Origin of the sequence: Psychromonas sp. MME2, assembly GCF_040566515.1 — a bacterium.
GTDB lineage: Bacteria > Pseudomonadota > Gammaproteobacteria > Enterobacterales > Psychromonadaceae > Psychromonas.
The window spans coordinates 749,730-807,400 of record NZ_JBEWXI010000002.1; the positions used below are offsets into that span (position 1 = coordinate 749,730).

At 40.6% G+C, this 57,671-nt stretch carries 46 protein-coding genes and 6 pseudogenes (1 of these 52 only partly in view); 30 read left to right on the forward strand and 22 right to left on the reverse strand.

The genetic code is table 11. The annotated features are described in order from the left end of the window. The 18 genes and pseudogenes from secE to AB1A03_RS03860 all read left to right on the forward strand — a co-directional run. On the forward strand, positions 1-30 hold the 3' end of the coding sequence (gene secE / locus AB1A03_RS03775) for a preprotein translocase subunit SecE (RefSeq protein ID WP_354623241.1). It extends 351 nt beyond the left edge of the window; the window shows 30 of its 381 coding nt (coding positions 352-381); the start codon falls outside the window, past its left edge; the stop codon is at positions 28-30. A 9-nt stretch (positions 31-39) separates the two neighbouring features. Next, positions 40-587 (forward strand): annotated as a pseudogene (gene nusG / locus AB1A03_RS03780) (transcription termination/antitermination protein NusG). A 260-nt stretch (positions 588-847) separates the two neighbouring features. Next, positions 848-1,276 (forward strand): 50S ribosomal protein L11, encoded by a 429-nt coding sequence (gene rplK, locus AB1A03_RS03785; protein ID WP_354623242.1) that lies wholly within the window; start codon positions 848-850, stop codon positions 1,274-1,276. Positions 1,277-1,280: 4 nt separating this feature from the next. Continuing rightward, positions 1,281-1,981, forward strand: a pseudogene (gene rplA / locus AB1A03_RS03790) (50S ribosomal protein L1). 291 nt (positions 1,982-2,272) lie between these two features. Next, complete coding sequence (gene rplJ, locus AB1A03_RS03795; protein ID WP_354623243.1) at positions 2,273-2,776, forward strand: 50S ribosomal protein L10; 504 nt, start codon at positions 2,273-2,275, stop codon at positions 2,774-2,776. Positions 2,777-2,818: 42 nt separating this feature from the next. Then, positions 2,819-3,184, forward strand: a complete 366-nt coding sequence (gene rplL, locus AB1A03_RS03800; protein ID WP_354623244.1) for a 50S ribosomal protein L7/L12 — start codon at positions 2,819-2,821, stop codon at positions 3,182-3,184. Positions 3,185-3,594: 410 nt separating this feature from the next. Continuing rightward, positions 3,595-7,628, forward strand: a pseudogene (gene rpoB / locus AB1A03_RS03805) (DNA-directed RNA polymerase subunit beta). A gap of 73 nt (positions 7,629-7,701) precedes the next feature. After that, a complete protein-coding gene (gene rpoC / locus AB1A03_RS03810) occupies positions 7,702-11,922 on the forward strand; it encodes a DNA-directed RNA polymerase subunit beta' (protein ID WP_354623245.1) in 4,221 nt (1,406 codons plus the stop codon). Positions 11,923-12,017: 95 nt separating this feature from the next. Next, entirely contained in the window at positions 12,018-12,404 is a 387-nt protein-coding gene (locus tag AB1A03_RS03815; protein WP_354623246.1) for a RidA family protein, read from the forward strand. A 5-nt stretch (positions 12,405-12,409) separates the two neighbouring features. Next, the gene (tusD, locus tag AB1A03_RS03820) at positions 12,410-12,814 is read left to right on the forward strand and encodes a sulfurtransferase complex subunit TusD (protein ID WP_354623247.1); all 405 of its coding nucleotides are present in this window, start codon (positions 12,410-12,412) and stop codon (positions 12,812-12,814) included. Positions 12,815-12,824: 10 nt separating this feature from the next. Next, positions 12,825-13,187: a sulfurtransferase complex subunit TusC gene (gene tusC, locus AB1A03_RS03825; protein ID WP_354623248.1), complete on the forward strand. Its 363-nt coding sequence runs from the start codon at positions 12,825-12,827 to the stop codon at positions 13,185-13,187. A gap of 1 nt (position 13,188) precedes the next feature. Then, a complete protein-coding gene (gene tusB / locus AB1A03_RS03830; protein WP_354623249.1) occupies positions 13,189-13,479 on the forward strand; it encodes a sulfurtransferase complex subunit TusB in 291 nt (96 codons plus the stop codon). Between the two features lie 135 nt (positions 13,480-13,614). After that, positions 13,615-13,989 (forward strand): 30S ribosomal protein S12, encoded by a 375-nt coding sequence (gene rpsL, locus AB1A03_RS03835; RefSeq protein ID WP_354623250.1) that lies wholly within the window; start codon positions 13,615-13,617, stop codon positions 13,987-13,989. Between the two features lie 83 nt (positions 13,990-14,072). Then, positions 14,073-14,543, forward strand: coding sequence for a 30S ribosomal protein S7 (rpsG, locus tag AB1A03_RS03840; protein ID WP_354623252.1), 471 nt, complete (start codon positions 14,073-14,075; stop codon positions 14,541-14,543). Positions 14,544-14,608: 65 nt separating this feature from the next. Next, positions 14,609-16,702 (forward strand): elongation factor G, encoded by a 2,094-nt coding sequence (gene fusA, locus AB1A03_RS03845; protein ID WP_354623253.1) that lies wholly within the window; start codon positions 14,609-14,611, stop codon positions 16,700-16,702. Positions 16,703-16,776: 74 nt separating this feature from the next. Further along, a complete protein-coding gene (tuf, locus tag AB1A03_RS03850) occupies positions 16,777-17,961 on the forward strand; it encodes an elongation factor Tu (protein WP_354623254.1) in 1,185 nt (394 codons plus the stop codon). Positions 17,962-18,628: 667 nt separating this feature from the next. After that, entirely contained in the window at positions 18,629-18,952 is a 324-nt protein-coding gene (locus AB1A03_RS03855; RefSeq protein WP_354623255.1) for a helix-turn-helix transcriptional regulator, read from the forward strand. Next, positions 18,946-20,265: a type II toxin-antitoxin system HipA family toxin gene (locus AB1A03_RS03860; protein ID WP_354623256.1), complete on the forward strand. Its 1,320-nt coding sequence runs from the start codon at positions 18,946-18,948 to the stop codon at positions 20,263-20,265. Before AB1A03_RS03855 ends, AB1A03_RS03860 begins: the two co-directional genes overlap by 7 nt. Positions 20,266-20,586: 321 nt before the next feature. Here AB1A03_RS03860 and AB1A03_RS03865 read toward each other — a convergent pair whose 3' ends face one another. After that, positions 20,587-21,363: an oligogalacturonate-specific porin KdgM family protein gene (locus AB1A03_RS03865; RefSeq protein WP_354623257.1), complete on the reverse strand. Its 777-nt coding sequence runs from the start codon at positions 21,361-21,363 to the stop codon at positions 20,587-20,589. A gap of 196 nt (positions 21,364-21,559) precedes the next feature. Between AB1A03_RS03865 and AB1A03_RS03870 the strand changes: the two genes are divergently transcribed. Beyond that, entirely contained in the window at positions 21,560-22,450 is an 891-nt protein-coding gene (locus AB1A03_RS03870) for a LysR family transcriptional regulator (RefSeq protein WP_354623258.1), read from the forward strand. A gap of 153 nt (positions 22,451-22,603) precedes the next feature. Here the strand turns inward: AB1A03_RS03870 and fucO are convergent, their stop codons facing one another. The 10 genes and pseudogenes from fucO to rhaB all read right to left on the reverse strand — a co-directional run bounded on the left by fucO (position 22,604) and on the right by rhaB (position 32,439). Continuing rightward, on the reverse strand, positions 22,604-23,752 hold the full coding sequence (fucO, locus tag AB1A03_RS03875) for a lactaldehyde reductase (RefSeq protein ID WP_354623259.1): 1,149 nt from the start codon (positions 23,750-23,752) through the stop codon (positions 22,604-22,606). 17 nt (positions 23,753-23,769) lie between these two features. Continuing rightward, the gene (gene rhaD, locus AB1A03_RS03880; RefSeq protein ID WP_354623260.1) at positions 23,770-24,594 is read right to left on the reverse strand and encodes a rhamnulose-1-phosphate aldolase; all 825 of its coding nucleotides are present in this window, start codon (positions 24,592-24,594) and stop codon (positions 23,770-23,772) included. Between the two features lie 81 nt (positions 24,595-24,675). Then, positions 24,676-25,002: an L-rhamnose mutarotase gene (gene rhaM / locus AB1A03_RS03885; RefSeq protein ID WP_354623261.1), complete on the reverse strand. Its 327-nt coding sequence runs from the start codon at positions 25,000-25,002 to the stop codon at positions 24,676-24,678. A 20-nt stretch (positions 25,003-25,022) separates the two neighbouring features. Then, entirely contained in the window at positions 25,023-26,027 is a 1,005-nt protein-coding gene (locus tag AB1A03_RS03890) for an ABC transporter permease (protein ID WP_354623262.1), read from the reverse strand. A gap of 22 nt (positions 26,028-26,049) precedes the next feature. Further along, positions 26,050-27,033 carry an ABC transporter permease gene (locus AB1A03_RS03895; RefSeq protein WP_354623263.1) on the reverse strand — a complete coding sequence of 328 codons (984 nt, stop codon included), beginning with the start codon at positions 27,031-27,033 and terminating at the stop codon, positions 26,050-26,052. Positions 27,034-27,137: 104 nt separating this feature from the next. Further along, positions 27,138-27,893, reverse strand: a complete 756-nt coding sequence (locus tag AB1A03_RS03900; protein ID WP_354623264.1) for an ATP-binding cassette domain-containing protein — start codon at positions 27,891-27,893, stop codon at positions 27,138-27,140. Between the two features lie 6 nt (positions 27,894-27,899). Next, on the reverse strand, positions 27,900-28,415 hold the full coding sequence (locus AB1A03_RS03905) for an ATP-binding cassette domain-containing protein (protein ID WP_354623475.1): 516 nt from the start codon (positions 28,413-28,415) through the stop codon (positions 27,900-27,902). 193 nt (positions 28,416-28,608) lie between these two features. Then, a complete protein-coding gene (gene rhaS, locus AB1A03_RS03910; RefSeq protein WP_354623266.1) occupies positions 28,609-29,616 on the reverse strand; it encodes a rhamnose ABC transporter substrate-binding protein in 1,008 nt (335 codons plus the stop codon). 92 nt (positions 29,617-29,708) lie between these two features. Beyond that, positions 29,709-31,031, reverse strand: a pseudogene (gene rhaA / locus AB1A03_RS03915) (L-rhamnose isomerase). After that, on the reverse strand, positions 30,988-32,439 hold the full coding sequence (gene rhaB / locus AB1A03_RS03920) for a rhamnulokinase (RefSeq protein ID WP_354623267.1): 1,452 nt from the start codon (positions 32,437-32,439) through the stop codon (positions 30,988-30,990). Before rhaB ends, rhaA begins: the two are co-directional and overlap by 44 nt. 231 nt (positions 32,440-32,670) lie before the next feature. On the opposite strand from rhaB, the gene AB1A03_RS03925 reads away from it, so the two are divergent. Beyond that, the gene (locus AB1A03_RS03925) at positions 32,671-33,495 is read left to right on the forward strand and encodes a helix-turn-helix domain-containing protein (RefSeq protein ID WP_354623268.1); all 825 of its coding nucleotides are present in this window, start codon (positions 32,671-32,673) and stop codon (positions 33,493-33,495) included. A 12-nt stretch (positions 33,496-33,507) separates the two neighbouring features. On the opposite strand, the gene AB1A03_RS03930 is transcribed toward AB1A03_RS03925, so the two are convergent. The 4 genes and pseudogenes from AB1A03_RS03930 to AB1A03_RS03945 form a co-directional block, all read right to left on the reverse strand. Continuing rightward, positions 33,508-34,131, reverse strand: coding sequence for a tetratricopeptide repeat protein (locus AB1A03_RS03930; RefSeq protein WP_354623269.1), 624 nt, complete (start codon positions 34,129-34,131; stop codon positions 33,508-33,510). A gap of 157 nt (positions 34,132-34,288) precedes the next feature. After that, positions 34,289-35,074, reverse strand: a complete 786-nt coding sequence (locus AB1A03_RS03935) for a phosphoadenylyl-sulfate reductase (protein WP_354623270.1) — start codon at positions 35,072-35,074, stop codon at positions 34,289-34,291. After that, the gene (gene cysI, locus AB1A03_RS03940; protein WP_354623271.1) at positions 35,061-36,755 is read right to left on the reverse strand and encodes an assimilatory sulfite reductase (NADPH) hemoprotein subunit; all 1,695 of its coding nucleotides are present in this window, start codon (positions 36,753-36,755) and stop codon (positions 35,061-35,063) included. Before cysI ends, AB1A03_RS03935 begins: the two co-directional genes overlap by 14 nt. Next, positions 36,755-38,556: pseudogene (locus tag AB1A03_RS03945) on the reverse strand (assimilatory sulfite reductase (NADPH) flavoprotein subunit). The gene cysI and the pseudogene AB1A03_RS03945 overlap by 1 nt, the downstream one beginning before the upstream one ends. Positions 38,557-38,875: 319 nt before the next feature. On the opposite strand from AB1A03_RS03945, the gene AB1A03_RS03950 reads away from it, so the two are divergent. Both AB1A03_RS03950 and AB1A03_RS03955 read left to right on the forward strand, forming a co-directional pair. Further along, entirely contained in the window at positions 38,876-39,970 is a 1,095-nt protein-coding gene (locus AB1A03_RS03950) for an efflux RND transporter periplasmic adaptor subunit (protein ID WP_354623272.1), read from the forward strand. Positions 39,971-40,012: 42 nt separating this feature from the next. Next, positions 40,013-43,066 (forward strand): efflux RND transporter permease subunit, encoded by a 3,054-nt coding sequence (locus tag AB1A03_RS03955; protein WP_354623273.1) that lies wholly within the window; start codon positions 40,013-40,015, stop codon positions 43,064-43,066. A gap of 112 nt (positions 43,067-43,178) precedes the next feature. Here AB1A03_RS03955 and AB1A03_RS03960 read toward each other — a convergent pair whose 3' ends face one another. Next, a complete protein-coding gene (locus AB1A03_RS03960; protein WP_354623274.1) occupies positions 43,179-44,003 on the reverse strand; it encodes a substrate-binding periplasmic protein in 825 nt (274 codons plus the stop codon). Positions 44,004-44,346: 343 nt separating this feature from the next. Here AB1A03_RS03960 and AB1A03_RS03965 point away from each other — a divergent pair, with 343 nt between their 5' ends. The 3 genes from AB1A03_RS03965 to AB1A03_RS03975 are packed head-to-tail and all read left to right on the forward strand — an operon-like array spanning position 44,347 to position 46,742. Continuing rightward, a complete protein-coding gene (locus AB1A03_RS03965; RefSeq protein ID WP_354623275.1) occupies positions 44,347-44,688 on the forward strand; it encodes a hypothetical protein in 342 nt (113 codons plus the stop codon). A 32-nt stretch (positions 44,689-44,720) separates the two neighbouring features. Next, positions 44,721-44,963 (forward strand): OB-fold-containig protein, encoded by a 243-nt coding sequence (locus tag AB1A03_RS03970; protein WP_354623476.1) that lies wholly within the window; start codon positions 44,721-44,723, stop codon positions 44,961-44,963. 42 nt (positions 44,964-45,005) lie between these two features. Then, positions 45,006-46,742: a flotillin family protein gene (locus AB1A03_RS03975; protein ID WP_354623276.1), complete on the forward strand. Its 1,737-nt coding sequence runs from the start codon at positions 45,006-45,008 to the stop codon at positions 46,740-46,742. Positions 46,743-46,974: 232 nt separating this feature from the next. Here the strand turns inward: AB1A03_RS03975 and AB1A03_RS03980 are convergent, their stop codons facing one another. The 3 genes and pseudogenes from AB1A03_RS03980 to AB1A03_RS03990 all read right to left on the reverse strand — a co-directional run bounded on the left by AB1A03_RS03980 (position 46,975) and on the right by AB1A03_RS03990 (position 49,736). Then, positions 46,975-47,523 carry a VC0807 family protein gene (locus AB1A03_RS03980; RefSeq protein ID WP_354623277.1) on the reverse strand — a complete coding sequence of 183 codons (549 nt, stop codon included), beginning with the start codon at positions 47,521-47,523 and terminating at the stop codon, positions 46,975-46,977. Between the two features lie 182 nt (positions 47,524-47,705). Further along, a complete protein-coding gene (gene ssb, locus AB1A03_RS03985) occupies positions 47,706-48,320 on the reverse strand; it encodes a single-stranded DNA-binding protein (protein WP_354623278.1) in 615 nt (204 codons plus the stop codon). Between the two features lie 50 nt (positions 48,321-48,370). Continuing rightward, positions 48,371-49,736 (reverse strand): annotated as a pseudogene (locus AB1A03_RS03990) (MFS transporter). Positions 49,737-49,876: 140 nt separating this feature from the next. Here AB1A03_RS03990 and AB1A03_RS03995 point away from each other — a divergent pair. Continuing rightward, positions 49,877-50,719 carry a 23S rRNA (adenine(2030)-N(6))-methyltransferase RlmJ gene (locus AB1A03_RS03995; protein WP_354623279.1) on the forward strand — a complete coding sequence of 281 codons (843 nt, stop codon included), beginning with the start codon at positions 49,877-49,879 and terminating at the stop codon, positions 50,717-50,719. Between the two features lie 57 nt (positions 50,720-50,776). Here the strand turns inward: AB1A03_RS03995 and AB1A03_RS04000 are convergent, their stop codons facing one another. Further along, positions 50,777-51,508, reverse strand: a complete 732-nt coding sequence (locus AB1A03_RS04000) for a hypothetical protein (RefSeq protein WP_354623280.1) — start codon at positions 51,506-51,508, stop codon at positions 50,777-50,779. Between the two features lie 23 nt (positions 51,509-51,531). Continuing rightward, positions 51,532-52,272: a hypothetical protein gene (locus AB1A03_RS04005; protein WP_354623281.1), complete on the reverse strand. Its 741-nt coding sequence runs from the start codon at positions 52,270-52,272 to the stop codon at positions 51,532-51,534. A gap of 126 nt (positions 52,273-52,398) precedes the next feature. Between AB1A03_RS04005 and AB1A03_RS04010 the strand changes: the two genes are divergently transcribed. After that, the gene (locus AB1A03_RS04010; RefSeq protein WP_354623282.1) at positions 52,399-52,974 is read left to right on the forward strand and encodes a nucleoside triphosphate pyrophosphohydrolase family protein; all 576 of its coding nucleotides are present in this window, start codon (positions 52,399-52,401) and stop codon (positions 52,972-52,974) included. Positions 52,975-53,040: 66 nt separating this feature from the next. Here the strand turns inward: AB1A03_RS04010 and metE are convergent, their stop codons facing one another. Beyond that, the gene (gene metE / locus AB1A03_RS04015; RefSeq protein ID WP_354623283.1) at positions 53,041-55,344 is read right to left on the reverse strand and encodes a 5-methyltetrahydropteroyltriglutamate--homocysteine S-methyltransferase; all 2,304 of its coding nucleotides are present in this window, start codon (positions 55,342-55,344) and stop codon (positions 53,041-53,043) included. Between the two features lie 114 nt (positions 55,345-55,458). Between metE and AB1A03_RS04020 the strand changes: the two genes are divergently transcribed. From AB1A03_RS04020 to AB1A03_RS04030, 3 genes are all read left to right on the forward strand, one after another. Continuing rightward, positions 55,459-56,022, forward strand: coding sequence for a LysR family transcriptional regulator (locus AB1A03_RS04020; RefSeq protein ID WP_354623284.1), 564 nt, complete (start codon positions 55,459-55,461; stop codon positions 56,020-56,022). After that, positions 55,968-56,348 (forward strand): LysR substrate-binding domain-containing protein, encoded by a 381-nt coding sequence (locus AB1A03_RS04025; RefSeq protein WP_354623285.1) that lies wholly within the window; start codon positions 55,968-55,970, stop codon positions 56,346-56,348. The genes AB1A03_RS04020 and AB1A03_RS04025 overlap by 55 nt, the downstream gene beginning before the upstream one ends. Before the next feature lie 243 nt (positions 56,349-56,591). Continuing rightward, complete coding sequence (locus AB1A03_RS04030; RefSeq protein WP_354623477.1) at positions 56,592-57,476, forward strand: GGDEF domain-containing protein; 885 nt, start codon at positions 56,592-56,594, stop codon at positions 57,474-57,476. The last annotated feature ends 195 nt before the right edge of the window (positions 57,477-57,671 follow it).

Consider the following 57,671-nt stretch of genomic DNA (forward strand, 5'->3'; position numbering starts at 1 on the left):
CTAGTTTCATTTATAACAACATCTATTTAAGGGTTTAATATGTCAGAAGAAGTACTAAAAAAGAGATGGTATGTTGTACAGGCGTTTTCAGGTTATGAAGGTCGTGTGCAAAAAACACTGCTCGAGCATATTAAATTAAATCAGATGGAAGAATATTTCGGTGAAATTCTTGTTCCTACTGAAGAAGTCGTTGAAATGCGTGCAGGTCAAAAACGTAAGAGTGAGCGTAAGTTCTTTCCTGGCTATGTTTTAGTTGAGATGGCGATGAATGATGATAGCTGGCATCTTGTTAAAAGTATTGACCGTGTCATGGGCTTTATTGGTGGAACTAAAGAGCGTCCAGCTCCGATTAGTAAAAAAGAAGTAGACAACATTCTTAATCGTCTGCAGGCATCTCATGACTCGCCTCGTCCAAGAACAACCTTTGAAGTGGGACAAATTGTCCGTGTTACGGAAGGTCCTTTTGCAGACTTTACCGTACCGTTGAGAAAATCGACTATGAGAAGAGTCGTTTGAAAGTTTCTGTTTCTATTTTCGGTCGTGCAACACCTGTTGACCTTGAGTTTTCTCAAGTAGAAAAAGATTAGTGCAGCGCGTGTCTGCTAACGGGTTACTCGTTGATTAATTAAAGCTCAAAAAAAATACAAAAGTTCTTGTGAAGGGCGGTGAATTATAGGTATAATTCGCCGCCCTTTTTATTTGCATGATTAAATTATTGAATTTAATTACTGGCAAATAAATTTAGCTGAATCTGTTGCTCACATTTTGTGAGTACAATTCACAATTTTAATCGGGAAGCTGACCCTTTTAGGTTGCAGCGTTACACCCAAACATAGGTAGTATTATCATGGCTAAAAAAGTACAAGCATATATCAAGCTGCAAGTTTCAGCTGGTATGGCAAATCCGTCGCCACCTGTTGGTCCAGCTCTTGGTCAACACGGTGTTAATATCATGGAATTCTGTAAAGCATTTAATGCAAGAACAGATTCTTTGGAAAAAGGCGCTCCAGTTCCTGTAGTTATTACAGTTTATTCTGACCGTTCTTTCACATTTGAAACGAAAACTCCACCTGCGTCTTTCCTACTTAAGAAAGCTGCTGGTATTAAATCTGGTTCTGGTGTTCCTAACAAGAATAAAGTGGGCAAAGTAACACAAGCTCAACTTGAAGAGATCGCTAAAACTAAAGAAGCGGATTTAACGGGTGCCGATCTTGAAGCGATGGTACGTTGCATAGCGGGTTCTGCTCGTTCTATGGGTCTGGAAGTAGAGGGTTAATACGATGGCTAAATTATCTAAACGCATGAAAGTCATTCGTGACAAAGTTGACTCTACGAAAGAATATGAAATCAATGAAGCAGTTGCGCTTCTTCAAGAATTAGCGACGGCTAAATTTGTTGAAAGCATCGATGCATCAATCAATCTTGGTATTGATCCTCGTCGTAGTGACCAAAACGTTCGTGGTGCAACAGTATTGCCACACGGTACTGGCCGTACAGTACGTGTTGCTGTGTTTACACAGGGCGCAAATGCTGAAGCTGCACTAGCTGCTGGTGCGGATATCGTTGGTATGGACGATCTTGCTGCACAAGTTAAAGCTGGCGAAATGAACTTCGACGTAGTTATTGCTTCTCCTGATGCAATGCGTGTTGTTGGTCAATTAGGTCAAATCTTAGGCCCACGTGGTCTAATGCCAAACCCTAAAGTTGGCACTGTAACAGCTGACGTAGCAACTGCAGTTAAAAATGCAAAAGCGGGTCAAGTACGTTACCGTAACGATAAGAATGGTATTATCCATTCTACAATCGGTAAAGCAACGTTCACTGCTGAACAGATTAAAGAAAATTTAGAAGCTCTATTGGTTGCTTTGAAAAAGGCAAACCTTCAGGTGCTAAAGGTCAATTTGTTAAGAAAGTTAGCCTATCAACTACGATGGGTGCTGGCGTGAAAATTGATCAAGCATCAGTAGAAGCTCGTATTTAATACACTAAACATATTTCATTTATTTGTAATGTGATCTGTGTATACAAGGAGGAAAATTATCTGTATAATTTTCCGCCTTACTTTGGAGGGCCTTAGGTCTCTTCTTAGACCGTAGGTGTCAGTACATCGATATTGGCTTAATTTCCTACGTAGATGGTGCCGGACCCCAGACAAGAATCTTTCTTATCCCTGGTTCCGATTACCGAAATAGTGCCTCATTAGCTCGATAAGGGTGAAGTGAGGGTGTTTATCTAGGGTTAAACCCCTAGTGTAATCCAGGAGTAAAACCAAATGGCATTAAGACTCGAAGACAAACAAGCGATTGTCGCAGAAGTCAATGTAGCTGCTACAGCTGCTCTGTCTGCTGTTGTTGCCGATTCTCGCGGTGTAACAGTTGGTGCAATGAATGAACTTCGTGCGACTGCACGTGCAAACGGTGTGTACTTACGTGTAGTACGTAACACATTAGCACGTCGTGCGCTTGAAGGTACTGACTATGCATGTTTAGCAGAGTTGTTTAAAGGTCCTACTATCCTTGCATTTTCAAACGAACATCCAGGAGCTGCAGCACGTCTTATTAAAGACTTCGCTAAAGCGAATGCAAAGTTTGAAGTGAAAGGGTTAGCATTTGAAGGCGAATTAATTGCCGCTGATCAAATTGACCGTTTAGCAACACTACCAACATACGACGAAGCAATTGCGAAACTGATGGCGACTATGAAAGAAGCTGCAGCTGGCAAACTTGTACGTACTCTGGCTGCGATTCGCGACCAGAAAGAAGAATCTGCAGCTTAATAGCTGTAATACTATTTAATTATTACTAATAGGAATTGACTCATGTCTCTAACTAAAGACCAAATCATCGAAGCAGTTGCTGCGTTATCTGTAATGGAAGTTGTTGAATTAATCGAAGCAATGGAAGAAAAATTCGGCGTTTCTGCTGCTGCTGCTGTTGCTACAGCTGGCCCTGCTGCTGCTGCTGCTGAAGAACAAACTGAATTTGACGTTGTAATGACTTCTTTCGGTGACAACAAAGTTAAAGCAATCAAAGCGGTACGTGGCATCACAGGTCTAGGCCTGAAAGAAGCTAAAGACGCAGTTGAAGCTTGCCCAACAGTTCTAAAAGAAGGCGCTTCTAAAGAAGAAGCTGCAGCAATCAAAGCTGAATTAGAAGAAATCGGCGCTACAGTTGAACTTAAATAAGTTATCGAGTATAACTTAATAGCCGTGAAAATGGCTTTGGCTGGTGATTATTTGATCACCTGGCTTTTTTGCGCTATAGGATACCGTGATTTTCCATTATTTTGTTACGGTATCGGACATTTAAGGTGATGTGTACCCGTTATCACTCAGGATACAAAAATCAGCTCGCCCTACGGGGCGTAAACTCGAACAACAATACGGCGTTACAACATTCGCTAAGGGAATAACCATTAGCAGCACGTTGTGCCTTGTCTTGATGTCCGAGCTTACTTCTGATAAATGTATCTTGAGTAATAACGGGTAATTAACGCATCATTAACACGAAAATAATGTTCGCCGTTGTCTAATAAAATAAGGCCTAATATCAGGCTAGGCAGCTATGATCACTTATCAGCGAGCAAAGGAACCACATGGGTTACTCTTATACTGAGAAAAAACGTATTCGTAAGGATTTTGGGAAGCGTCCACAAGTAATGGAAAAACCATACCTGTTGTCGATTCAACTTGATTCATTCAAACGATTCATTGAAGTAGATCCAACTGGAGAGGTTGGTCTAGAAGCTGCTTTCAATAGCATTTTCCCGATCGCCAGTTATTCAGGCACATCAGAACTACAATATGTCAGCTACCGTTTAGGTGAGCCGGTATTTGATGTCAAGGAATGCCAGATTCGTGGAGTTACATACTCTGCTTCATTACGTGTTAAATTGCGTCTTGTTATTTACGATCGTGATGCACCAGCAGGCACGGTTAAAGATATTCGTGAACAAGAAGTGTACATGGGTGAAATGCCACTCATGACCGAGAATGGTACTTTTGTAATCAATGGTACTGAGCGTGTTATCGTTTCTCAATTACACCGTAGTCCAGGTGTATTCTTCGATCACGATAAAGGTAAAACACACAGTTCAGGTAAAGTTCTTTATAACGCACGCGTGATCCCATATCGTGGCTCTTGGTTAGACTTTGAATTCGACCCTAAAGATAACCTATTTGTTCGTATCGACCGTCGTCGTAAACTCCCTGCAACCATCATGTTGCGTGCTTTAGAGTACACAACAGAAGAGATTCTAGCGATTTTCTTTGACACCAGTAAATTTACTATTGCTGATGGCAAAGTTGAGATGGAGTTAATCGCAGAGCGCTTACGTGGTGACACCGCGACGTTTGAAATTACTGCTAATGGCAAAGTATACGTTGAGCAAGGCAAACGCATTACCGCTCGTCATATTCGTCAATTAGAAACGGATAATGTTACTAGTATTGAAGTGCCACTTGAATACCTTGAAAACAAAGTCTCTGCAAAAGATTATGTAAATGCAGAAACGGGTGAAATCATTGTTAATGCAAATGATCAACTTACGGTTGAATTGCTTGCACAACTTTCTCAAGCGGGTATCAAAGAGTTTGAAACTATTTATACCAATGAGCTTGATTGTGGTTCATTTATGTCAGAGACCTGCGCATAGATTCTTCTGCTAACCGTATGGACGCGTTAGTTGAAATTTATCGTATGATGCGTCCTGGTGAGCCACCAACAAAAGACGCCGCTGAAGGTTTATTCCAAAATCTATTCTTCGCTGAAGAGCGTTATGATCTATCTAAAGTAGGTCGTATGAAGTTCAATCGTCGCGTTGGTATTGAAGGCGATGAAGGTGTGGGTATCCTATCTAATGATGATATTTTAAGTGTAATGAAAACACTTATCGATATCCGTAATGGTAACGGTATTGTTGATGATATCGACCACCTTGGTAACCGTCGTATTCGTTGTGTTGGCGAAATGGCTGAAAACCAATTCCGTGTTGGCTTAGTACGTGTTGAACGTGCCGTTAAAGAGCGTCTATCGTTAGGTGACCTTGATGCGACCATGCCACAGGACTTAATCAACGCGAAACCTATTTCTGCTGCTGTTAAAGAGTTCTTTGGTTCATCACAACTATCACAGTTTATGGATCAAAATAACCCGTTATCAGAAGTGACACATAAACGTCGTATCTCTGCATTAGGCCCTGGTGGTTTGACGCGTGAGCGCGCAGGCTTTGAAGTACGTGACGTACATGCAACGCACTACGGTCGTTTATGTCCAATTGAAACGCCAGAGGGACCAAACATCGGTTTGATCAACTCACTGGCTACGTTTGCTCGTACTAACGATTACGGTTTCTTAGAAACACCTTACCGTAAAGTGGTTGACGGCAAACCAACGGATCAAGTTGAATACTTATCTGCAATCGAAGAAGGTTCCTTTGTTATCGCACAGGCGAGTGCAAGTGTTGATGAAAATGGCCTACTTAACGATGATATGGTGCAATGTCGTCATAACGGTGAAACCACCTTTATGGGACCGCTAGACATTGACTATATGGATGTATCGCCACAGCAGATCATCTCAGTTGCAGCGTCACTTATTCCGTTCTTAGAACACGATGATGCTAACCGTGCCTTAATGGGTGCGAACATGCAACGTCAAGCGGTACCAACGCTATGTGCAGATAAGCCATTAGTCGGTACTGGTATTGAGCGTCGTTTGGCGATTGACTCGGGTGTGACTATCATCGCTAAACGTGGTGGTGTGATCGACTATGTTGATGCGTCTCGTATTGTTGTTAAAGTGGATGAAAACGAACTACTTCCTGGTGAAGCGGGTATCGATATCTATAACTTAACTAAATACACGCGTTCAAACCAAAACACTTGTATTAACCAGCGCCCAACCTGTAAACCAGGTGAGCCGATTGTTCGTGGTGATGTATTGGCTGATGGCCCATCAACGGATATGGGTGATTTGGCACTGGGCCAAAACATGAAGATTGCCTTCATGCCTTGGAATGGTTACAACTTTGAGGATTCGATCCTTATTTCTGAGCGTGTATCGCAGGAAGATCGTTTTACTACTATTCATATTCAAGAGTTTTCATGTGTTGCGCGTGAAACAAAATTAGGTAGTGAAGAGATCACTGCCGATATTCCGAATGTGGGTGAAGCTGCGCTGAGCAAACTTGATGAGTCAGGTATTGTTTACGTTGGTGCAGAAGTTAAACCTGGTGATATCTTAGTTGGTAAAGTGACACCTAAGGGTGAAACACAACTAACACCAGAAGAGAAACTATTACGTGCTATTTTCGGTGAAAAAGCGTCTGACGTGAAAGATAGCTCTTTACGTGTATCTAACTCAACTTATGCAACGGTTATCGACGTACAAGTCTTTACCCGTGATGGCGTTGAGAAAGATAAACGTGCGCTTGAAATTGAAGAGATGCAGTTAAAAGCGGCGAAGAAAGATTTAACTGAGAAGTTCCAAATCTTAGAAAACGCAATCTATGAAAAAGCATTAAATATTCTTGTTAGTGCAGGACATGATGCGGCGCGCTTAAAACAGATGCCTCGTGCACAATGGTTAGATGTAACGATTGATGATGAAACTAAACAATCTTATTTGGACCAAATCATCGCGCAATTCGATGAAATTAAAGCCAATTACGATAAAGAGTTTGATCTAAAACGTCGTAAAATTATCCAAGGTGATGATTTGGCTCCTGGCGTTCAAAAAATCGTTAAGGTTTACCTAGCGGTACGCCGTCGCCTACAACCAGGTGATAAAATGGCTGGTCGTCACGGTAACAAAGGTGTTATTTCAAACATCGTTCCTGTGGAAGATATGCCTTACGATGAATTTGGTGTTCCAGTTGATATCGTACTTAACCCATTGGGTGTACCGTCACGTATGAACATCGGTCAGATTTTAGAAACTCACTTGGGCCTAGCGGCTAAAGGAGTGGGCGAAAAACTTGAGCGTATGATCAAAGATCAGCGTGAAGTGGAAATGGCTAAAGTCCGTGAGTATATTCAAAAACTATACTCATTTGGTGATGCGCCATGCCATGTTGACCTCAATGAGTTCGATGATGAAGCGGTATTGCGTTTAGCTAAAAATCTTTATAAAGGCTTACCGGTTGCAACACCTGCGTTTGATGGCGCAAATGAAAGCGAGATCCGTGAGTTATTACGCCTTGCAGATTTACCTGAATCGGGTCAGTTACAATTGACAGATGGCCGTACGGGTATCCCATTTGAACGTCCTGTAACGGTTGGTTACATGTACATGCTGAAATTGAATCACTTAGTTGATGATAAAATGCATGCACGTTCAACTGGCTCTTATAGCTTAGTTACGCAACAACCATTAGGTGGTAAAGCGCAGTTTGGTGGTCAACGTTTCGGTGAGATGGAAGTATGGGCACTAGAAGCTTATGGTGCCGCTTACACGCTTCAAGAAATGCTTACCGTTAAATCGGACGATGTTAACGGTCGTACTAAGATGTATAAAAACATCGTTGATGGCGACCATAGAATGGAACCAGGTATGCCTGAGTCATTCAACGTATTGTTGAAAGAGATCCGTTCATTAGGCATTAACATTGAGCTAGATGAAAATAACTAAGCACTAAGCTTAAGTAATTGTGTGGCACCTTGCCGTTTGAGGTGCCTAGTTTTAACTCCTATGGGAGAGTAGCGTGAAAGACTTACTCAAGTTTTTAAAGCAACAAAACAAATCCAAAGAATTCGATGGAATTAAAATTGGATTAGCATCGCCTGAAGTGATCCGTTCTTGGTCATTTGGTGAAGTTAAAAAACCAGAAACCATCAATTACCGTACTTTTAAACCAGAGCGTGAAGGGCTTTTCTGTGCGCGTATCTTTGGTCCGATTAAAGATTACGAATGTTTATGTGGTAAATACAAACGCCTAAAACATCGTGGTGTTATCTGTGAAAAATGTGGTGTTGAGGTAACTCAATCTAAAGTTCGTCGTGACCGTATGGGCCACATCGAATTAGCATCACCCGTTGCACATATTTGGTTCCTTAAATCACTTCCATCTCGTATCGGCCTAATGCTAGATATGACGTTACGTGATATTGAGCGTATCCTCTATTTTGAATCTTTTGTCGTTATCGAGCCGGGTATGACCGACCTTGAGCGTGGTCAAATACTTCTTGAAGAAGAGTATTTAGATATGCTTGAGCAGTGGGGCGATGAGTTTGAAGCAATCATGGGCGCGGAAGCGGTTTTTGCTTTATTAAAACAACTTGACCTTGAACACGAAATTTCGGTAATGCGTGAAGAGTTAGAGAGCACAAACTCTGAAACTAAACGTAAGAAATTGACTAAACGTCTAAAATTGGTTGAAGCTTTCCATCAATCAAATAATAAAGCGGAATGGATGATTTTAACGGTATTACCCGTTTTACCACCTGATTTACGCCCACTAGTACCACTAGATGGCGGACGTTTTGCTACCTCAGATTTGAATGACTTATATCGTCGTGTTATTAACCGTAATAACCGTCTAAAACGTCTATTAGATCTTGCTGCGCCAGACATCATCGTACGTAATGAAAAACGTATGTTACAAGAGTCTGTGGATGCATTATTAGATAATGGCCGTCGTGGACGTGCTATTACAGGTTCAAACAAACGTCCTCTGAAATCACTTGCTGATATGATCAAAGGTAAGCAAGGTCGTTTCCGTCAGAATCTACTCGGTAAACGTGTTGATTACTCTGGTCGTTCTGTAATTACCGTAGGCCCAACACTGCGTTTACATCAGTGTGGTCTACCGAAGAAAATGGCGCTTGAGCTATTTAAGCCATTTGTTTACGGTAAATTAGAAGCATTAGGTCTTGCGACAACCATTAAAGCGGCTAAAAAATTAGTGGATCGTGAAGGTGGTGAAGTTTGGGATATCCTTGAAGGGGTTATCCGTGAACATCCAGTGCTACTTAACCGTGCTCCTACACTACACAGATTAGGTATCCAAGCCTTTGAACCTGTATTAATCGAAGGTAAAGCGATTCAGCTTCATCCATTGGTTTGTGCGGCTTATAACGCCGACTTCGATGGTGACCAAATGGCGGTACACGTACCGTTAACGATTGAAGCACAGCTTGAAGCTCGTACCTTAATGATGTCTACGAATAATATCCTATCACCTGCCAATGGTGAGCCGATTATCGTACCATCACAGGACGTTGTACTTGGCCTTTATTATATGACTCGCTCTAAAATAAATGCGAAGGGCGAAGGCATGTGGTTCCAAAGTCCGAAGGAAGTTGAAAAAGCTTACCGTGCTGGTGCTGTGGGTCTGCAAGCGATCATTAAAGTGCGCATGACACAAGTTCATATCGCTGAAGACAAATCTCGTAGTGAGACAACTGAAATCGTTGAAACTACTGTTGGTCGTGCAATCCTGTCATTAATCATGCCAGAAGGTTTACCTTTTGCACATGTCGACCTTGATATGGGTAAAAAAGCAATTTCCAATGCATTGAATGCTTGTTACCGTTTATTGGGTATTAAAGATACGGTTATTTTTGCTGACCAATTAATGTATACCGGTTTTGAATATGCAACGTTATCGGGTGTTTCTGTTGGTATCAACGATATGGTGATACCAGATGCTAAGAAAACATTAGTGGCTGGTGCAGAAGAGCAAGTAACTGAAATTCATGAGCAATTCCAAGCTGGTCTTGTAACTGCTGGTGAACGTTACAATAAAGTTATCGATATTTGGGCAAGTGCCAATGAACAAGTAGCGAAAGCGATGATGGAAAATCTTTCTACTGATACGGTGAAAAACAGTAAAGGTGAAGATGAAGATGAGAAATCATTTAACAGCGTTTATATGATGGCCGACTCAGGCGCTCGTGGTAGCCCCGCACAGATTCGTCAGCTAGCTGGTATGCGTGGTCTGATGGCGAAACCAGATGGTTCGATCATTGAAACACCAATCGTGGCTAACTTCCGTGAAGGTCTAAACGTATTACAGTACTTTATCTCGACGCATGGTGCTCGTAAAGGTCTTGCCGATACCGCACTTAAAACAGCGAACTCGGGTTACTTAACACGTCGTTTAGTGGATATTGCACAAGATTTAGTTATCACTGAAGAAGATTGTGGTAGTGAAGAAGGTCTATTAGTTAAACCGCTTATTCAAGGTGGCGATATCGTTGAGCCGTTACGTGAGCGTGTATTGGGTCGTGTTGTTGCTAAGGATGTTATTAAGCCTGGTACAGATAATGAGATCCTATTTGCTCGTAACACGCTACTTGACGAAAAACTGTGCGACTTAATTGAAGAAGCCTCAGTTGACCAAATTTGGGTACGTAGTGTTATTACTTGTCGTACTGACTTTGGTGCCTGTTCAGCCTGTTACGGTCGTGACTTGGCTCGTGGTCATATGGTTGGTCAAGGTGAAGCTATCGGTGTTATGGCGGCACAATCAATCGGTGAGCCAGGAACACAGCTTACAATGCGTACGTTCCATATCGGTGGTGCTGCTTCGCGTTCTGCTTCTGAAAATAATGTTCAGGTTAAAAACAGCGGTAAAGTTAAATTACATAACGCGAAATTTGTAATTAACTCTGATGGTAAAGTGGTTGTAACATCTCGTTCAACTGAATTAACCATTATCGATGAGTTAGGTCGTACGAAAGAGAACCATAAATTACCTTATGGTGCGGTACTTGATAAGCAAGATGGTGATGAGATTGTCGCTGGCGAAATCGTTGCTAACTGGGATCCACATACACATCCAATTATTACGGAAGTGGAAGGTACGGTTGAGTTCTTAGACTTTATCGAAGGTATTACCATCAATAAACAAACTGATGAATTAACTGGTTTATCAAGTATTGTTATTATTGATCCTGCGCAACGTCCTACTGCGGGTAAAGAGATGCGTCCAATGGCTAAGCTTGTTGATGCCAAAGGTAATGATCTATTTATTCCTGGTACAGAAGTTGCTGCGCAATATGCACTACCTGCAAACGCAATCGTAAGCCTAGAAGATGGCGCGAAAGTACGAGTGGGTGATGCGGTTGCACGTATTCCACAGGAAAGTTCAAAAACACGTGATATTACCGGTGGTCTTCCACGCGTTGCGGATCTATTTGAAGCTCGTACACCTAAAGATGCAGCTATCCTTGCTGAAGTTTCTGGTACGCTTTCATTTGGTAAAGAGACTAAAGGTAAGCGTCGTCTAGTGATCACTCAGGCGAACGGCGATATCTATGAAGAGATGATACCTAAATGGCGTCACCTAAATATCTTCGAAGGTGAGAAGATTGAAAAAGGTGAGGTTATTTCTGACGGTCCAGAATCTCCACATGATATTCTTCGTTTACGTGGTATTAGCCCAGTGGCTAACTACATCACGAACGAAGTACAAGAAGTTTACCGTTTACAAGGCGTAAAAATTAATGATAAACATATTGAAGTTATCGTTAACCAAATGCTACGTAAGTGTTTGATCACTGATAATGGTGATTCAAGCTTCTTAGTGGGTGAACAAGCTGAAGTCGTACGTGTTGTGATTGAAAATCGCCGTCTTGAAGCGGAAGGTAAAGTACCTGCTAAATTTGATTACCAATTATTGGGTATCACTAAGGCATCACTTGCCACTGAGTCATTTATCTCAGCTGCTTCATTCCAAGAAACAACGCGTGTTCTTACTGAAGCTGCCGTTGCAGGCAAATGTGATGAATTACATGGTCTAAAAGAGAATGTAATCGTTGGTCGCTTGATCCCTGCTGGTACTGGTTTTGCACATCATAAAGCACGTGCTGCAGAGAAAGCGAAAGCACTTGCTCCGATAGCTGAAGATGCGGTTATCAATGTTGATGACGCAGAGCAAAATCTTGCTGATCTACTTAACGCAGTTGACTTTGGTGAGTAATTTTTAACAAAGTTGATTAATAAGAAAGGTGCTTCGGCACCTTTTTTTTGCTTTAATGACTGTAATATCAATTGCAATAAAACTAGGAATTAAACATGACTGATAAAAAAATAATTAATACTGAGCTTGCGCCAGCTGCTATCGGCCCTTACTCTCAGGCGAACCAATTTGCTAATTTAGTCTATACTTCTGGGCAAATACCATTAGTGCCAGAGACAATGGAAATTATAGAGGGTGGTATTAGTGAACAAACTGAGCAGGTAATGAAAAACTTAATGGCGGTGTTAGCCGCGGCTAATGCATCGTCAAAGTCAGTCATTAAAACGACCTGTTTTATTAAAGATATGAATGACTTTGCCGCTTTTAATGCAGTTTATGCGACTTACTTCCCTGAGGCTGCTCCAGCGCGCTCTTGTGTTGAAGTTGCCCGCTTACCAAAAGATGTCTTGGTAGAGGTTGAAGCGATAGCCTATTGCGGTTAGTTGATATGGAGAAACACAAAATTAAATTTGCCATTGTTGTTAGCGCTGCGCCTTATGGGGCGCAAGGTTCGAGTAGCGCCTATCAGTTTGCCTCTGCTGCCATTCTTGCTGGCCATGAAATTGTGGGAGTATTTTTTTATCAAGAGGGGGTACTTAACGCAAATCAGTTGGTTAGCCCTGCAACGGATGAAATAAACCTACCTGATTTTTGGGCTGAGTTAGCCAGAAAAAATAATTTTCCCTTAGAAGTCTGTGTCTCTGCGTCACTGCGTAGAGGTGTGCTTGATCAGCAGGAGGCAAAACAGTTGGCACAGGTTCAATTTAATTTAAAAACACCTTTCGTGTTAAGTGGGTTAGGGCAACTTGCTGAGCTGAGTGCGAGCTGTGACCGATTATTACAGTTTAAATAGTGGGGTAATGATGACGGAAAAAACAATTGGTATTATAAACCGCAGCTTACCTCACGGCAGCTCGGCGGGACGCGAGTCATTGGATTTAACCTTGGCGATGTCTGCCTTTAATGAATCGTTGTCGATATTTTTTATTGGTGATGGTATTTATCAGCTATTAAAGGGCCAATCTCCGCTAGATATTCTACAAAAACATTATCAGCCGTTATTTAAGATGCTGGAATTGTATGATGTAGAAAATAGATATGTCTGTGCGCACTCAATGGCCGTTAGGGGGGTCACTGTCGACCAATTAATTATCGATGTCACGCCACTAGATAAAGCGGCATTACAACTTAAACTCGCACAGCAAGTGCAATTATTGAGTTTTTAATATGATATTACATACCGTTAATAAATCGCCCTTTGCTTCATTTGCTATTGGCGATTGCCTTGAATTACTGAGTGATAATGATAGCCTGTTACTGATAGAGGATGCGGTTATTGCCACTGCCGCTGACCATCACTATTTTGCTGAGCTTGATAAATTATCAGAACAAGGTCGCTTGTTCGTATTAGCAGCCGATCTTGATGCTCGTGGCATCTGCAATAAAATCGCCAAGCAATGCTGCTACGCAGAGTTTGTTGAGCTCGCTGCTACACATCAGAGTCAACTGGCTTGGTGAGCTTCCCAGACGATATTTTGTGATCAAAAACCCAATTGCTTAATTATTGACTCCTTTTCCCAATCAGCGTAAACTCTTGCAACCCTTATTTTAAGGGTTGATTTTTCACACACATATTTTAGGAGCTATTTAATAATGGCAACAATTTCACAATTGGTACGCAGCCCGCGTAAGGACAAAGTTCAAAAAACTAATGTTCCTGCGTTAGAAGCGTGTCCACAAAAACGTGGCGTATGTACTCGTGTATATACTACTACACCAAAAAAACCTAACTCAGCGATGCGTAAAGTTGCTCGTGTTCGTCTAACTAACGGTTTCGAAGTTACTTCGTACATCGGTGGTGAAGGCCATAACTTGCAAGAGCATAGTGTAATCTTGATCCGTGGCGGTCGTGTAAAAGATTTACCAGGTGTTCGTTACCATACTGTTCGTGGTGCACTAGATACTTCTGGTGTTGCAGCACGTCGTAAAGGTCGTTCTAAGTACGGTGCTAAAAAGCCAAAATCATAAGCTTTTCCGTAAGTAAGGCCAAACAAACACTATTTTAATTTAATATGTTTTGGGTAAAATCCTGAAGCACACGGAGAATAAAGATGCCAAGAAGACGCGTCGTAGCTACTCGTAAAATCCTTCCAGATCCTAAGTTCGGATCGGAACTTTTAGCAAAATTCGTTAACGTTGTAATGGTTGACGGTAAAAAATCTATTTCAGAAAAAATCGTATATGGTGCACTTGAAGCAGCTGCTGAAAAAAGCGGTAAAGCAGCACTAGATATATTTGAAGTAGCTCTTGAAAATATACGCCCAAGCGTCGAGGTTAAATCTCGTCGTGTTGGTGGTTCAACATACCAAGTACCAGTAGAAGTTCGTCCTTCTCGTCGTAATGCGTTAGCAATGCGTTGGTTAGTTGAAGCATCACGTAAGCGTGGTGAAAAATCAATGGCATTACGTATGGCTGGTGAGCTAGTTGATGCAGCAGATAATAAAGGCTCTGCGGTTAAGAAACGTGAAGACGTTCACCGTATGGCTGACGCAAACAAAGCGTTTGCACACTACCGTTGGTAGGAGATTTAGCGTAGGCTTTTGTCTATGCTATTTTGTGATTAAGCAGTATTTAAAAGGACATCAATTTGTCACGTACAACCCCAATTGAGCATTACCGTAATATCGGTATTGTTGCTCATGTCGATGCCGGTAAAACTACAACGACAGAGCGTGTATTGTTCTACACTGGTATTTCTCACAAAATAGGTGAGGTACATGATGGTGCAGCGACAATGGACTGGATGGAGCAGGAGCAGGAGCGTGGTATTACTATCACTTCCGCAGCAACTACCACATTTTGGTCGGGCATGCAGGGGCAGTATGCACAACACCGTATCAATATTATCGATACGCCGGGGCACGTTGACTTCACTATTGAAGTTGAACGCTCACTGCGCGTATTAGATGGTGCGGTTGTTGTCTTTTGCGCGACATCCGGTGTAGAGCCTCAATCTGAAACTGTATGGCGTCAAGCTAATAAATACCACGTTCCACGTTTGGTATTTATTAATAAGATGGATCGTACAGGGGCGGATTTTGAAGCTGTTATTGCACAAATCCATACTCGCTTAGGTGCAACTTGTGTCCCAATTCATTTGAATATCGGTGCGGAAGATGGATTTAAAGGGGTAATCGACCTGATTAAAATGAAGGCGATTGATTGGAACGATGCAGATCAAGGAATGACGTTTGAGTATCACGACATTCCTGCTGAATTACAAGAACGCGCGCAAAAATTGCACGATGAACTTGTTGATACAGCTGCTGAAGCAAACGACTTCTTAATGGAAAAATACCTTGAAGAAGGTGAACTTTCTGAAGAAGAGATTAAAGCTGGTTTACGTATTCGTACGTTAAACAATGAAATAGTACTAGCAACCTGTGGTAGCGCCTTTAAAAATAAAGGTGTGCAAGCGGTGCTAGATGCCGTCATTGACTACCTTCCTTCTCCGACTGAAGTTGCCGCCATTAAAGGCGTCGATGAACATGAGAAAGAAGTGGCGTGTCCAGCTACTGATGAAGCCCCCTTTGCGGCGCTTGCATTTAAAATAGCAACGGACCCATTCGTGGGCACTTTGACATTTATGCGCGTCTATTCTGGAGTGGTTAATTCAGGGGATCACTTTTATAACTCAGTGAAAATGAAGAAAGAACGTTTTGGCCGCATCGTGCAGATGCATGCCAATGACCGTAAAGAGATCAAAGAGGTTTACGCGGGCGATATCGCCGCTGCTGTTGGCCTTAAAGATGTGACGACGGGTGATACGCTTTGTTCTCCTGATCATAAAGTGATTCTAGAACGTATGGAATTTCCTGAGCCGGTAATTCAAATTGCGGTTGAGCCAAAAACCAAGGCAGACCAAGATAAATTGATTATCGCATTAGAGAAACTCGCTGCTGAAGATCCTTCATTCCGTTTTGAAACGAATAAAGAGTCTGGGCAGATTTTGATCTCTGGTATGGGTGAGCTTCACCTAGATATTATCGTTGATCGCATGCGTCGTGAATTTAGCGTGAACTGTAACGTGGGACATCCACAGGTAGCCTATCGAGAAACTATCCGCAAAGCGGTATCAGTGGAAGGTAAATTTATTCGTCAGGGTGAAGGACCAAGCCATTATGGCCATGTCCATCTCAAACTAGAGCCACTTGAAAATGGCGCTGGTTTTGAATTTGTTAACGAAGTTGTTGATGGTAGTGTTCCTAAGGAATACATCCCAGCAGTTAACAAAGGCTGTTTCGAACAGATGAACCAAGGTGTACTAGCCGGATTCCCGATGCTAGACATAAGAGCAACATTAACAGGTGGTTCATACCATGATGTTGACTCAAGTGAAATGGCGTTTAAAATTGCCGCAATGATGGGCTTTAGAGATGGTGCATTAAAAGCTGATGCAACGATTCTTGAACCTGTGATGAAAGTAGAAGTGACAACGCCTGAAGATTGGATGGGTGATGTGGTTGGCGATTTAAATCGTCGTCGTGGTATGATTGAAGGTATGGATGATGGCCCCGGTGGTGTTAAAATTATTCATGCTAAAGTGCCACTTGCAGAAATGTTTGGTTATGCAACCGCAGTACGCTCAGCAACACAAGGTCGTGCATTATATTCAATGGAATTTTCCGAGTATGCTGATGCGCCGAAAAAAATTGCTAATGCAATTATTGATGCGAAATAAAAAATAAATTAAACTAGCGCCTTTCCATGTGATGGCATGTGGAGAGGTATTAACTGATAAAGAAGGTACACACTGTGTCTAAAAAACAATTTGAACGTAATAAACCACATGTAAACGTAGGAACAATCGGCCACGTTGACCATGGTAAAACTACACTAACTGCTGCTATCTCTGCTGTATTAACAAGAAAATTTGGTGGCGACATTAAAGATTTCTCTCAAATCGATAATGCTCCAGAAGAGCGTGAGCGCGGTATTACAATTAATACTTCTCACATCGAGTACGATACAGAAACTCGTCACTACGCACACGTAGACTGTCCTGGACATGCCGATTATGTTAAAAACATGATCACTGGTGCTGCTCAAATGGACGGTGGTATCCTAGTTGTTGCTGCAACTGATGGTCCAATGCCACAAACTCGTGAGCACATCCTACTTTCTCGTCAAGTTGGTGTTCCTCACTTAATCGTGTTCCTAAACAAATGTGACATGGTTGATGATGAAGAGCTACTTGAACTAGTAGAAATGGAAGTTCGTGAACTTCTTTCTGAATACGATTTCCCAGGTGATGATATCCCAGTAATTCAAGGTTCTGCTCTTAAAGCACTTGAAGGTGATGCAGCATGGGAAGAGAAAATCATTGAACTAGCTGATGCACTAGATTCATACATCCCACTTCCAGAGCGTGATGTTGACAAACCATTCATCCTACCAATTGAAGATGTATTCTCAATTGCTGGTCGTGGTACTGTTGTTACTGGTCGTGTTGAGCGCGGTATCATCAAAGTTGGTGAGTCTGTTGAAATCGTTGGTCTACGTCCAACAGTTACAACTACTTGTACTGGTGTTGAGATGTTCCGTAAACTTCTTGACGAAGGTCGTGCTGGTGAGAACGTTGGTGTTCTTCTACGTGGTACTAAGCGTGATGACGTTGAACGTGGTCAAGTTCTTGCTAAGCCTGGTTCAATCAAACCACACACTAAATTTGAAGGTGAAGTGTACATCCTAAGTAAAGATGAGGGTGGTCGTCACACTCCTTTCTTTAAAGGTTACCGTCCACAGTTCTATTTCCGTACTACTGACATCACTGGTGCTGTTGAGCTTCCAGAAGGTGTTGAAATGGTAATGCCTGGTGATAACCTTAAGTTCGTTGTTGAACTAATTGGTCCAATCGCTATGGATGAAGGTCTACGTTTCGCGATTCGTGAAGGTGGCCGTACTGTTGGTGCTGGTGTTGTTTCTAAAATCATCGAATAATTTTTATTCGTAGATTGAACAATACAAAAAAGAGAGCTTAGGCTCTCTTTTTTTATGCGTGAAGAAAAGCGTCGGCTTGTTTATACCAACTCCGGTAAGTATGTGATCTAAATTTTGCGTAGGAAAAATAGCTTAATTCAAGGCGTAATTTGACGTAAATGGTTATTCCCTTTGCGAAAATTACAACGCAGCAGTAAGTTGTTTTAACCAGTAAAATAGATCAGCTATTTATCGGAATTGGTATTAAATTGCGCAGTGAAGTAATGCTAAAAGCCGTTTACATTATTTCCCTCTATGGTGTATATGCGCTGTGTATTCTCCTGTGGTTGCCTATGTGGTGCATTTTTTGACTGTTCCCGTTGCGCATAATACCATTCCGCATAATATTGTAATATTGTGGTCACCCATTAGTTAGTTCCGGTCAGGGCTTGTTTAGGAAAAATGATGGAGAGCAGGGGGCATGATTGAGTAATAGCAGGTTATTACGATTGAATGCAACGCTGTTATCTATTATTTTAACCAATAATCTAGATCAGATACTTATGTGGATTGGTATGCCCATTTTATGATATTAACTATACGGCTTGACAGGTGTGGTGTAAGGTTCTAAATTATGGACATTAAGCTAATTAATTGTGTTTAGTGTAACTGAATTAGGACTTTTTGTATGAGGGATATGACCGCCGGCGCATTAGCCGAAGAGCTAGGCGAAAGATTGAAGCAAGCTCGACTAAATCGAGACCTCACTCAATCCGAAGTGGCAGTGCTTGCTGGCATAGCCCGTAAAACTGTTATGAATGCAGAAAAAGGAAAAGTGCAACTCGATATCATGATTGCAATATTAATGGCATTAGACCTAGCAGATCAGTTAGACCTATTTCTTCCTCAACAAGAAATTTCTCCCCTACAGTTGGCCAAATTGCAAGGCAAGAAAAGACAGAGAGCTTCGGGGCAACGCAGCAATAAAGATGAGGAGCCCTCTGAATGGTAATGGAAGTCATTAAAATAACTTACCAAGATGAAGTGGTTGGCGCCGTTAGTTTTGACACAGAGAAAGGGGGCGGATCATTTGAATACGCTCCTAGCTTCGTAAAAAATGGCATCGAACTATCCCCAATCAAAATGCCATTATCAGGTAGAATTTATAGCTTTCCTGAGCTAGATTTCAATACTTTTAAAGGTCTGCCTGGATTAATTGCGGATTCATTGCCTGATGATTTTGGTAACGCGGTTCTCAACGCGTGGGTTGCCGGACAAGGTCGTTCACCGAGCGAAATTACGCCGTTACAACGCCTTCAATATACGGGCAAGCGTGGCATGGGAGCATTGGAATATGCTCCGGCTACACAGTTGCGAAGTTTAAATGCTTCACAACCTGTACAAATCCAATCGCTCGTTTCAATTGCACAGGAAATATTAGATTCACGAGGTGGTTTTGCAGTAAAACTAAAACAAAATGGCCAAGATGATCGGGAAGCAATGATCTCTTTATTATCTGTTGGTATGAGTGCAGGTGGAGCACGACCGAAAGCGGTATTGGCATTTAATGAAGATTTTACTCAAGTTCGCTCTGGGCAAGCCAATGTCCCAATAGGTTTTACTCATTATCTGATGAAATTTGATGGCGTAAGTGAGCATAACAAAAATCAAGAAACCTTCGGAGATCCATTGGGTTATGGTGCAATGGAATTTGTTTATCATTTGATGGCTCAGAAATGTGATGTCGATATGATGCCATGCCACTTGCTTCACGAAGGCCATCGAAGGCACTTTATTACACAGCGCTTTGATCGAATTATAAATAGAAAGGTGCATGTACAAACACTTAATGGTATTGCACACGTTGACTATAAAAAGCCTGGCTCATTCTCTTACGCCGAGTTATTTGGCATAGCCAGACAACTGAAGCTTTCTGCTCTTGAAGCCGAGCAACTTTTCAAACGCATGACATTCAATATCATTGCGCGAAATCATGACGACCATTCAAAGAACTTTGCTTTCATTCTGAAAAAAAAGAAGTGGAGTCTCGCGCCAGCTTATGATTTAGCCTATAGCTACAAACCAGGGAGTAAATGGGTCAATAGTCATTGGATGAGTTTGAATGGTAAAAGAGATAGCTTTACACGGAGTGATTTCTATAGCTTAGAAAAACTAAGCCCGATTTTTAGCAAAAGAAAGATTGACGATATTATTGATACGACTATTGAGCACGTATCAAGTTGGCCACAACTTGCACAGGAATGGGGGGTACCAAAAACATTGATAGAGGAAATACAAGCAAACTTGCGCCTCAACATTAAATAATATCAATCGGAGTAAATAGCTGATCTATTTTGCTGGTTAAAGTAACTTACTTTTTTGTTGTAAGTTTCGTAAAGGGATCAACCATTTACCTCAACTTATGCCTCAAATTAAGCCATTTTTCCTGTGCAAAATTTAGATCACATACTTAATCCGAATAAAGCCCCAATGCTGTAGAGGCTGAAAGAATTGCCAGATTCAGTCTGAGCTAACGCAGTTTATAAAATGGCTATAAAAAAACCTCAGATGATTACTCACCTGAGGTTTTTTTATCAACGGATTAATAAGCTACTTTATATAATGTATTGGCTCATTAAATCGCTATTAGAATGCGTAACTTGCACCAAGTACGATAACGTTGTTGTTTGCGCCTGGGTTGACGTCAGCAGCATCAGCTTGGTTACGGTACTCTAGGTAAGGTTGTACACCTTCACGAGTCCATGTTGCACGAACTTCATGCTCAAATGTGTTGCTCTTGTTGTCCGCTTCATTGATGTAGTAAACATTGTTGTAAGCTACTTGAACAGGCATTTCTTGGAATTGGTATGCAATTCTGTTATCAAAACGTAGTTGATCGTTTGTGTTGTCTTGATCGCCTACTTTATTGCTGCCATCAGCAATTTGGTAACGAGTTCGGTTAGAAATAGAAACACCTTTCAACATGCCATCATTGAAGTTGTAACCGATTTTTGCGTATGGGCGGTATTGAATGGTATCACCATTATGTAGTAAGTGTTGGTAACCACCACCTATCCAAAGACTTTCTGTGATATCGAAAGCTTGATCAACACCGATTGTAGTATATGCGGAGTTGCTGTAGTAGCTGTCGTCACCTTCTTCATCTGTTTTACCAAGTTGAATACCGTCAAACTCAACGTATACTGTTGTGCCAGTAGCAAAGGTGTGCCCAGCTTCAATTGTTGATGTGACATCAGATCCATTGAAATCTTGGCGAGAGTGGTTTTGTACATTACCAGTGATGTATGAAGATGTTGTGCCTTGAGGTGTGTAAGGTACTTCGGCTTCTGCTTCGCCTTCAGCAAAAGCAAGAGATGAACATAAAATAGTAGAAATTGCGATAGAAAGATTGAATTTTTTCATAGTTGTGAGCCTGTTGAGTTGTTAATAATTCATAGTTATCGTTCTCTCCTTGTTTATCCATAATGGTGAATCTCATATTCACTAGCTCAATCTTATTAATATATCCATTTCCTGATTGATGGCGCTAATATAAATGGACTAAATAAGCAGATCAAGGGCATAATGTTAGGGAAAACCAAACAATGTGGGAATGTCTATGCCATCAATCAGCCAAATTAATGCATTTATTGCAGTTTACGAATTAGGTGGATATAGCGCAGCTGCTCGTCAGTTAAACAGGGGGAGAACGACGGTCAGAGAGTTGCTTTTAACCTTAGAAGAGCAGATGCATGTTACCCTTTTTAAGGTCGATAAAAAAAACGTCGTACCTACCAAGAAAGCTGATAATCTCTACTTTCATGCGAAACTTTTACAGTCTCAATTGGTGTTTTTTGATGAACTCACTTCGGCGGTTGAAATAGAGCAAGAAGGCCAAATCACACTCTATTATGATGCTATGCTACCTATTCAATTTATGGGGGCGTTGAGTCAGCTAATGCAGCAAAAATTTAGTAAATTAAATTTAGTTTGGAAAGCTCTGAGCTGGAGTGAATCACTGGAAAACGTTTCTGAAAATGTGAGTGATGTCGCGTTTTTTACAACGGCTAAGCGTCAGTTTCCCAATGTCAAAATAGACGCCTGTATATTGGGAGCTATTAAATTAGGAATTTATGCTGGTAAAGAATCACCATTATTAGTTAAAGATTCAGTTTCTCGCCTTGATTTGCGCACCAATAGACAGATTATTACCCACAGTTTTTTAGACTCTCGTATCAATGATTATTTACGTTATGCCGCCCACTATATTGCCGTTGATAATAATAAAGATGTCTGTGAATTATTGGAACAAGGGGGGTGGGCGATATTACCTGAATATTATGCGCGCGAAGCGTTACAAGCAGATAAAATAGCTCCTTTAAAAGTAGATTTTGTATGGAATGATCTGCATCTTAATTTTGCGGCTTTCCATAATAAAAATGCCCATCAATCACCGACTATCGAGTATTTGTTATCACTTTTACCTGCTTTATCTAAAACATACTTTTAGATTGGATATTGTCTATTGATAGTAGAGCAGACTTGATTTGACAGTTACCCATTTTGTAATGGTGACTGTTAGTTTAGATTTGAGTTAAATTCGACCGTTTAATCACAATTAACCGGTCGAAGGTGCATGGTATAAAATTTTTACTGCCCAGTGTTACAGTGCTTTTTCAAACAAAGTTTGAATATCTTGCTCTGTTGGCACTCTTGGATTTCCGCCTAAACAAGGATCTATCATCGCCTTATCAATCCAGCTGGTAATATCCTCACTCGTAATACCCAGTTCTTTGAATCCCGCAGGAATTGCAACTGTATTACTTAATCTTTGAATGAGTAATACCGCCAAGTCGGCTGCATCACTATCATTTAACTTGCTCGTGTCACCACCGAGAGCTTCGGCAACAGCACGAAATCGTTCTGGATTTTTCTCGGCATTATATTCACAAACGATAGGCAATAATATTGCGTTACATACTCCATGAGGCAAATTATGCGTTGCACCAGGTTGATGTGCCATTGCATGTACTAATCCAAGTCCTGCGCTGTTAAACGCCATGCCTGCAAGATATTGTGCACATGCTAGCTTTTCTCTCGCTTCTAAATTTTGTCCATCAGAGACGGCTTTAGGTAACCAGATATTAATCAGCTTAATAGCTTCAAGTGCCGTAGGCTCGGTTAAAGCATGAGCACTAGGGGTGACATAGGCTTCAATGGCATGAGTTAATGCATCCATACCCGTTGCAGCGGTAACATGAGCTGGCAAACCTAGCATCAAAGTGGGATCGTTGACAGCGATATCAGGTATTTGCTTATCATCAATGATCACCATTTTAACTCGATTCTTAGTATCTGTAATAACAGAGTTAGATGTCATTTCAGCTGCAGTTCCAGATGTTGTATTGATAGCAACAAAAAAGTCACCGGGATATTTCACCTTTTCAATACCGTTAAAATCTTGAATATTACCTTCGTTTGAGGTGATAATTCTAATCGCTTTTGCACAATCAATTGGACTGCCGCCCCCCACGGCGATAAAACTATCACACGCTTCTTGTAAATATATATCTTTACCTCGATTGACCATATCAACCGTCGGATTAGGAGTTACTTCATCAAATAAAACATAATCAAGTTGCTGATTTTTCAGTGATGCAAATAGCTCATCGAGTACTCCTAGTTGTATTAAATTTCTATCTGTCACCAATAAGGCTTTTTTACTGCCCATTGCTTTTAATCGGATAATGCTATCACCCGTTGCTCCGACACCTGTCAGGCTCAGTTTTGGCATTTTTAATGCGAAAGACATAATAACTCCTATTTATTTTAAAGGTTGAATGTTTGTTTTAAATCCAATAAATCAGCACCACTTACGCCTTCAGGAATAAATCCACTGGCTAGGCAGCCGAGAAATAATTTCGCTCCCTTATTCGCAACATCGATATAATCAAATGCCTCTAACGCATCTTTACCTGTTGCCACTGCACCATGTTTTTCCCAAATGGCGACATCATATTGCATAAGCTTCTCAGTTGTCCCCTTGGCCAATTTTTGACTTCCTGGCATACAGTAAGGAACAATACCAATTCCACGAGGTACAAATGCTCTGACTTCAGGGATCATTTGCCAACACATTTGTGTATACATCATTTCATCATGAGCATATTCGGGATGATGGGAAAGCATGATCAGTTCTATCGGATGTGTATGGATAACGCAGCGATCTAAACTCCCCATCTTTTGTTTCGCCATAATAATTTCAACATGAGAAATAAATTCACTAGTCGGCGCATAATTATCTACTCCCCGCCCCCCCCAAAGAACATGATAACCATTAGCTTGATCATCGATTCTCAAAACACAGCCAGCATCCTGTGGAGTTTTTAAATCGCGAATACGCTCTCCTGTGCCCTTAACAAAGAAAATATGCCCAGCACTTTCCTTGGGGAAAGCAAACTCGCCGACGGACTTTAGAAAACAGTGCGGATAAGCCGATAAATCACTCGGTACTTCGCCAAATATCTCAGTGAGATCAACTGAAATATTACCACCATTACGCTCGGCCCATTCTCGTTGCCAGAGGTATTGACCCGCTTCAGAAACTTTGGATATTTGTTCAACAACAAGACTATTTAAGGTTACTTTAGTCATAATATTCTCACATAATTAATTAAATTTTAGGCGTAACTATCCTCAATCCAGGTGCAAAAAATAGATTAAAAATAGGGGGTGTTACTTCATATAAAAGACTGAACGCATCATTGTCATCATCGGCGAATTATCGGGGTTGGTTTTCATTATATCTTTCATATAACGCCACCATTTTTGACAAACATCCGTATTGGCCAAATCACTCCACACTTTTTCATTTTTGATTTCTACGTAAGCAAATAGTTGATTACTATTTTTATCTAAAAAAATGGAGTAGTTGCGACCACCGTGCTGTTTTAATAACTTAAGCAACTCCGGCCATATTTCATCGTGGCGACGCTCATATTCCTGTGCACAGTTGGGCAATAAATACATGATCAATCCTATTCTTATAAATTCATTGTTCATCGGAACTCTCCTTAGCACCTTTATTTTGCTTTCGCAGCCAGTAAACGTTTAAATAAACCAGGCAAAGCAATAACGCTAATGAGCATTAACCCAATAATAATTGACATCACTATTCCTGGTACATTTAATAAGCCCAATCCAACCGTGACCAATCCCATTAAGAAAATAGCAATGACAACACCGCCAATACCGCCAGAGCCACCGAGAATGCTCACCCCACCTAAAACAACCATGGTGATGATGCTTAACTCCCAACCAAGGGCAATAGTCGGCCGCGTACTGCCTAATCTTGACGTCAACATAATAGAAGCGACACCACAGAATAAGCCCACTAGCGTGAATAAGATCAGCTTATGACGAGCAACATTTATACCCGTATAAAAAGCAGCAACAGGGTTCTGGCCTATGGCATAGGTTTGTCGGCCAAAATTGCTTTTATGTAACAATATATAAAAGATCACAGCCAAAATAACAAAAGTGACAAATTCAAAGCTAAACAAAGAAAAAGCATATCCTTGGCCAAAATAAGCAAATGATTCAGGATAGTTATGCAGAGATTGATCACCAAGTAAGATGTAAGAGATGCCTCTAAAAAGACTCATTGTCCCTATCGTTACAACAATAGACGGTATTTGTAATTGAGTCACAAGCAATCCATTGAACAAACCACATAATGTACCAACGGCCATTCCGGCTAAACAAATCAATTCAATGCCGGCGCCTGTTTCTGCGGTAAATCCCATGGCAACAGAGCTAAGGGCAATAATAGAAGCGACGGAAATATCTATTTCTCTGACAATAATCACTAATGCCAAAGGCAGTGCGATGATTGCTTTCTCCGTAAAATTAAAGGAAGCATCCGAAAGAGACCATGGATCCAAAAAGTATGGCGATGCAAAACAGTTGATAATGAAAACCAACACTGTTGCTAATAATAGGAACGCTTCCCAAGTCAATAGCCACCGAGGTAAAGCTCTTTTGGGGGATGAAGGGTTAACCATGCAAATTTTATCTACGTTTTCCATTTTATTTCTCCAGAACTTATTTCTAAGATGCATTTGCCACTGCTTTTCTCAATATGATCCGCCCTAGCTTTCGTTCGGAACGAGAGTTTGCAATAACAGCAATAATAATAACTGAACCTGATATTGCCATTTGCCAGAATGGGGATATTCCGATTACTGGTAATGCATTATTAATCACACCAAGAAAAAGGGCGCCCAAAACACAGCCGAAGACAGTCCCAGTTCCTCCTGCGATACTCACGCCCCCTATAACACATGCAGCAATAACTTGGAGCTCAAAACCATTGGCGATATCAACATATGCAACCGCATATCGCGATATCCATAGGTAGCTTGCTATACCAGCTAATAAACCTGATAGGGTGAAACTTATAAACTGTTTTTTACCGACATCAACTCCAATATAATAGGCAGCTGTGGGACTGTTGCCTGCCGCATATATTTTTCGACCGAGAGGATGATGACGAGTAAAATAATAGAAAGCGATAATGACCATGATCGAACACCAGCTTAATATAGGAAGCCCTAAAAAAATGGTTCTGGGTATTGCTAAAAACATCTCACTCATTTGATGCGCATTTATCCATTCTCCATTACTTAATAGAAAGACAGTGCCGCGATAAATACTCATTGTTCCAAGCGTAACTACAATCGCAGGTATATTTAATTTCCAGACAAGCAGGCCATTAATCATCCCTAACAATGTCCCTAGTGCAGCACCGATTAAAATGATAATAGGGACAGGAATATCTGGATAGGTGCTATTAATCGTAGCAACAACCATCCCCGTCAATGCGACATTTGCAGCAACTGACAAGTCAATACAACGCGTAATAATTACGAGCATTTGACCTAGTGCCAGTATTATTAATATTGATGTGTCGTTATAGACAGAAAATAAATTTCCTACAGCAACAAAGTCGGGTACAGCGAATCCAATTAGCATAATCATGACTAATATCAAGCATGCCAATTGATATTCCCGATTCTTTAGTAAATTTTTCATTGCTCACCTCCAGCTAAACCTGTTGCAGCACTCACTATTTTTTCAGCAGTAAAGTTTTTTCGTTCGAATTCAGCAGCCATTAACCCTTCGCGCATAACAATAATTCAATCCGACATCCCCATCACTTCGGGTAATTCAGAGGAAATCATAATTACAGCTAAGCCATCACTCGTTAGTTCTGACATAAATTCATGTACTGCAGCCTTGGAACCTATATCAATGCCTTTTGTAGGCTCATCTAATATGATGACTTTAGGCTTCGTCGCTAACCATTTACCTATAACAACTTTCTGTTGATTACCACCCGATAAATTTGCAACTTTTTCATGCCAGTTAGGGGCTTTAACATGTAAACGTTTTGCGTACTCATCAGCCAGCACATACTCTGATTTGTCATTAAGGAAGCCGCTGGGGTTGATTTTTTTTAACTGCGGTAAGGCAATATTTTGATAGATTGGAAATTCTAGAATCGCACCTTGACTTTGGCGCTCTTCGGGGACATAGACTATTCCCGCTTCAATAGCAGCTTTTGGCGATTTAAGTAAAATGGGTTGCTGTGCTATTTTTATTTGTCCGGAAGCGTTCTTGGTAACTCCAAACAAAGCTTGCATTAACTCGGTACGCCCAGCCCCAACCAACCCATAAAATCCTAATATTTCGCCTTGATGTAACTCAAAATTAATGTCATCAAATTCAGTTGGATGGCTAAAATTATGCACCTCAAGAATTTTTTCCCCTAATTTTACACTCGACTTAGGGTAAGCATTCTCAATGGTTCGTCCAACCATCATCGTAACCAAGTCTGATTCTTCAATCTCATCTATTTTCCCATCTCCAACATAGCAACCATCTCGAAACACTGTAAATCAATCTGCGATAGTGAATATTTCATCAAATTTATGACTAATAAACAGGATCGCACAGCCCTTATCTTTTAGTTTTCTAACAATTTTATAGAAATCATCTATTTCACGGTGAGATAATGCTGCAGTGGGTTCATCTAAAATAACAACACGGGCATCGAATGATAAGGCGCGCGCTATTGCAACCATATGCCGTTGCCCAATACTTAATTCTTTAAGTATTGTTTTAGGGGCAAGAGGTGCATCAATTTCATTGAGAATTCTGACTGATTCTTGCTCCATTTTTTTCCAATTTAATCGACCTGATGGATGCAAAATCAAATGCCCAGCAAAAATATTTTCAGCAACACTGAGCTCATCAAACAATACTGTTTCCTGATGAATTGCTGTTATACCAAGTTTACGGGCATCATCTGGAGTGACTAAATTAATTTCTTCTGTATCTAACCATACCTTCCCTGCAGTTGGTTGATAGATTCCAGTCATTACTTTTACTAATGTTGACTTGCCAGGCCCCATTTTCACCGACTAATGCAGTAACCTCTCCTGAATAAAGCTCGAGTTTAACGTTATCTAACGCCTTTACACCGGGGAAGTGTTTACAGAATCCCATCAAGGAACAAAATAGGCTTAACTTCTGACATAATATTATCTTCTATAGTAATAATAGATTGGCCCGGTGCCTCAAGGCAAGTCAACACCGGCATCGTTGTTACCTAAATAATCTAGAAAATTTTCGCAAACTTATGAACATTATTACTATCATAAATAAAGGTTCAGCCATTGCAGCGTTGCCATTGGCGTCAAGTTTAGCAACTCCCATTCGGCCCATATTAACTTCTGTTTCAGTCGCATTATTTTTAACAAGATTATAAGCAATCACCGTGGCCGCATACCCTAAATCAATTGGGTTCCAGATCGCGAAGCTTTTCACCGCACCTGAATCTACATGACCAGCCAATTCAGAAGGAAGCCCTAATCCAGTAACAAATACTTTGCCCGTTTTGCCCATATCACTGACCGCTTGGGCGGCTGCAACAATCCCCACAGAAGTTGGTGCTACAATTACTTTTAAATTAGGATAAGATTTTATTAACCCTTGAGTTTCACGGTAGCTTTTATCAGCAAGATCATCTCCATATACTGTTGCAACAAGGTTTAAACCTTTATATTGAGGCAACATTTTTTTCATTTCATCAATCCATATATTCTGATTTGTTGCAGTAGGAGAGGCACTTAAAATGGCAAAATCACCACCTTCACTACCCGTTTCTTTTATTGCGACGGCCGCTAAATCTAAGTTTATTTTTCCGATTAATTCATTGCTAGATGGGTTTAAGTGGACAGCCCGCCCCGGTGCAGCAACTCCAGAATCAAATGAAACAACCTTAATGCCACGTTGTTGGGCTTTTTTAAGAATAGGCACTAGCGCATCTGTATCATTAGCTGAAATAGCGATAGCATCAACACGTTGTGAAATTAACGAACTAATAATTTCAATTTGCCCTTCCGCTGTTGGTGTCACCGGACCTGTATAGATAATTTCAACATCGCCAAGCTCTTTTGCAGCCTCTTGAGCGCCATCATTAGCCGCTTCAAAAAAACCTATTCCAAGTGCTTTTACGACGAGAGCAACACGTACCGACTCCGCTTGCACAACACCGCTAATAATAATGCTTAATACAATAATTACTGATTTAAGTGCTTTATTAATTTTCATATTCGTAAACTCCATTTATAGATTTATTGTTTGACGTAATACTTATTTCATTGACATTGCTTATGATCTCAATTGTTACCTGGTTACTGCCTTTAACGATTTAATAAGACATCTTTTTCATAACACTTTACTTGTTCAAGCCAATCTATACCCACGGGCACATTTTGTTGCATGCAGTAATAGTCCCAAACGGCCGCCCAAGGTGCAGACTTAGTTTCCTCTAGAAGTGCGAGTCGACTAGTGTAATCACCACTAATTTCTACTTTTTTAAGCAGTTCAATCGGTTCTAATAGCGCCTTTAGCAAGGCTTTCCGCATATTCCGAGTTCCAATGACCCATGCGGCAATTCGATTAATTGATGCATCAAAAAAATCCAAGCCAATGGTGACGCGATCGAGAAGATCATGGCGAATTATTTCACTAGCAATAGCCTGTGTTTCATCATCCAACATAACAACATGGTCACTGTCCCAACGAATTGGACGGCTTACATGCAATAACATTTCATTGACATATAGTGAAGCAGATGAAATTTTATCTGAGACAACTTCCGTGGGGTGAAAATGTCCGGCATCCATGCATAATGCAATACCTCGAGTTGCCGCGTACCCAAAATAAAATTCATTTGATCCTGCGGTGTAAGCTTCAGTCCCGATACCAAATAATTTAGACTCAACAGCATCCTTATGAAATTCAGGCGATAACTTCTCTTCTATTATTTGATCTAAAGAATCCATTAATCTTTGACGTGGCGCTAATCGGTCAGCAGGTACATCTTTGTAGCCATCTGGAATCCAAATATTCATCATTGATGGTGTGCCTAGCTCTTTACCAAAATATTCGGAAACTTTTCTACTTGCTTTACAATGCTCTATCCAAAAATCTCGAATTTCTTTGTTTGGATTAGTTAATGTAAGATTGTCTGCACTTAAAGGATGTGAAAAACACGATGGATTGAAGTCTAGGCCCACTTTATTTCTTTTTGCCCATAGGACCCAATTACTAAAATGCTCAGGACGAATTTTATCTCAATCTACTTTTTCATCTGATTCGAGATAAATAGCATGTAGATTTAAACGAAGTGTTCCCGGAATCATTGTCATCGCTTCAGAAATATCATCACGAAGCTGAGATGGCGTTGTTGCCTTGCCAGGATAATTACCCGTAGTTTGAATTCCACCGGTTAATTGCCCATCTGGATTTTCAAAACCGGATACATCATCCCCCTGCCAACAATGCATTGAGATAGGGATTGTATTGACTATCGCTAACGCTTTATCGACGTCAATGCCTAAATCCATATATTGCTGCTTGGCAATCTTAAATGCATTTTCAATATTGTCATTTTTATTCATAATGTGCCTCTTTAAACTATAAGGTATCGCATAATTTGTGATAGCGAACCGATTGATCATCAAATGAATTTGACGAATTTGCTTTGTATATAGATATATCAAATGAATTGTTGATTAATTTTCTCGCTGCTGAGACATCTTCAATTGCACTGATGGCAATCAATTGACCACAAATATTCCCGATTGCAGATGCCTCTATTGGTCCTGCCCATATATCGCAATTACATGCATCAGCGCATAGTTGATTAAGAAGTGAATTTTGACAGCCACCGCCAACGATATGGATCCCAGTTAATACATTACCAGAGAGCTCATTTAACGCTTGCCAAACTGAGCGATATTGCATTGCTAGACTTTCCATCGCACAACGAGTAAGTTCGCCAGGAGATACTGGGATAGGCTGCCCTGTTTTTTGGCAGAATAACTGTATGGATTCAACCATTGAGTGAGGATTTAAAAAACTTAAATCATCTGGATTAATTAAACTCATAAAAGGAGTAGACTGCCTTGCAAACTCTACTAATTCAGCAAAACTGTATTGTTTTAACTCTTTTTGAATCCCTTGAATAAGCCAAAGCCCCATAATATTTTTTAATACACGAAATTTTCCCTCTACCCCTCCTTCATTCGTTATATTAAAGTCCTGCGCATTTTTTGAAACAATAGCTTGATCACTTTCTATCCCCATCAACGACCACGTTCCTGAACTAAGATACGCCACATTCTTTTCTACTTTCGGGACTGCTAACACTGCAGCAGCGGTATCATGGCTGGTGATCGATGCGAATGGGATAACTTGATTTGTCATTTCATGAGAATAGGTGCCAATGATTCTATTTGGTTTAGATATAGGTAGTAACCATTGTGAAGGTAAGGAGAGTTTATGTAATAACTCTTCATCCCATTGCATCGTTTGGCAATTGACCATTTGAGATGTAGTCGCATTGGTATATTCGCAATTCAGAGTGCCTGTCAAACGGAACCCTAAATAATCAGGAATGAACAGCAAGTGTTTTACACTGTTTAACCAACAAGGGTTCTGCTTCTTAAGTGCAATAAGTTGGTAAATAGTGTTAAAAGGAAGAAATTGAATACCGGTAATTTTATATAAATAATCTTTGCCAAGTTGCGCTATGGTTTTATCCATCAAACCAGTTGTACGTGGATCTCGATAAGTAACAGAATCGCCTAATTTTAGGCCATCTTTGTCGATCAAGACAAAATCAACTCCCCAGCTATCAATCGCCATACAATCAGGGGTAATACCCGCGGCAATGATTCTATCTATACCTTCTTTTATTTCAGTAATTAAATAGTCTGTATCCCAACATAGAAAATCATTGCGTATGACATTTATATTTTCGAATCTATGGAACTCCTTTAAGATCAATTTATTATCTTTATAGAGCCCATGTATGACTCGGCCACTTCCAGCTCCGAGATCGATAGCAATAACACTTTTCATCATTTAATCACTCCTAAACCGATAGAGTGATATTAGTTATAAACAATAATGACAACCTTCATTATTTTTCAGAATAATATGAATCACATGTTATTTTTTAAAGATTCTCTTTATAGACCTCACAAAAAAAGATTTATCGCAAATCTTTTCAAAGAATGTTGTATACATTTATCTGTGGTGATTTAAAAAAAAACTAAAAATTATCGTTTTTGCTAACTAAACGGACGCCTTAGAATGATACGCCTTAACTCTTGTGATTTTTTTCTTGATTCCCAGACCGCAGTAACGACCGAATTACGTGAGCCACAACTTCCATATCCTGAACATAGCCATGATTTTGAGGAAATTGTTATCGTATCGAAGGGGCAAGGAATACATGTTTTAAATGATATTCCAACACCAGTTAGTCAAAATTTTGTTTGTTTTATAAACTCTCACGATAGGCATGCATTTCAAAGCGTTAACAATCTACATCTAAGCAATATTCTGTATTTACGAGATAAATTAAACGAAAGTATTAATTTAACTTCCTTTTTACCTGATGAAGATGGTCTACTTAAGGGGTATTTTGTTAATGATTCAGCTTTGACTACAATCGCGGCATTAATTAAAAGACTGGATGCCGAATCGCATAAAGGAACACACGATGCAAAATTAATGTGTCATGCTATTTTTCAAGAAATAATTATTGAACTCTGGCGAGGGAAAATAACAGACCATCAAAAATTAACTGAAAATGAGCGAATCGTGCTTGCTATTCAAATCATGAATAACCAGTCACATGAAAATTTGACTATAGATAGTGTTGCTGAGCGAGTAAAACTTTCATCGAGAAGATTGAGCGCCTCTATCAAAAAGCACACCAATAAGTCTTTTAATCAATACTTACATCAAATACGTATTAGAAATGCCATCCATCTTTTAATACATTCTGATATTTGTATTACAGATATCGCCTACCGTATCGGCTATTCGGACAGCAATTATTTTAGTTCAATGTTCAAAGAGATAATGGAACAACCGCCTAGTCATTACAGAAATAATAATGAAAAAAACTAGGGGGAGGATCTGTTAACTGGCTATGTCATAGTTCTCTTTTTTTGCTTTTTTGATAATATGTTCTGGCATTTTTTCAGCTAACACTGAGAGTAATTGTTTAGCTTGCTGCTGCAACTTCTTATCGGCAATAACGCTATGGTATAGCGCTCTATAGGCATCCATATAATCGACTGGGCTACCATAACCTTCATTTAAAAGACGTACGTAATTTACCTTCGCTTTTAAAAAGCCCTGTAGTGCCGCTTCTCGATAGTAAATAAGGGCACGATCTTTATCCTTTTTAACCAGAGTTCCCTTTTCATAATAGCGGCCTAATTGTTCTATTGCTGCTAACAGTCCCTGCTTAGCTGATTGTTTGATGTAGTACATGCCTAGCGTCGCATCTCGCTCTACACAGACTCCCCATGCCAGCATATCGCCCCATAAATAGGTATAGGAGGGTTCATGTACTTTTATTGCGTGTGCTTTGATATCTTCGACTAATTGACAGTCATCGGCTTTTACGCGTTGTAAATGTAGGTTTGCGTCGATTAAATTGTTCAGCTCATCCTGTGAATACAATTGCACTACTTCATATGCTGCACTGACATAGGGTGGAAATAGAAATGTAATTAATAGAAAAAATAAAGCTTTCATCGCGAACAGTCCCTGAACTCAGTAATATTCCTATATTATCGGCAGGAAATTAAAATAATTAACTTTTATTTTAGGAAAAGAGTAAAAAGCGCTTATTAACAAGAGCGCTTTTTAGCTAATTGAAGCGACTATGGGGTATTTTACGCGAGAAAGTTTTTTAGATCCCGCTACCTTGATCTTCGGTTTGTTCTTCGTGTAGTCCACATTCTCGTTTAAGACCAAAAAAGCGCGTATCCTCTTCACTTAATCCTGCTTCGAGTGGGCGTGAGGTTTGTACATCACCAACGGACACGTAGCCTTGTTCCCATAGTGGGTGATATTCAAGATCATTCTCTTTCAGGTAATAAAAGACATCTTTATTACTCCAATCGATAATGGGTAAAAATTTAAAGCAGCCATTTTGTATGCTTAAAACAGGTAACTGTTCACGGCTAGAGGCCTGTGAACGACGTAAACCTGAACACCATGTTTGTGCATTTAGTTCTTTCAATGCGCGTTGCATCGGCTCAACTTTATTGATCAAATTGTACTTGGTCAGACCCTCAACACCTTGTTCCCATAATTTGCCATAGCGAGCTTCCTGCCAAGCATTGCTATGGCGTGCACTATAGACTTTAAGGTTTAAGTTGAGTTGTTCGGTCAACTTATCAATAAACTGATAGGTTTCAGGGAACAGATAGCCGGTATCCGTTAAGATAATCGGCGTATCGGCCTTTATTTTCGTCACCAGATGTAAGCAGACTGCAGCTTGAATACCAAAACTTGATGAGAGAACAAACTCATCGGGTAAATTATCTAGCGCCCATTGAATGCGTTGCTCTGCGTTCATTGATTCTAATTGTACATTGACCTCTGCTAATGTTTCTGTACGTTGCTGTTTGTCTAATGCAAGTAAAGATTGCAGATCGAACTGCTTAGTTTCACTACTGTTATTCTTGATCATGAAAATCCCTAGAAGCGATAATCACTTCGGAAACGATACCTGCGCGTATAGCGAAATCACCAAAACATTCACCATTATTACGCTCTGCTGCCCAGCGGCCGATTAACTCATCTAATGTCGCCAGGATGGTTGCTTCGTCGATATTTTCTTTATGCATTTTTGGCAAACGCGTACCGTTGGTATTGCCACCTAGATAAAGATTGTAACGACCTGGTGCTTTACCAACTAAACCAATTTCAGCGAGCATTGAACGACCACAGCCATTAGGGCAACCGGTGATGCGTAGAATTATTTTGTCCTTGGCGATACCATGTTTGGCCAACAGCGCTTCAACGTCATCGGTTAAACCGGGTAGGTAACGCTCAGCCTCTGCCATTGCCAATGGGCAAGTAGGTAATGCAACACAGGCCATTGAGTATTTACGCTGATCCGTTGTACCGTCATCAATCAAACCACACTCACGTGCCATTTTCTCAATCAGCTCTTTTTGTGACTCTTCAACTTCAGCAATCACTAAGTTTTGGTTAGCTGTCATGCGGAAAGTACCGGTGTGTACTTGAGCAATCTTGTTTAAGCCCGATTTTAATGGTTTGCCGACAAAATCAAGAATACGTCCATTTTCAATAAATACAGTTAAATGCCATTTATTATCAATACCCTTAACCCAACCGATACGATCGCCTCGATCGGTAAATTCATATTTACCCGGTGCGGCAAAGGTAATGCCTGAACGTTTTTCAACTTCTACTTTAAAGGTTTCAACACCATGTGTTTCTAAAGTGTATTTAACTCGTGCATGTGAACGGCTAACTCGACCACCTAAGTCGCGTTGCGTCGTCACTACCGCTTCCGCTACAGGGATCACTTTATCTACGGGAATGAAACCAAAATCATCACCTAAGCGAGGGAAAGTGGTTTTATCACCATGGGTCATGCCAAGTCCCGCACCGACAATGACGTTGTAACCAATAATTTTTTCATTTTCGATAATGGCAACAAAGTTAAGATCATTCGCATGAATATCCACATCGTTATAAGGAGGCAGTGCTACCGCTATTTTAAATTTACGAGGCAAGAAAGTTTCGCCGTAAATTGGCTCGTCTTCAGTTTCTAATACTTTTTCACCATCTAACCAAATTTCAGCATAAGCATTACTTTTTGGTAAAAAGTGTTCACTAATCTGTTTTGATAACGTGTAAACTTCACTGTGTAGTGCTGATTGTTCCGGATTTGAGGTACAAATCGTGTTACGATTTACGTCACCTGCGGTAAAAATAGCGTCTATATTGGCTTTAAATTTCAGCTCTTGAAATACCGATTTTAGATTACGTTTAAAAATCCCATGATATTGGAAAGTCTGTCGTGTGGTAATACGAATACTACCCGCATCGGTCAGTTCAGAGGCGATGCGATCTATCTCAAGCCATTGTTGCGGCGTAACAACCCCACCAGGTAAACGAGCGCGTAACAGGAATGAATATAAAGGTTCTAATTTCTGTTTTTTACGCTCAGCCCGGAAATCACGGTGATCCTGTTGGTATAAACCGTGGAATTTCACCAGCTGCACTTCATCGGAAGGAAACGAACCCGTTGTGTTATCGTTTAGCCCTTCAACTAATTTACCGCGAAGAAAATTACTTTCAATTTTAATGCGTTCGTTATCGTGTAATTTTTGGCTCATTAGTAAACATCCCTTTGGTAACGTTTTGCTTTACGTAATTCATTTAATTGTTGTTCTGCTTGCTCAGCGTTAATATTGCCTTGCTCGCTGATGATCTCTATTAATGCAGTGTGCACATCTTTAGCCATTCTGTTGGCATCACCACAGACATAAAAATGAGCGCCATCCTGTAACCATTGATACACTTCTGCTGCGTTCTCTCTTAAGCGGTCTTGCACATAAATTTTTTCAGCTTGGTCGCGTGAGAAGGCCAAATCTAACTTATTTAGACGCCCTGATTTTAAATGTGATTGCCACTCTGTTTGATAGAGGAAATCTTCATTGAAGGTTTGATCGCCAAATATCAGCCAATTTTTACCCGTTGCATCGCCCGCTTCACGCTCTTGCATGAAGGCTCTAAATGGTGCTATTCCCGTACCTGGACCAACCATAATCACGGCGGTATCAGGATTAGTCGGCAAACGGAAATTGTGATTTTCTTCGATAAATACTTTTACTTCGCCACCTTCTGCTAAGCGGTGATTTAAGAAACCCGATGCTGCGCCAGAGCGTGCTTCACCTTGCTCATTTTCAAATAGTACCGACCCAATAGTGAGATGTACTTCATCCTCTACTTCACTTTGGCTAGATGCAATGGAATACAAACGGGGCGATATGCGACGTAATAGAGAGATAAACTGTTCTTCGCTGATCGCTTCATTGCCTTGTTCGCTCACCACATCAATGATTTGATGGTTATTGGCAAATTCCCGTAGGGCATTTTTATCTTCAGCTAATTTCAATAGCTCACTGTTATTAGTTAGTTTGCCATAACCTTCAATAAATGCAGGGTGTGTACCCGTGAGTTCGTAATCTTCAATGAGTGCTTGTCTAAACTTCGTTAGGCGGTCATCAATGCTAATTTGTTTTTCAGCATCAACGCCCAGTTTGCCGATTAAGGTATCAACCATCACCTCATCATTTTTAAACCAGACACCTAATGCATCACCGACTGTATATGATAAATCAGACCCATCAAGATCGATTTCAATATGACGAACATCTTTAGCGGAACGATCCCCTGTTATCTTTTGGCTAACGGAGAGGGTTGCCGTAAACGGTGACTGTTTATTGTATTTATTTGCCTGAGTTGCTGTTTGAGTCGCCTGCATCGCGGTAGCAGCAACACCGCCTTTGGCAATCGTTGCTTCTATTTTATTTAGTGCAGCCTCAAACCATGACGGGGTGACTGATTCATAATCGACATCGGCATCTAAACGGTCATGGATGACTTCGCCACCTAAGGCTGTAATTCGTTGCTCAAAGTCCTTGCCTGTTTGGCAGAAAAATTCATAGCTTGAGTCACCCAAACCGAGTACTGCAAACTTAAGATTGTTCAATTTAGGGGCTTTTTTAGTTGCCAAGTATTGGTGTAATCTATTGCATCATCGGGTGCTTCGCCTTCGCCATTGGTACTGGCAACAATCAATAGATGGGTCTCATCTTTAATATTTTTAACTTTATAATCAGCCATCGAGATGAGCTGGTTGGCAATCCCTTTGGCGCTTGCTTGTTCTGCCAGCTTTTCCGCAACGCCTTTAGCATTACCCGTTTGCGAGCCATAAAGAATGGTGAGAACTTGTCCTGAGCTTACCGTTGTTGATGCTGTTTGCGTTGCCTGTGGGCTTTGGCTGATCGCAGCTAAATAACCACTTACCCAAGCTATTTGTACAGGCTCTAAACCTGCGGTTGCTTGCTGCAGTTGAGCAAGTTGAGATTCTGATAGAGGCGAGGTAAATGCCGACAGATTATTAAGTGCCATATAAGTAATTTCCGCTATTACATAAAGATAGTGACGATATTACGCTTTGTTAATATAGTGACATAATAATAAAATTCGATGTTTTATAACAAAATAGAATTTACAACTTAGATTCGCGCTTTTATTCACTAAATTTGTTTGGCATGCTTACCGCTGTTGAGATTAGTTTCGCATGCTATTTCTGTCTGTTATATACTTTTAAATATAAAAATTAACTTGGTTAACGGGGCAATAGCCTCTATTCTTGTTTGTAATGCTGTTAGTTTTACTTTTAGTTTTAATATTATGATTTATTTAACTTTTAATGGTGGAGAACCTGATGAAATTTTTGTCCTTTAAAATAGTGTTGCTAACTTTGTTGGTCACTAATCTTTTTGCCTGTAGTCAAGAAGAAGTTATCGTTGAAGAGCCTGTTATTAGGCCTGTCAAAACTACGCTTGTCGAAGAACAATTTTTTGAAGATGGACGTAGTTTCCCTGGGCTTGTTGACGCTGTGCAAAAAGCGCAAGTATCCTTTCGGATTCCTGGTAAGTTATTAAAAATTCACGTAAAAGAAGGTGATAAGGTGGAAAAGGGGGCATTGCTTGCAGAGCTTGATCCTACCGATTATCAAATTACCTTAAATAATCGTAAAGCAATTTATAATCGCACTAAAGCTGATTTTAAACGTGGTAAAGAATTGGTTGCAGATGGTTATATTTCACGTACTCAATATGACAAAATGGAATCTGACTTTTCCTCTGCCGAAGCGGATTATAATCAAGCCAAGCAAGATATGCTTTATACTAAATTGTATGCATCCTTTGCTGGGACGATAGGTAAACGCTACGTTGATAATTTTGAAGAGGTCAGTGCAAAAGAGGAAATTTTTAATCTTAATGATGTGTCGCGAGTTGAAATTAAAATAAATATTCCAGAAAACTTACTGCAAAATCGCCAAACCACGACTGCCCATCTTCGTACTTATGCGTCGTTCGATAGTATGCCTGATAAACATTTCCCGATTAAATTAAAAGAAATGAGCACTAAGGCTGATCCGCAAACACAAACCTTTCAGGCAACTTTCTTAATGGATCAACCGAAAGAGATTAAATTGTATGCAGGGATGACCGCTAATGTTCGTATTGAAGTTGATTCAGATACAATACTAAGTAAATTTTTCCTTGTTCCGATTAGTGCCGTTAAGGGGGGGATTGACATGAATCCCGTTGTTTTTGTCGTCCAACCTGAGACAAATATGCTTAAAGAGCAAGCTGTTAAAGTTGGTAGCATGAGAGGCAGTAATATTGAAGTGACAGAGGGGGTTAATGTGGGAGACCGTATTGTTATCGCTGGCGTATCATTTATGCGTGATGGTGACAAAGTGAGCTTGATGCCTTTCGTAGAGCAAGCCGATATTATGACCGCACCATAGTTTAGAACTTATCTCAGTTAAGCCATCAAAGGCAGGAATGAAATGAATATTGCAGAGTACTCAGTCGTAAATAAAGTGGTCACTTGGTTGGTGGTCCTTATTTTAGTTGGTGGAGGGATCACCGCCTATGAAAAAATTGGTAAGCTAGAAGATCCCGCTTATACCATTAAAGAAGCAAAGGTGATAACCCTCTATCCGGGCGCCACCGCAAATGAAGTTGAATCAGAAGTGACCTTCCATGTTGAAGATGCCTTGCAGCAACTAGAGCAATTAAAACGGTTAAAAATGACCGTGAATAGACCCGGTTATTCCGAGGTATCTATCCAATTTCAAGATAAATATAAACCCGAGGATATGCCCGGTATTTATGATGAGGTGCGTCGTAAAATCACCGACATGCAGTCTAAGCTTCCTCCTGGGGCTATGAAACCGATTGTCTATGACGATTTTGCTGATGTTTATGGGTTATTTATTGCGTTAACTGGTGAAGGGTATAGCTACCGAGACCTAAAAGATTTTGCTGACCTACTTAAAAAAGAGTTAGTGTTGGTGGATGGTGTTCGTAAGGTGGTGATTGCTGGAGAGCAACACGAACAAGTTAATATCTTTTTATCACGCACTAAACTGGCTGAATTGGGACTGAACCCTCAGGAAATTGCTAACGTTTTAACGTCTCAAAATGTAGCGTCCCCCGCGGGTAACTTGCGTGTTAAAGATGATTATATTCGTATCCACCCAACCGGCGAATTTGATTCGGTGCAGGGAATTGGTGAGGTGCTTATCTCTGGTGATGGGCGACAATTAATTCGTTTAAAAGATATCGCAACCATAGAACGTAGTTACAATGATGAGCCGAAACTGCTTTATTACCGTAACGGTAAGCCTGCACTCGCCCTTGGTTTGTCAATGCAATCGGGTACGAATGTGGTTGCCGTTGGTCAGCGCATTGATCAGCGCCTTAAAGAACTCCAATCAGTTACACCGATGGGGATGCAAATAGAGGCGATTTACGATCAGCCTTCAGAGGTTGAGAATTCGGTAAATGGTTTTGTCATTAGTGTGCTACAGGCGCTGCTTATTGTAGTGGTTGTTTTATTATTCTTTATGGGAGTTCGTGTCGGTTTAATCATTGGTGCGGTACTTTTGATTACCGTTGCTGGCACTATTTGGATAATGGAAATGGCAGATATGGAGTTGCAGCGTATTTCCCTAGGGGCATTGATTATTGCCTTGGGAATGCTCGTTGACAACGCTATTGTGGTTGCTGAAGGTATGTTGGTGCGAATAAAATCAGGAATGAATGCCACTAAGGCGGCCAGCGAAACCGTAGAGCAGACTATGTGGCCATTATTAGGTGGTACTGTTATTGGTATTGTTGCCTTTTCTGGAATTGGTTTTTCTGTCAGTTCGGTCGGGGAGTTTGCGGGTAGCTTATTCTGGGTTATTTTAATCTCTTTAAGTTTATCTTGGCTGACTGCTGTAACGACCACTCCCTTGCTCTGCGCCCTGTTTATTAAGCCAGATAAAAAAGTAGAAGGTGCTAAAGAGGTTGATCCCTACGCTGGATTTTTATTCCAAGCTTATAAAAAACTGCTTTTAGTTGCATTACGCTTCCGCTGGGTAAGTGTCTCGCTAGTTGTGACGCTATTTATTGTTGCGATTATCGGATTTGGTTATGTGAAACAGGGCTTTTTTCCTGATTCAAATACACCGATGTTTTTTGTCGATATTTGGGAAGTTGAAGGTACAGACATTAAAAAAACCCGTGAAGATACCTTAAAAGTTGAACAATTTATATTACAACAGGAAGGGGTTGTCTCAACCTCCACGGTTATTGGTGGTGGATCACTTCGTTTTACTTTGGTATATGCCCCTGAGTCGCAAACAGCGGCCTATGCACAAATTATAGTAAAAACGGAAGATTGCTCGAAAATTGCAGCTATTCAGGAGAAAGTCGATGAATTTATGCGTGTCGAGTTACCTAATACCGAACCGAAGATTAAAAACCTACGGATAGGCCCCGGACGCGATTCAAAAATTGAAGCGCGTTTTTCTGGGCCAGATCAAAAAGTGCTGCGAGAGCTTTCCGATAAAGCACAAGATATTATGTTTACCGATAGTGAAGCGAAGGATATTCGTGATGACTGGCGTCAGCCTGTTAAAGTGATTCGTCCAGTTTTCAATGAACAAGTTGGCAGACAGTTAGGGATCACCAGAACAGAATTAACGGCGGCGTTAAAGCAATCTTCTGTGGGCAATAGTGTTGGGATTTTCAGAGATGGTAACCGTCTACTGGATATCGTCTTACGGTCGCCAGAAAATGAGCGAGATGATGTTGCCAAGCTAAATGATATTCAGGTTTATAGCCACATATTGCAACAAACCGTACCGGTTGGACAGGTTGTCTCTGGTTTTGAAACAGTATGGGAAAATAATATTGTGCGCAATAGAAACCGGGCTCATACCATTATTGCTTCCTGTAATCCCATTGGCGAGTTAGCTTCACCATTATTTAATCGTTTACGACCTCAAATAGAAGCTATCGATTTACCGCCAGGGTATACCCTTGAATGGGGTGGGGAATATGAAGATGGTCGAGAAGCATCTGGGCCTCTTTTCTCTGCATTGCCGGGTGGTTTCCTGTTAATGATTATTGCCACGATTTTATTATTTGGTCGTATTCGTCAACCGCTGATAATTTGGTTAGTGGTGCCAATGGCTGTCATTGGTATTACTGCAGGCTTATTAATAACAGGTGGTGCATTTGACTTTATGGCTTTACTTGGTGCGTTAAGCTTGGTCGGTTTATTGATTAAAAATGCGATTGTATTGATTGAAGAGATTGATTTGCAAAAGGAGCAGGGAAAAGAGCTGTTTCAAGCGATTGTGGAGTCTTCCGTTGCGCGTATGCGCCCCGTGATGATGGCCGCCTCGACAACCATTTTGGGGCTTATTCCGCTATTGGCTGATGTGTTTTTTGTTAATATGTCGATTGCAATTATGGCGGGACTCGGATTTGCAACGATTTTAACTTTGATCATCATTCCCGTGCTGTATGCTATTTTCTATAAAGCAAAATATAGAGAGTTAGCGTAAAGCTAAGGTGCTATTTTAAGTTGAGATAAAAGCCCCTGCATTGATTTTGTAGGGGCTTTTTTGTTTATATGGCTACTTAATGAGGGAATAGGAGTAATGGCATTAACATCACTTACGGTAAATACTCTAACCACCCGGGATTTTTAAACCATCTTTCTTGGAGCTTCTGCAGCTCACCATTACTGGTTAGGGTGATCAATTTCTCCCTTAATTTGCTCTGTAATTGTATCTCTTCTCTATTGACCGCGATAACAATCTCTTCAATCGCAAGCGGCTTTTCTAAATGCGTAAGTTTGGATGTAGTGTCTCGTAATACCGCCAAATTACAAATCGTTAAGTCAGTCATTAATGCATCGGCTTTATTGGCGTGTAAAGCAAGTATCGCATCTTCATAATGGTCGACAGTATCAATCTGTGCATCGGGAAGGCGCTCCTTGGCAAGCGCTAAGCTAGTCGATTTTTTCATGGCAAGGATACGTACGTTTTTATCATTGAAGCCCGTTGAATTTCTTATGCGCTGCAAGTTATCTTTAGTGACCAATAACGATTTTCCAGTAATTGCATAGGGGCCTATAAGGGTACTTTTGGCGCTACGTTCTTTAGAAAAGGAGAATCCTGAGATAATAACATCAATTTTATTATCCTCTAATGCCTTGATTAACTCTGCAAAGGGCATTAGTGCTATTTCTACTTGTGCGGGTATTGCGCTTGCTAATAGATCGGCTAATTCGACATCATAACCGATAATATTATTTTCATTGGTGACAAAATTAAAGGGGGGTTGTTCGCCTGACATACCTACGATTATTTTTCCTGAACTTTTTATTCGTGCAAAGGCGTTTTCTTCAGCGTGTACAATTTGGCTACAACAAAAAAGTGCTGCGGCTATTAATAAAAAAAAATGGTTGGATAGTACTCTTCGGCGCAATACGTTCATTGGATTTCCTATAATTTATGAAAGTTTATCTATAGTCAAAGTTATCTATTGGTTTTATTTTTTAATAGTATATGTGAAAGCATGTTTTTTGTCTTTTAGATTTGTTTTTGTTATCTGTGTGATTTTTAATTTTCAATAATTAATATAAAAGTATTTGATAAATAAACATATTGAACAAATTGTCGTTATGTTTTATTGTTCTTTTATTTTGTCAAATTAATGTGATGAAATGAGCGGATTATGTCGTGTTTATTTGTTATTGTATGATTTTTTATTTTATCGTTATATTAAATGCCTCCTCAATTAGAGATATTAATATACTCAAATAGTTAAGGAGCTGAACTTGCTAACATTCTTTCTTGCCGATTTTAATTTACCCTATTCCTTCGCGCTGGCGCTAGTTATTGGTATTGCTTGTCTTGAAGGTATTGGCTTGTTAATTGGTTTAAGCATTGCTGCTTTTATCGATGAGCTATTTTCTATTGATTTTAATATTGATAGTGAATTACCTACTGGTGGTTTAAGTGCAATATTAGGCTGGTTATTTCTTCATCAACTACCTCTATTAGTTTGGTTATTATTGTTTTTATGTAGCTTTGGTATGGTCGGCGTGACACTTAACTATTTGATTGTACTGCCGCTATTACTTACTGTTCCTGTAAGTATTGTGTTGGGATACTCTTAACGCGTTTTTTAGCTAAACATATCGCTGCGATTATTCCCAATAATGAGAGTTCCGCCTCTTCCTCAAGTAGTTTTTCTGGCAAGTTAGCAACCATCACCATCGGAAAGGCATCAAAGGGCAATGCCGCTGAGGCCGTATTGCGTGATAAATATAATCAAAAGCACTATGTATTAGTTGAACCAGAGGATGAATTACAAGTATTTGAACAAGGAACTGAGGTTGTGCTCATTGAAAAACAAAAAAACAGCTGGTTAGCAATTAAGTTTAAAAGCTAATTATTTACGTATATTTTTTATTTACATATTAAAGGGTGATTAATGGAACAACTATTTGGACAAAACATGCAATTTATTTTACTGATGACAGGGATCGCCTTAATCGCATTGATTACTATCGGTCTTATCTTTGCAAAATTATATAAAAGAGCGACCAAAGAAATTGCTTTTGTGCGTACCGGGATGGGCGGTGAAAAAGTGGTAAAAGATGGTGGCGCGATTGTTTTACCTATTTTGCATGAAACGATTCCTGTGAATATGAATACCTTACGAATTGAAGTGAGCAAAATACAAAAAGATGCATTAATCACAAAAGATCGTATGCGTGTCGACGTCAAAGCGGACTTTTATCTTCGTGTAGCTCCTCATTCCGAGGGGATTTCTATGGCTGCGCAAACATTAGGTACCAGAACAATGCGAGTTGCAGAGCTAAAAGCATTGATGGAATCCAAGTTTGTGGACGTATTACGTGCCGTTGCAGCGGAGATGAGCATGATTGAAATGCACGAGCAACGCGCGGAATTTGTGCAAAAAGTACAGCACAGCGTGATGAATGACTTAGAGAAGAATGGTTTGGAATTAGAGTCGGTCTCATTAACGGGGTTTGACCAAACTGAACTGCAATTTTTCAATGAAAATAATGCTTTTGATGCCGAAGGTCGTGCGCGTTTAACCAATATTATTGAGCAAAAACGTAAAGAGACCAATGATATTCAGCAAGAAAATCGAATCTTAATTGAGCAACGAAATCTGCAAGCGGAAAAACAATCTCTAACTATTCAACAGGAGCAGCAGGAAGCGCAATTAGCTCAAGAGCAAATTCTTGAATTTAAGCGCTCTCAACAAAAAGCGGAAATTATTAAGCAGCGTGAGTTAAACCAACAGGAAGAGCGTCAAGCTGAGATTTCTAAACAGCGTACTATTCAATTAGCTGAAATTGAAAAAGCTAAGCAGATTGAAATGCATGAAATTGAGAAACATAAAACGTTAGAGCAATCACGTATTCAACAAGAACAAGATATCGAAGTGTCTGAACAAGATAAACGTATTGCTATCGCTGAAAAATCAGAAGTTGAATCTGCTGCGCGGGCAAAGGCTGCGGAAGCTGAAAAAGGAAAAGTAGAAAAAGAAGAAGCGGTTATTACTGCCAAAGAGGTCGCGCAAGCTAATCGTAGTAAAGAGATTGAAGTCATTGATGCTAAAAAAGAAGCTGAAAGAGAGGCTGTCAGTGTCACCGTCCAAGCTGAAGCTGATAAGCGCGCTGCACAAGATAGATCTGAAGCTGTATTAATTGAAGCGAGAGCATCGGCTGATGCGAAAAAATTACAGGCTGATGCAGACGAAAAAGTTTATGCCGTCGAAGCGACGGGTAAGCTCGCTTTATATGAAGCAGAAAATACACGTAGTGATGAGCAAGTTGCCTTGCAAAAATCACTCGCCATCTTGAAAGTATTGCCTGAAATTGTCGCTAATGCAGTTAAACCACTAGAAAACATAGAGGGTATTAAAATATTACAAGGTTACGGTGGCAGTGCCGCTAGCTCAGCGGGTGGGGCGATGGTTAACTCCACGTCAGGCATGGCGGAACAAATCACTAGCGCCGCGTTAAACTACCGTGCTAACGCACCATTGGTTGATGCTATGTTACGTGAATTAGGGTTGGTGAATGGTGAAACGGGATCGCTTGCTGATTTACTCAATGGTAATCATAATTTAGTACAAGAAGCGTTGGCTAATAATAAGGAAGAGGCGATAACCAGTAGTGAATTAGTCAATTAACGGTATAAAATTATGCCGATATAGATTTAGCGAAAAAACCACAGAATCAATCCTGTGGTTTTTTGTGCCGATTGAAGGCAATTATTTTTTGGTGATCATCACTTCTTCTAGTTTAAGACCCGTTAAGCCATTAATCGATCGCCACAAGTAATAAAACACACCCAATAGCATTATCATTGATGGTAGCGCAATCATCGGATAACTATATAAGGTCATCTGCCCTAACTGTTGATTAAACTCTTGGTTCAGCTGGGCTTGTGACTAGCCATTTAGCAAGTATGTAATTCATGGTGGCGGAAAATACAAAAGATCCTGCCACCATATAAGTCGCTTTTAATAAACGTTTTTCAAATGTAGCAGTACAGTTGTGGTCTGCTAACCGTTTTTGTATTTTTTCTACATCCATGACGTCGGGATTGAAGAGCAATGTTTTGATTAAAGGGTAAGGTGTAAAAGTAGATGCCAATACTGCGATCCCGATCAGCGCCGGAATAGCGGCTTCTTTAATCGCTAACCATTTGTTGTCTAATTCCAGCAAACCGATGCCGCCAGTGAGTAATACGCTGATTAATCCTAATAAAGCAATAAAATTAAATTTTTTGTATTTGATTAATTCAAAAATACCCCAGCTAATTGGAAAGGCAAGTGCTGCAATCAAAGCGCCTGTCGCACCGAGAAACGCTTCACTGCTTAATTTCATCAGTATCAGTGACGGGATAACAATGCTGACAAGAAGGTCAACCATCGGGCGAGATTTGTGTGTCGGTTTACTATTCATCATTTTTTGGGCACTTTGGGTTGTGGTTTATCGCTAATTATCTTTTATAACATAAAAGAGGGAAGTCGGCATGCTTCGTCATGGGAATTTTAACCCGTAGTCGCTCCGGTATATTTTGTTGTGTAAAAAAATGGCCTGTAAAAACAGACCATTTGTAATGTAAATCAATTTTTATTTATGCATTCCTAGAACGGAATATCATCATCGAAATCCATTGAAGGCTCGTTATAAGGTGCGGGTGCTTGCTGTGGCGCTTGGCTAGCTGGCTGACGTTGTTGCGGTGCTGGCTGCTGGTAAGCGGGTGCCGCTTGCTGTGGTGCTGCTTGTTGAGGTTGACGGTAAGCAGGCGCCATTTGTGGAGCTGCTGCTTGCTGTGGAGCGTTACCCCAGCTTTGTTGTGGCGCTTGATTATTTGCTTGGGCATTATTCGCTTGGTATGGTGCTTGTCCTGATGCTGGATTGCGTGAATCCATCATCTGGATCTCATCTACAACAATTTCAGTTGTGTATCTGTCTTGGCCATCTTGCCCCTGCCATTTACGCGTTTGTAATTTACCCTCTACGTAAATTTTCGCCCCTTTTTTCAAGTATTCGCCGCACATTTCACCAAGGCGATTAAAGACAGTTAAACGGTGCCATTCTGTTTTTTCTTGACGATCGCCTGTTTGCTTATCTTTCCAACTTTCAGTGGTGGCAAGTGTTAAGTTTGCGACGGCATTACCATTAGGCATATAACGCATTTCTGGATCTTTACCTAGGTTACCGACTAATACCACTTTGTTTACACTACGGTTAAACATCTTTTTGCTCCGCTTGATTCTTGATGTTAATGATTAGTTAACAATCATCATTATTGATTGCCTAAAATTTCTTTCGCTTTGGCTAGTGCAAAGACTTGGTTGTTTACTTTGATATAAACTGTTTGCTCTTCGATAATGACAACGACCTCTAAGACGCCATCAAGAAGTAGCAATTGATCCGTTAAAAGGGTTGCGTGTTGCTCATCTTTGATCTTTGCTGTGCAGCTATGGGTGCGAATTTTACTTGGGTTATGTATTTTCCATGAGATTAAAAACCACAACAAAAGCAATCCAGCCAAACATAAAAACAAGCCACTGCTGCCAACTAGTTTATAGGATAACCCACCCACAATGCCACCGAAAAATGCACCAAGAAACTGATACGTGCTGTAGATCCCCATTGCACTGCCTTTTGCACCTGCAGGAGCAAGCATGGAGATAAACGCGGGTAGTGAAGCTTCTAAAAAATTAAAGGCGGTAAAATAGAGTAAAATAGCAATAAACATCGTTGCTATTGAATGCGATGTGAATGCAATAGCAATAAAGCTCGCTGCCATTAGGACGATGGCGAATAGATAAAACTGCTTATTCATATTTTTTCGTGCCGCAATAATGAGCATCGGAATAATTAATATAAATGAGAGTAACAAAGCAGGGAGGTAGATATGCCAATGCTCTGCTGAGCTTAAGTGCATATTTTGTAATTTCAATGGTAACACCACAAACATCGCTGTAAGCGCAAGGTGTAATATAAAAATGCCTATATTGAGTCGTTGTAGCTGACTGTTTTTAATTAACTGTCCGAGCAGTGCTGGTACCGCAATTGTCTCTCCTCGAGGCGCTCTGCTAATAACGTGAGGGACTAAAAAGTGGACAATAGCAATACCGCTTAATGCGCCTGCTGCGGTAATTAAAAATAGGCCGTGTAGACCAATTAACGGCGCTAAAATGGGGCCTGCAACCATGGCGAGTGTAAAGGCAAGGCCAATGCTGATACCTATCATACCCATTGCTTTGGATCGTTGTTCCTCGGGTCGCATCGGCCGCGAGCGCTAAAATAGCACTGGCTATTGCCCCCGCCCCTTGTAATGCTCGACCAGCGGTGACTCCGTAAACACTTTCCGAATAGGCGGCAACTAAACTGCCCAAGGCAAAAAGAAGTAATCCTGCAAAAATAATCGGTCGACGACCAAATTTGTCAGAGAGAATGCCCGCCGGAATTTGCAGTAAGGCTTGGGTTAACCCATATGCTCCGATGGCAATACCCACCCATATTGGCGAGTAGCCTATGAGATGTTGCCCGTAAATAGCAAAAACAGGCATGATCATGAATAGGCCAAGCATACGTAGGGCAAAAACGAGAGAGAGAGAGAGGGCCGTTCGTTTTTCGATCGGGGTTAAAGCATCCGCTTGCATTCGTCTTCCATGTTGAGGCTAATTATTACGAAGCAGGATAATAACATGCAGATACGCTTTTGGGGCCTCCTTTTTTAGCGCAATAGTCGATAATATTCTTTATACTGCCCCTATCTTACTATTCATTTTTGGAGTATTCAGTGCTGAGCTATCGTCACTCTTTTCATGCAGGAAATTTTGCCGATGTGTTAAAACACACGGTTGCCGTCTCTATTTTGGATTATATGCTGAAAAAGGATAAGCCACTTTGTTATTTAGATACCCATTCTGGGTGTGGCGCATATTCATTGCACTCTCAGGAAGCATTAAAAACCAAAGAGTATAACAACGGGATTTTTCCATTATGGGGGCGCAATGATTTACCTGCAGCCGTTGCCAATTATATGCAACAGGTTGTTGAGTTTAATGCCGATAGTGAATTAAAGCACTACCCTGGTTCTCCAAGTATCGCTTGGCAGATGTTACGCGATCAAGATCGTCTGTTTTTATTTGAACTACATCCTAATGAATTTACTAATATGCGTGAAAATTTTTCTGGGCAACGACAGATAAAAATGGCTAAAAAGGATGGTCTAGAAGGATTAATCGCGAATATGCCGCCCAAAGAGCGCCGAGGTTTTATCTTAATTGATCCCTCCTATGAAATTAAAAGCGAATATGAGCAAGTCGTTGAGACCTTGGTTGAGGCGGTGCGTCGCTTTGCCACTGGTACTTATGCGCTTTGGTATCCCGTGGTTAATCGCAGTGTGATCAACAAAATGGAGCGCGCCTTAAAAAATTCAGGTATTCGCAACATACAACTCTTTGAGTTGGCGATTGAAGCCGATTCTAATGAAAAAGGGATGACATCCAGTGGGATGATTGTGATTAATCCACCTTGGACATTGCAAAAAGAGATGCAGGAATCGTTGCCATTTTTAGCCAAGACATTGGGCATAAACGGGCAAGGTTTTTACCGTAATGAGGTGTTAGTGGCAGAGTAACTCGCTATTGGTGTGCCCTAAAATGTTGTTGTCGAGGTTGTCACCTTGACAACAACTTTAATTTTCATCTTCCTCATAGCTATGTACGTTAATTTTGGGGCGACGTTTTAAATGTAAAAGATTTTTTAGGGTCGAGTAACGTTCCTGTTGTTTACCATCAGGGGATTCTGATTCGCCCGCACTTTCCAATGAAATGATCCCCGTACGATTCATGGTCAGGCGATAACGTTCAAATTGTTCAAAGTAACTATCTTGATTAAGTGCGATTACGATATTGATTTGATAGCGACGTTCAATCACGGTGCTTTGAATTTTTTCGCGGTTAGAGCTGGGGTCGATTTGTTCGTAAACTTTGCCTCTTCCTCGCTCTAAATAGCGAGAAAAATGGCGTAAACTAAAAATAATTGTTTCATCTAAGGTGTCATATCCCGCTTGGAATTTAGCTTTACTGACTTTTGTTTCAATGCGATAGTGTAATAGTTCGGCACTCTGTTTATTTTGCGTATGGCGTTTCGCTAATAACTCCTGTGCTTGAATTGGCAGCTTCTCTGCCTTGGTGTAATCCAACCAAATTCTTTGCCAAGCAATTTCTGATTTGCTGAGGGAGTCTATGACGGTGCGCGCCCATTTCGGTTTTCCTTTACGTATCCAATCCCACAGTATTTTTTTAAAATCTTCCTTAAAGACTTCACGCACACCGTAAATAACGGATAGCACGAAAATCATTAAAGAGGTGATATTACTAAGTGCACCTTGCGTTTTTATGATGAGTACTAAGACGATCGCCATAATGATAGCCGTTGCGATACCCGTTACAAATTTTCGCGTAATGTTGCCAAGTTTTGGCTTTCACTTTTAAAAATAACCGCGTACTCAATTAAGCGGCGTAAAAGACGCATTTTATTGGCAATACGGTTAGCATCGTTGATCGTCGCTGTGGAGTTATAGGCTTTTTCTGCTCGATATTTATTTTCTTGGTTACAGATGTTAAGCAGTGCTGTGCGGCTATCACTGAATTCGCTGTGCCGTGGTCTGTTTGCCAACATCCCTAAAATGCTCTGTTCAGTATACCAAGATAGATAGTTATCAACATTGGCGAAAAGCGGTAACAGTTTGGGGTTACTGGGCATATTGGTGCGATTTTTATTTAAAATGGTTAAGCAGTGTTCGGCCATATCAATCGCGGCATGGTAATAATCTGCTAAGTGTTCACCATCATCAATATTCATGGTTTCATTGATATCTGTATCGAGGGCGGTAATATATTGATAGGCAAACTGATTTAAGTTGGATTGATATTCTAGGGCGCTGCGATTCATACGTGTTGCAAAACGGGTATGTAACAGGGGTAAATGCAGGCCATCGGTGAAATAAGCGCGACGGCTTTTTATCCCTGCGTTATAATAATCTTCTTCCGATAAGGTTTTTCTATTGATGCCCATCTCTTTCGGTAGAGAGAAGTAAACATCAATACGGCGTTGTTCACCCTTGCTCATTTGATGGTTGAACTTAAGTGATAGTTTATCTTCTTGTGTTAGTTGAAATTTACGCACTCATCTCTCCCTGTGTGATTGAGCCATTATAAATTGTGTTAGTTGAATTTCCGACTTCTTTGTCGGATTATTTTATTATTTCGCCTTTATTGTATATTATCGCCCCTTTTTGATAGGTTACTCGCCATGAAATTATGTCAACTTACACAACCCATTTTTGATCACCTCTATAGTGATATTTCACAGTTTCGAGCAACCTTTGACCTGCCCTGTAATGATCCCACTTCGTTGGATGCGCAAGCCGATACTTTACATACCTCGTTAATCATCGAAGAGCTGACTGAGCTAGCGGAAGCGGATTGTAAAGTTGAACAGGCCGATGCGATTGTCGATAGTGTTTATGTTTTAATGGGGCGATTAGTACATCTTGGTGCGAAAAAAGTAGAAGATAATATTGCCATTAGTTACTTGATTGAGCTGTTATTAAATGTGGCGAAACAGAGAGAGATCGATTTCATTCCCTGTTGGGATGAGGTGCATGCCAGTAATATGAGTAAGGTTTGTCGTGATCAGCAAGAGTATCAAGAAACGCAGGCTTTTTATGCCAAGCAGGGCGTTGAGTTAATCGATAGCATTAAAGGGGATTTTGTCATTGCGAAGTGCGCGAAAGATGTCGAGTTACAGGGTAAAATTGTTCGCCAAGGCAAGGTACTTAAGTCGGTTTATTATCGCCCCGCAGATTTAGCGCCGCTAGTGCTGTAGTTACTAATATTGTTATGAACAATGATAGCAGCTCGTTGCTGCTATCAATTATTTTACATGTAACGATTAACTTGCGCGTAATTGCTGCGCGGCCCTAACCATATTTTCTAAGGCGGGGATCACCTCTTCCCAACGTCTGGTTTTTAAACCGCAGTCTGGATTTACCCAAAGTTGTTGTGTAGGAATACGCTCTGCCGCTTTTTCCATCAGAGAGACTATCTGGTCGACATTGGGAATGTTCGGCGAGTGAATATCGTAAACACCTGGGCCAATGCCGTTCGGGTAATTAAACTCTTCAAACACATCTAACAATTGCATGTCTGAGCGCGATGTTTCGATGGTGATCACATCGGCATCCATATCCGCAATGGCTTGCATAATATCGTTAAATTCGGAATAACACATGTGTGTATGTATTTGCGTTTTATCTTTCACGCCATTCGCACTGATGCGGAAGGCTTCGATTGCCCATGCTAAATATTGCTGCCATTGTGAACGGTGTAGCGGTAATTTTTCACGCAATGCGGCTTCATCAATTTGGATGATATCAATGCCCGCTTTTTCTAAATCTAAAACCTCTTCGCGAATCGCTAGGGCTATTTGATTACAGGTCTGTTGTAGCGGTTGATCGTCACGTACAAAGGACCAGTTTAGAATAGTCACCGGGCCTGTTAACATCCCTTTTACTTTTTTTTCTGTGAGAGATTGCGCGTAACTTGCCCATTCTACGGTCATTGCCTGTGGGCGAGATACATCGCCAAATAGAATCGGTGGTTTAACACAACGAGATCCGTAGGATTGTACCCAAGCAAATTGTGTAAAGACGAAACCCTCGAGCAATTCACCAAAATATTCAACCATATCATTACGCTCTGCTTCACCATGTACTAGTACATCTAGGCCAAGTTTATTTTGTGCATCGATACAAAAAGCGATGGTTTTTTTAATGCTATTTTTATACTGGGTTTCATTAATATCACCTAAACGTTTCGCTTTGCGTAATCCGCGAATTTCATTGGTCTGAGGGAATGAACCTATGGTGGTGGTCGGGTAGCGGGGTAGGTTTAAATAGGCTTGTTGTAATGGCTCGCGTTGCGCAATACTCTGTTTGCGTTTACCCAACTCTGGTGTGATATTGGCGAGCTGTTTCTGCACCTCAAAGTTATGTACACGGGGGCTGTTGTGGCGACTATCAATACAGAGTTTATTGTACTCAAAGGCGGTTTTAACTTCGTCCAAACCGAGGTTTAAGGCGCGCCCAATAAGATTAAGCTCTTGTAATTTTTGTACTGCAAAAGCAAGCCATGATTTTATTTCATAATCCAGTTCTTGTTCACTGTTGAGATCAACGGGAACGTGTAGTAATGACGAGCTTGGGGCAAGCCATAGGCGATCCTGCAATTGTTCATGAATCGGTGCGAGCGTGGCATAAAGTTTATTGAGATCTGTTTTCCAAATGTTACAGCCATTGATAACACCTAAGGATAATATTTTATCTTTGCCTAGATAATGAATCGCATCTGCAATCTCATTTTCTGCATTGATAGCGTCAATATGTAAACCTGCAACGGGGAGTTCACAGGCAAGTGGAAGATTATCCTTTAGCTCTGCAAAATAGGTGGTGAGTAATAGCTTCACCTTACTTTCACTGAGTGCTTGATAAGCCGTTTTTAGCGCCTCTTGCCACTGCGTTGCAATTTCTAATACTAAAATCGGCTCATCAATTTGTACCCAAGTGATATTTTTTTCTGCTAATAGCGTTAACAGTTCGGCGTAGACAGTAATAAGTTGCGGCAGTAAATCGAGTTTATTACTGTTATCTTTCTCTTTGCCTAACCACAGGTAGGTGATGGGGCCAATGATCACAGGCTTAACATTGTTATTAATTTGTTGTAGTTCGCTAATTTGTTCTAGCAACTTTTCTGCGTGTAATGAAAAATGTGTCGCGCTCGTAAATTCGGGAACAATGTAGTGGTAATTGGTGTTAAACCATTTGGTCATCTCACCTGCTTGTGTTTCACCCGATTGTGGATGAATTGCCGAACAGCAATTTTTTTTCTGTGAGCGGCCACGGGCGACACGGAAGTAGGTATCTAAATTCTGACTGTCGTTATCTTGTTTTGCCCGTTCGGGGATATTGCCAAGTAAGAAACTGGTATCGAGGACTTGGTCATAAAGAGAAAAGTCTCCCACGGTATGCAAACACAAATCTAAGGCTTGTTGGTCGAGCCAATTTTGTTGACGTAATTGTGCTGCTGTTGCTTGTAGCTGTTGTTCACTAGAGTCGCCACTCCAAAAACTTTCGAGGGCAAATTTGAGTTGGCGTTTATTGCCAATGCGCGGAAAACCGAGGTGATGTATTTTAGCCATAGTATTCATTAATCCTGTAAATTGAGATAGTCATTGATGTTATGAAGGATTGTATTTACTATTGTTCATGAAAAATAATGATTAATTACGCGTAAACAATGAGAAAATTTCATAATGATTGAGCCGTCGCATTTAAAAATCATGGTCGCATTGCATGAAAAAGGGACATTGATACAGGCTGCGGATAGTTTATGTTTAACCCAGTCGGCCTTGTCTCATCAAATCCGCTATTTGGAAAAGAAGTTAAATGTAAAACTTTGGCAGCGTTATGGGCGGCGTTTGCGCCTAACCCCCGCTGGGGAATTGTTACTGAAAGTAGCGCAACAGGTGATGCCGACGTTGACGCAAACTGAGATGACTTTAAAAGCGATGGGTGAAGGGCTGCAGGGCTTATTGCGCATCGGTGTAGAATGTTATCCCTGTCATGAATGGTTAACGCAAGTCGTGGCGCAGTTTTTACAAACTCAGGCGAATATCGATATTGATATTATTCGTCGCTTTCAATTTTCCGGTGTCAATGGACTATTAAACCATCAGGTCGATCTCTTAATTACTCCGGATTTTATCGACAATAAAAACCTGCATTTGCAGCGATTATTTGACTATGAAGTCAGGTGCTCGTTGTGCCAATCGACCATGTTTTGGCTAACAATGAGTACATTCACCCCGAGCAACTGAGTAATGAAACGTTAATTACTTTCCCCATCGATAGAGAGCGGTTAGATATTTTTCATCTATTTCTTTGGCCTGCCAATATTGAACCTAAGGTGCATAAACAGATCGAGTCCTTAGCTATTATGTTACAAATGGTTGAACATCAACGAGGCGTGTGTGTATTACCTGAGTGGTTAGCAAACAGTTACAGCCAGCAGTATCAGGTGAAAAAAATGCGTTTAGGTAAAGTGGGTATTTTTAAAACCTTGTATGCCGCAATTAAAAAGGAAGATAAAAACATTCCATATATTGATGCTTTTATTAAACTCGGTATAGAAAATGCTGTCTAGCCATCGAAAATGCGGCTCATAGAGATGCGATGATAGTAACCCCAACCGTTAATCAAATTTAAGTTAACTTAAATTGCGGGGAGGGGCGCAAAATGGCAATATATTTTCACGTTATTAGGAAATTTTACTATTCTTAAGAGTTGAGCCTCAATCATATTGGGAAAGATAAAGGGAATTAATTCGGTGGAGTTAAAAAAATCTCAGATTCATTGCAAAAGTCATGGACATCCTTGTGCTGAGCAAATGTCCTTAGTACTTGACGCATTGCCTGATCCTGCCTTTTTATTATCACGTAGTGGTAAATATTTGGCTGTGTATGGTGGTAAAGATACCCGTTATTACCATGATGGAACTGGCTTGGTGGGGTCCTATATATCGGACTTAGTGAAAACAGAAAAGGCCAACTGGTTTATTGAAAAAATTACGGAAGCTTTGCGAAGCAGGGCATTGTTAATCGCAGAATACGAGTTGAGTAGTCGTGATGTGAAAGGATTATCGGATGAAGGCCCGAGTGAGGTTGTCTGGTTCGAGGGACGTATCCAAGCGCTCGATTTCCTTATCAATGATGAAGAGGTTGTATTATGGGTTGCCAGTAATATTTCTAGGCGGCATGCCTTGGAAATGCAACTGCGAGAGCTTAGCAATAAAGATCAGCTTACCGCTCTTTTTAATCGCAGGAAGCTAGAAAAAGACCTCACATCGCAGTTTGAAGAGTTTATTCGTTATAAAAGACCTACCTCTATTTTAATTTTCGACCTAGATAATTTAAAGCAGATAAATGATACCAATGGCCATCATGTCGGCGATCAAGCGATTATTGCCATCGCTAATACCTGCCGTGCACAGTTAAGGAAAAACGATATAGCTTATCGTTTGGGAGGTGATGAATTTGTCCTTGTTCTGCCTAATCTTGACTTGCATGAGGCAATGCAATTTGCGAGTCGATTACATGAACGTTTTAATGCGGCACTTAAAAATTTTAGTTTTGCAGGAAAATACGCGACCGTCAGTATGGGGGGGGCCACTATTTCATCTCTTGATAACTCCCATGAAAACACACTAAAACGGGCTGATGGCGCTTTGTACCAAGCTAAACGCAATGGCAAGAATCGTGTTCAATTTGCCTAGGGACTGTTGAAAATTTATGCGTTGCTTTCAAACCGCATTCAAATCTAATTTACTAACAATGACAATGTGTATGATGAATATTGTCATTGCGATTGTGATTTCTAGTTTTTTGGCATTCTTCTACCAGTTGTTCATCGCTACGCTTGAGAAAGAAAAAATGAAGCAGGCTAAAAGCAATGCAGAGTCAGCCATTGT

What these genes read in the sequence shown, in the direction of transcription:
- rplK (WP_354623242.1), top strand. Translation starts at nt 848, where the DNA reads ATGGCTAAAAAAGTACAAGCATATATCAAGCTGCAAGTTTCAGCTGGT.
- rplJ (WP_354623243.1), top strand. Translation starts at nt 2,273, where the DNA reads ATGGCATTAAGACTCGAAGACAAACAAGCGATTGTCGCAGAAGTCAAT.
- rplL (WP_354623244.1), top strand. Translation starts at nt 2,819, where the DNA reads ATGTCTCTAACTAAAGACCAAATCATCGAAGCAGTTGCTGCGTTATCT.
- AB1A03_RS03815 (WP_354623246.1), top strand. Translation starts at nt 12,018, where the DNA reads ATGACTGATAAAAAAATAATTAATACTGAGCTTGCGCCAGCTGCTATC.
- tusD (WP_354623247.1), top strand. Translation starts at nt 12,410, where the DNA reads ATGGAGAAACACAAAATTAAATTTGCCATTGTTGTTAGCGCTGCGCCT.
- tusC (WP_354623248.1), top strand. Translation starts at nt 12,825, where the DNA reads ATGACGGAAAAAACAATTGGTATTATAAACCGCAGCTTACCTCACGGC.
- tusB (WP_354623249.1), top strand. Translation starts at nt 13,189, where the DNA reads ATGATATTACATACCGTTAATAAATCGCCCTTTGCTTCATTTGCTATT.
- rpsL (WP_354623250.1), top strand. Translation starts at nt 13,615, where the DNA reads ATGGCAACAATTTCACAATTGGTACGCAGCCCGCGTAAGGACAAAGTT.
- rpsG (WP_354623252.1), top strand. Translation starts at nt 14,073, where the DNA reads ATGCCAAGAAGACGCGTCGTAGCTACTCGTAAAATCCTTCCAGATCCT.
- AB1A03_RS03855 (WP_354623255.1), top strand. Translation starts at nt 18,629, where the DNA reads ATGAGGGATATGACCGCCGGCGCATTAGCCGAAGAGCTAGGCGAAAGA.
- AB1A03_RS03860 (WP_354623256.1), top strand. Translation starts at nt 18,946, where the DNA reads ATGGTAATGGAAGTCATTAAAATAACTTACCAAGATGAAGTGGTTGGC.
- AB1A03_RS03865 (WP_354623257.1), bottom strand. Translation starts at nt 21,363, where the DNA reads ATGAAAAAATTCAATCTTTCTATCGCAATTTCTACTATTTTATGTTCA.
- AB1A03_RS03870 (WP_354623258.1), top strand. Translation starts at nt 21,560, where the DNA reads ATGCCATCAATCAGCCAAATTAATGCATTTATTGCAGTTTACGAATTA.
- fucO (WP_354623259.1), bottom strand. Translation starts at nt 23,752, where the DNA reads ATGTCTTTCGCATTAAAAATGCCAAAACTGAGCCTGACAGGTGTCGGA.
- rhaD (WP_354623260.1), bottom strand. Translation starts at nt 24,594, where the DNA reads ATGACTAAAGTAACCTTAAATAGTCTTGTTGTTGAACAAATATCCAAA.
- rhaM (WP_354623261.1), bottom strand. Translation starts at nt 25,002, where the DNA reads ATGAACAATGAATTTATAAGAATAGGATTGATCATGTATTTATTGCCC.
- AB1A03_RS03890 (WP_354623262.1), bottom strand. Translation starts at nt 26,027, where the DNA reads ATGGAAAACGTAGATAAAATTTGCATGGTTAACCCTTCATCCCCCAAA.
- AB1A03_RS03895 (WP_354623263.1), bottom strand. Translation starts at nt 27,033, where the DNA reads ATGAAAAATTTACTAAAGAATCGGGAATATCAATTGGCATGCTTGATA.
- AB1A03_RS03905 (WP_354623475.1), bottom strand. Translation starts at nt 28,415, where the DNA reads ATGGGGCCTGGCAAGTCAACATTAGTAAAAGTAATGACTGGAATCTAT.
- rhaS (WP_354623266.1), bottom strand. Translation starts at nt 29,616, where the DNA reads ATGAAAATTAATAAAGCACTTAAATCAGTAATTATTGTATTAAGCATT.
- rhaB (WP_354623267.1), bottom strand. Translation starts at nt 32,439, where the DNA reads ATGATGAAAAGTGTTATTGCTATCGATCTCGGAGCTGGAAGTGGCCGA.
- AB1A03_RS03925 (WP_354623268.1), top strand. Translation starts at nt 32,671, where the DNA reads ATGATACGCCTTAACTCTTGTGATTTTTTTCTTGATTCCCAGACCGCA.
- AB1A03_RS03930 (WP_354623269.1), bottom strand. Translation starts at nt 34,131, where the DNA reads ATGAAAGCTTTATTTTTTCTATTAATTACATTTCTATTTCCACCCTAT.
- AB1A03_RS03935 (WP_354623270.1), bottom strand. Translation starts at nt 35,074, where the DNA reads ATGATCAAGAATAACAGTAGTGAAACTAAGCAGTTCGATCTGCAATCT.
- cysI (WP_354623271.1), bottom strand. Translation starts at nt 36,755, where the DNA reads ATGAGCCAAAAATTACACGATAACGAACGCATTAAAATTGAAAGTAAT.
- AB1A03_RS03950 (WP_354623272.1), top strand. Translation starts at nt 38,876, where the DNA reads ATGAAATTTTTGTCCTTTAAAATAGTGTTGCTAACTTTGTTGGTCACT.
- AB1A03_RS03955 (WP_354623273.1), top strand. Translation starts at nt 40,013, where the DNA reads ATGAATATTGCAGAGTACTCAGTCGTAAATAAAGTGGTCACTTGGTTG.
- AB1A03_RS03960 (WP_354623274.1), bottom strand. Translation starts at nt 44,003, where the DNA reads ATGAACGTATTGCGCCGAAGAGTACTATCCAACCATTTTTTTTTATTA.
- AB1A03_RS03975 (WP_354623276.1), top strand. Translation starts at nt 45,006, where the DNA reads ATGGAACAACTATTTGGACAAAACATGCAATTTATTTTACTGATGACA.
- AB1A03_RS03980 (WP_354623277.1), bottom strand. Translation starts at nt 47,523, where the DNA reads ATGATGAATAGTAAACCGACACACAAATCTCGCCCGATGGTTGACCTT.
- ssb (WP_354623278.1), bottom strand. Translation starts at nt 48,320, where the DNA reads ATGTTTAACCGTAGTGTAAACAAAGTGGTATTAGTCGGTAACCTAGGT.
- AB1A03_RS04000 (WP_354623280.1), bottom strand. Translation starts at nt 51,508, where the DNA reads ATGGCGATCGTCTTAGTACTCATCATAAAAACGCAAGGTGCACTTAGT.
- AB1A03_RS04010 (WP_354623282.1), top strand. Translation starts at nt 52,399, where the DNA reads ATGAAATTATGTCAACTTACACAACCCATTTTTGATCACCTCTATAGT.
- metE (WP_354623283.1), bottom strand. Translation starts at nt 55,344, where the DNA reads ATGGCTAAAATACATCACCTCGGTTTTCCGCGCATTGGCAATAAACGC.
- AB1A03_RS04020 (WP_354623284.1), top strand. Translation starts at nt 55,459, where the DNA reads ATGATTGAGCCGTCGCATTTAAAAATCATGGTCGCATTGCATGAAAAA.
- AB1A03_RS04030 (WP_354623477.1), top strand. Translation starts at nt 56,592, where the DNA reads ATGTCCTTAGTACTTGACGCATTGCCTGATCCTGCCTTTTTATTATCA.